This is a genomic window from Nonomuraea sp. NPDC048892 (assembly GCF_040649735.1).
Classification (GTDB): domain Bacteria; phylum Actinomycetota; class Actinomycetes; order Streptosporangiales; family Streptosporangiaceae; genus Nonomuraea; species Nonomuraea maheshkhaliensis.
Genome location: NZ_JBEZFZ010000004.1, coordinates 1 through 56,949, shown reverse-complemented (window position 1 = coordinate 56,949; position 56,949 = coordinate 1). Strand labels below are relative to the sequence as shown.

Genomic DNA, 56,949 nt, shown 5'->3' with positions numbered 1-56,949 from the left:
TGGTCACCCGGTCGCCCAGCAGCGCCGCGCAGGCCAGTGCGTGCGGCCCGCCGCCCGAGCGGCCGACGACGGCGAAGCGGTCGAGGCCGAGCCGGTCGGCGATGGTGGCCACGTCGGACGCGACGTCGCCCACCTGACGCCCGACCTGCCGGTCGGAATCCCCATATCCCGGGCGGTCGTAGGTGATGAGGCGAATGCCGAGGCGGTACAGCAGCCCGTTTCTCGGCAGTGGCCCTACCCTGCTGCCCGGAGTGCCGTGAAGATAGAAGACCGGGATGCCGCCCCGAATGAGACCCCGTTGCGCGACCGCGAGCCTACGACTGCCGTCGGCAGAATGCACGACGATCAAGATGCGCCCCTCCAGCCGAGGCTCCCCTGCCCCTGCCTTCAGTATGAGGAGTCGCCGACGCCCTGCAAGAGGGAACCACACCCGGTGACGCCGGGTGGTCACCCACCCGGCATCACCGGCTCCAAATCAGAGGCCGAGTGCCCGCTTGAGCGCCGCCTCGCGGGTCCGGCGGGTGCGTACGCTGAGCGTGGCGTCCGGCACCATCATCTCCGAGCCGTGGAACGCTCCCGGGTAGAGGTGGAACTCGGTGGAGACCCCCGCCTGCACCAGACGCTGCGCATAGCCGAGGCACTCGTCCCTGAACACCTCCAGCTCCCCCACGTCCACGAACGCCGGCGGGAGGCCGGACAGGTCGGTGGCGCGGGCCGGGGCCGCGTACGGCGGGACGTCGTCGGTGCCCATGCGGTCCCCGAGCAGCGCCGTCCAGCCGAAGAGGTTGGCCCCCCTGTCCCAGACCACGGCCTCGGTGAACTCGTGGCTGGAGGGCGTGGTGTTGCGGTCGTCCAGCATGGGGTAGACGAGCAGCTGGAACGCGATCTCGGGCCCGCCCCTGTCCCTGGCCAGCAGGACGGTGGCGGCCGCGAGGCCGCCGCCCGCGCTGGCGCCGCCCACCGCGAGCCGCGCGGGGTCGATGCCGAGTTCGGCCGCGTTCTTGGCGGTCCAGGCGAGGCCGGCGTAGCAGTCCTCGACGGGGGCGGGGTGCGGGTGGTCGGGGGCGAGGCGGTAGTCCACGGAGACGCCGACGACGCCGAGCCGTTCGACGTAGCCGATCATCAGGGCGTCGTCCATCTCGGGCGCACCGATGATCATGCCGCCGCCGTGGATCCAGTAGAGGGCCGGTCTGTCCTCCCCGGGCTCCGGCGGCTGGTAGATCCGCAGCCGTACGTCCGGCTGCCCTTCGGGCCCTGGGACGGTGCGGTCCTCGATCGTGACGCGCGTGTCGGGCGGGGGCGCCGCGGCCAGCATCGTGGTGATCTGGGCTCGCTGGTCGGCGAGCTCCTGGTACGACATCGTGGACCAGTCGAACGAGACCAGCGGCGTCTGCTCGATCGCGGCACGGAGCTCCGGATCGAGGTTCGGGTGGAATGCCATGCGGTTTCCCTTCCACGCGGTTGCTCCCCCGATGGTAGGCCCGCGACGTACGCCTCACCCCAGGTAAGCGGCCCTGACGACCGGATCCGCCCGGATCTCGGCGGGGGTGCCGGTGGCGATGACCTTGCCGAGGTCCAGCACCACGATGCGGTCGCAGGTGCCCATGATGAACCCCATGTCGTGCTCGACCAGCAGCACGGTCGTGTCCAGGCCGGCGACCACCTCGGCCAGGCGCTCACTCTGGCCGGCGTCCAGCCCCGAGGTGGGCTCGTCGAGCAGCAGCACCCGGGGCCGGTCGGCCAGGGCCCTGGCCAGCTCGACCAGGCGGCGCCGGCCGACGGGGAGCGCGGCGGCGTACGCGTCGCGCAGCGGGGTGAGCCCGCACAGCTCCAGCACCTCGGCCACCCGCTCCTGGCGTTCGCGTTCGAGCCGCCGCCTGGCGGGCAGGCCGACCAGGTCGGCGGCGAGCCCGCCACCGCCGCCGTGCCAGTCGAGCGCCGCGAGCACGTTCCCGGCCACGGTGAGCCGGCCGAAGACCTGGGTGCGCTGAAACGTACGGCGCAGCCCCGCCCTGGCCCGCCTGACGGGCGACACCGCCGTCAGGTCGCGCCCGTCGAGCAGCACCCGTCCCTCTCCCGGCCTGCGCAGGCCCGACACCACGTCGAACAGCGTGGTCTTGCCGGCGCCGTTCGGGCCGATCACGCCGCAGACCTGCCCCTCGCCGACCTGGAACGAGACCTGGTCCAGCGCTCTGATCCCGCCGAAGGCCACCGACACGCCCCGTACGTCGAGCACCACGTCACCGCCAGGCACGCCCTGCACGTTCATCTCACCCCCAGGTAGGCGGCGGTCAGCCGCTCGCTGTCCACCTCGGAGCGCGGCCCTGTCCAGGTGACGCGGCCGAGCCGCATGAACACCACCCGGTCGGCGATGGCCAGCGCCTCCGTGGCCTTCTCCTCGACCAGCAGCAGCGCGACGCCGCGGGCGCGCAGTTCGGCGAAGACGTCGAACACCTGCCGCACCACCATCGGCGCGAGCCCGAGCGACGGCTCGTCGGCGATCAGCACCCGGGGCGGGCGCACGAGAGCGGGGGCGAGGGTGAGCAGTTGCTGCTCGCCGCCGGACAGGGCGCCGGCCAGGATGGTACGGCGGTCGGCGAGCTGGGGCAGGCGCTCGTAGACCGGCCCCGGGTCGGGCAGCCAGGTGCGCAGGTTCTCCTCGACGGTGAGGCCGGGGAAGACGCCCCTGCCCTCGGGGGCCAGCAGGATGCCGGCGCGGGCCCTGCGGTGGGCGGGCCAGGTGGTGACGTCCTGGCCGTCCAGCAGGATCCGGCCGGACTCGACCGGCAGGTCTCCGGCGGCGACGGCGCAGGCGGTGGACTTGCCGGCGCCGTTCGCGCCGAGCAGGGCGACGACCTCGCCGGGGTTGACGGTCAGGTCCACCCCGCGCAGAACGGTGCAGTCCTCGTATCCGGCGACGACTCCTTCCATGGTGAAGAGGTCTCCGGCCCGTGCCGGCCGCTCCTCCCGAAAGGCGGGCGCCTCCTGAACGGCGGCCGTCTCCCGGACGACCGCGGCTTCCCGGACGACTGGGGCCTCCCGGACGCCACCTGTCTCCCGGATGCCGACCGCCTCCCGGACGCGGGGAAGCGGGGCCGGCGGATGGCGGCGACGGTGGCGTAGTTCGGCGAGCTGGGTGAGCACCCCGTCGGGATGCTTGGCCAGGATCATCCCCCCGGCCCCGAACAGAATGGCCCCGACGTGCGCGGACACGTCCCACGTGGCCAGCAGCTCGGGCACGGCCACCGCGACGAGCCCGCCCAGCACGGCCCCGCCGACCCGCCGCACCCCCTGCAGCACCACCACGGCCAGCCAGACGAACCCGGCGAAGGCCGGCAGGTCGGTCGCGGTGATCGAGCCCTTGGAGATGGCGAACAGCACCCCGCCCAGCCCGGCGATGGCCGACGCCAGCGCGAACAGCACGATCTTGGTCCGCGGCGCGGACAGCCCGGACGTGGTGGCCGCCGCCGGAGCGGAGCGCACGGCCAGGATCGCCCGGCCCGAAGCAGAGCGTTCCAGGTTGCGGATCAGCAGCGCCACCAGGCCGATCAGGGCGAGCAGCACGATCACCCGCACCCGCGGGTCGGAGGTGTCGGCGAAGCCGAACCCGAGCGCGGGCAGCGGCCAGCCGATGGTCCCGTTGCTGAACGCGTCCACCTGGAACAGCACCTGGTCGGCCAGCAGCGCCATGGCCAGCGTGGCCAGGGTCAGCACCCGCCCGCCCAGCCGCAGCGCGGGCAGCGCCACCAGCATCCCCACGGCCGCCGCGGCCAGCACGCCGAGCAGGATCGCCACCACGAACGGCAGCCCGGACGCGAACGCCCACCCGCAGGTCAGCGCGGCCATCGAGGCGAAGGCGGCCTGGGCCAGGTTCACCATGCCGCCGATGCCGGTCACGACGACGAACGAGCAGAAGATCAACGCCAGGACGAGCCCCTGCGCCGCGACGCCCACGTAGTAGTCGGAGCCGGCGAAGGCGAAGGCCACCAGCGCGGCCACGCCCAGGGCCCACGGCAGCCGCCGGCGCCACGGCGGCAGCCCCGCGAGGTGGTCGGGCGGCGGCGCGTCCTCGGCCGCGCTGCCGGCGACCCGCTCGCGCGACCTGTTCAGCAGCACGAGCCCGGCGAACAGCAGGATCACCGGGACGGCCGTGCGCAGCCCGGTCACCTCTTCGAGGAAGTCGGTGTATCCGGCGACCAGGTTCTGCACGACGCCGAGCGCCAGCCCGGCCGCGAACGTCCAGGGGATCGAGCGCAGCCGCCCGAACACCGCCGCCGTGGCCGAGGCGAACAGCAGCACCGTGTACGCGGTCGCGTCCAGCCCCAGCACCGACACGGCCAGCACCCCCGCAAGGCCGGCCAGGCCCGAGCCGAGCATCCAGGCCAGGGCGGAGGTGGCGTCGGCGTCGATGCCGCGCAGCGTGGCCAGCCGGCGTCGGTCGACGGAGGCACGCATGCGCAGCCCGTACGGCGTGTGCCGCATGAACGCCCACAACCCGGCCGCCGCCACCGCCGAGACGGCGAACGTGATCACCTGGTCGCTGTCCAGCCGCACCCCGAGCACGTCGAACGGCTGCGCCGGATGCGGGCCGACGCCGCGCGGCAGCGCGGTCGCGTCCGCGGGCGGCAGCCCCGCCACGTCCACGACGAGCAGGCCGAGCGCGGGCAGCGCGATCGTGAGCCCGATGGTGGCCACGATCTGCGCGGTCTCGCCCGCCTGGGAGAGCCCCCTGAACATGGCCTTGTGCAGCAGGTAGCCGAGGGCGGGGGCGAACAGGGCGACGGAGGCGAGCGCCGAGAGCCAGGCGGGCAGGCCGGCCTCGTTCAGCTGGTGGAAGAGCAGGGCGGTGAGGAAGCCGATGGCGCCGTGGGCGAAGTTGAACACCCCGGTGGCCGCGTACGAGAGCGTCAGGCCCGATCCCATGACCGCGAAGACGGCGCCGGTGACCAGGCCGCTGAGCACGTAGTCCAGGATCATTTCAGCGGCACGTTGTCGAAGCACTTCATGCTCTTGGCCACCTGGAAGGCGCCGTCGACCAGCTCGACCAGGGCGCCGCAGCCGTTCGGCTCGGTGTGGTCCTTCGGATACTCGATCCGGCCGAAGCCGGCGTTCTCGTAGACGTAGGAGCCGTTGGCCGTCTGGAGGAACTTCTCCCTGGTCAGGTCCTTGCCGGTGCGGTTCAGCAGGTCGAGGAAGATGTCGGCGGCCCAGTAGCCGATGGCCAGGTGCTGGGTGAGCGCGGTGCCGGGGGCGACCCGCTCGACGTCCTGCTTGAGCTGGGCGATCTCGGGGGCGGTGGACTCGAACGGCTCGAACATCGGCGCCGCGATCACGCCTTCGAGCGCCTGGGCGCTGGCCCGGTCCTTGAGGATGGCGGCGTCGTAGCTGGTGGCGTCGGTGAGCACGCCCCGGTAACCGGCCCGCTTGAGTGCCGCGTACAGGCCGACGTTGAACTTCGTGCCGGCGATCACGGAGACGACGACGTCGGGCGGCTGGCCGTCGTCCGAGGTCATGATCTTGCTGACGTACGGGAGCCAGTCGGGTGGTGGCGCGGCGGCGGGCAGCCCGGAGTTCACCCCGGCCAGGGTGAAGCCGGCGGCGGTGAACGACTGGGAGATGGTGGTGCCGCCGTACTTGCTGCCGCTGGAGTCGGTGGTCTGGACGTAGACGCTCTTGCCCTCGGCGCCGCCGAGCAGGTCGGCCATCTGCCGGCCCCACCACGTCTGGGAGCCCGCGCCCTGCTTGGGCGCCAGGCAGCCGTTGTAGCCGAAGCCGGTCTTCGTGCCGCACCACTGGGGTCCCGTCGCCCAGCCGAACCAGGGCACGCCCTGCTGTTCGAGGAAGGCGGCGCCGCCGAAGTTGGGGGCGTGCACGGGCAGGAGCGCGAAGACGCCGTCCTTCTGCACGAGCTTCTTGGCCGCCGCGTCGCCCTTGGCCGCGTCCTGGCCGTCGTCCTCGGCGCCCAAGAACTCGATCTTCCTGCCGTGCACGCCGCCCGCGGCGTTGGCCCGCTCGAACCTGGCCTTGGCCCCGATCTCGGCGTCCTTGGTGGAGTAGCCGCTGGCGCTGGTCTTGGTCAGCACGCCCCCGACCTTGATCGTGGTGTCGGTGACGCCGGCCGTGTCCTGGCCGGTCGTACCCTGTTGCTGGGCCGCGCATCCGGCGGCGGCTAGCGTGATCACCAGCGCCATCATCTGGGCCGCCACCGACATACCCCGCACCATGACGGCCTCCCGCACATTTGGCCTAGCGCTCGCTTGGTTTCGTCCGAGCGTAAATTCGCCCGCGAGGGCCGTCAACGGTCATTCGCACTCCAGCACGAACCGCCCTCGCTCCCGAGCAACCGCTTGCTCGCACCAGGCGCCCCGGCTAGCGTGTGGCACATGCTCATGCGCGCGGCCGTGCTCACCGCCTTCCACGCTCCCCTGGAAATTCGCGAGGTCGAGATCGCGGACCCGGCCGCCGGCGAGGTCCGTGTCCAGATCAAGGCGTCGGGCGTGTGCGGCTCCGACCTCAAGGCCATCGACGGCAAGAGCCCCGTGGTGAGCAAACCGCCGTTCATCCTCGGCCACGAGAGCGCCGGGGTGGTGGAGAGCGTCGGTACGGGCATCACCTCCGTCAAGCCCGGCGACCACGTCATCATCGCCATGAACGGCCCCTGCGGCCCCTGCGGCCGCTGCCGCTCCTGCGGCGCCGGCCGGTTCCACCTCTGCACGGGCCCGTCCCGGCTGCCCACGATCATGGGCGGCGCCCCCAGGGTCACGCTGGACGGTGAGGAGACGCGGCGCTTCATCGGCATCGGCTCGTTCGCCGAGTACGCCGTCGTCCCCGAGCCCATGTGCGTAAAAATCGGGAAATCGGCGCCGTTCGATGCCATGTGCCTCCTGGCCTGCGGCGTCGTCACCGGCGTGGGCGCCGTACTCAACGTCGCCCAGGTCCCGCCGGGCGCCACGGTCCTCGTGGTCGGCTGCGGCGGCGTCGGGCTCAACGTGATCCAGGGCGCCGTGCTGGCGGGCGCGACCACGATCGTCGCCGCCGACGTGGCCGAGCGCAAGCTCAAGCTGGCCGAGCAGTTCGGCGCGACCCACGCGGTGCTCGCCTCCGACCTGCCACAGCAGGTGAACGAGCTGGTCAGGGGCGGCGTGGACTACGCCTTCGACGTGACCGGCGTCCCCGGCGTGCTGGCCCAGGCGTTCGCCGCCACCCAGCCGGGCGGCACCACCGTCATGGTCGGCAGCCCGCCGAAGGGCCACCCCATGGAGCTGGACACCGGCCTGCTGTTCGCCTCCCGCCGCCTGATGGGCACCCAGGGCGGTGACGCGGCCCCGCACCGCGACCTGCCGATGCTGGCCGCCCAGTACGCGCGGGGCCACCTCGACCTCAACGCCCTGATCACGGAACGCCTCCCCCTGGACCAGATCAACGACGCCGTCGCCCACGTCCGTCAGGGCACGGTCGCCCGTACGGTCATCACGTTCTGAAACCCGGGCCTTTCGCACCAGCCTCCTCCTCGTTATTCTAAAATTCCTTAGAACCATAGAGGAGATGAACGATGTCCTACCCCGACGCCCGCTACTTCGGTGAGCAAGGCGAGCACAGCGGCACCTTCACGATGGCCGACCGGACGCCCGACCTCTCGATCGGGGAGGGCGGCACGCAGGTGCACTACCTCGCCACGGGCGGCTCGACGAACGGCGCGTTCGGCCTGTACCGCTGGGAGATGGGCCCGCGCCCGTCCGGCCCCGGGCCGCACTTCCACCGCACCATGACCGAGTCGTTCTACGTGCTGTCCGGCACGATCCGGCTCTTCAACGGCGCGAAGTGGGCCGACGGCAGGCCGGGCGACTTCCTGTTCCTGCCGGAGGGCGGCGTGCACGCCTTCCGCAACGAGTCGGGCGAGCCGGCCACGATGCTGATCCTGTTCACGCCGGGGGCGCCGCGCGAGGCGTACTTCGAGGAGCTCGCCGAGATCGCCAACACCGGCCGTCAGCTCTCCCCCGAGGAGTGGACCGAGCTGTACCTGCGCCACGACCAGTACATGGTCTGAGGGCGACGATGGCGACGTTCCCCGAGGAGCCGATCTACGCCCAGCTCGCCCGCATCGGCAAGGCTCTGGCCAGCCCGGTGCGGCTGCGCCTGCTGGACGTGCTCGACCAGCGCGAGCGCACGGTCGAGGAGCTGGCGCAGGCGGCGGGGATCCCGCTGAAGAACACCTCCGCCCAGCTCCAGCAGCTGCGCGCGGCCCACCTGGTGATCGGCAGGCGCGACGGCGCGCACGTCCGCTACCGGCTGGCCGGCGAGGAAGTGTCGCGCTTCCTCGGCGACTTCCAGTCGTTCGCGGACGGGCGGCTGGCGGACCTGCGCGACGCCGTACGGAGCCGGCTGGGCTCGCTGGAGGGCGTGAGCGCCGACGAGCTGGCGGCCCGGCTGGAGGATCCCGGCACGGTGGTGATCGACGTGCGATCGGCGGACGAGTACGCCGCCGGGCACGTGCCGGGGGCGGTCTCCGTGCCCATGGCGGAGCTGCCCGGCCGGCTGCGCGACCTGGCGGGGGCGGCGGAGATCGTGGCGTACTGCGGGGGGCCGTACTGCGTGGTCTCCCCCGAGGCGGTACGCCTGCTGCGCGCGCACGGCCAGGACGCCCGCCCGCTCGACGGCGGCTTCCTCGGCTGGCGCCGCGCCGGGAAACCACTGGAACACTGAGTAACCTAATCCCTACGCTGTGCAGCACGGATCGACGCGGCAGGAGGGCGGCGGGAGGAACGGTGCACGTCAGACAGGTCATCTCGCTCGGCCTGCTCGCGGCCCTGGCGCTGGGCGGCACGGCCCACGCCGGCAGCGGGCGGGGCAGGATGTTGTACGACTTCGGCGACGACGACGTGATCGTCTGGAGCCTGCCCGAGCCCGGCGCCGACCGGGTCGGGTTCGGCCGGCTGGGACAGCAGTTCGAGGCCGACCGGTCGGAGCAGCACGGGCTCTATCAGTGCGACGAGAACTTCGCCAGCACCCTGTGGCATCACGGCCGCAACACGACCACGGGCGACGTCGGCTGGGTCGCCGCCTGCGACGTCACCGACCCGGACTGACCGGCCCCGACTGATGACGCCGTTTATGGCCTGATCGCTACACCCCGGCCGTGACCGGCTGCTCCCGCCGCTCCACCACGGGCTCGTCGTCCTCCTCGTGCCCCTCCACCGACAGGTTCGGCAGGATCCGGTCCAGCCAGCGCGGGCACCACCAGTTGAGCCGGCCCAGCAGCACCATCGTGGCCGGCACCAGGAACCCCCTGATGATCGTGGCGTCCACCGCGATGGCCACCGCCAGCCCCACCCCGAACGTCTTCACCATGGCGTCCGGATAGGCGATGAACGCCACGAAGACGGCCACCATGATCAGCGCGGCCGAGGTGATGACCCGCCCGGTGGACCCCAGTCCCTCGGCCACCGCCCGCGCGTTGCCGCCGTGCCGCTGGTACGACTGCCGCACCGCGGTCAGCAGGAACACCTCGTAGTCCATCGACAGCCCGAACAGCACCGCGAACAACATCAGCGGCACGTAACTCTCGATGGGCACGGAGAAGAAGACCTCCTGCACGTACGACGAGCTGACCGGCGGGTCCATGCCCACCAGCCTGCTGCCGAGCCCGACCGAGAACACCATCGCCAGCGCCCCGAAGGCGGCGCCCAGCGAGACCAGGTTCATCACCGCCGCCTTGATCGCCACGATCGGCGCGCGGAAGGCCAGCAACAGCAGCAACGCGCTCAGCAGCACGACGACCCCGATGACCAGCGGGGTGCGCTCGGCCATCCGGTCGCCGGCGTCGGTCAGCCCGGCGACCTTGCCGCCCACATGCAGCTGGACACCCGGCACGGAGATGTCCCTGACGTCCCTGACCACCTGGGCGGAGCGGCTGTCGCTGGGGGCGTACTCGGGGATCGCCTGCAGCAGCACCGACCGGCCCGAGGTGTTGACCTTGGGCTCGCTCACGTGCGCCACGCCGTCCACGTCCTTCACCTCGCGGACGAGGTTGTCCACGATGGGGTCGCCGGCGTCGGCCACCTTCGCGGGCAGCTCGGCGACCACGATCAGCGGGCCGTTGGCGCCGGGGCCGAAGCCGGTGGCCATGAGCTCGTACGCGCGCCGCGGCTCGGAGCCCCGCGCCCCGTACCCCTCGTCGAGTGCCCCGAGCTGGAGCGCCAGGGCGGGCGCCGCGAGGGCGCCGAGGACGACGGCGCTGGCCAGCAGCACCCGCCACGGGCGGCGGGCCACCCACGAGCCGAGCCCCGCCCAGCCGGTGCCGCCGGTGGTGTGCGCGCCCGAGGCGGCGCCGCGCAGGAGGGGCACCTTGAGCGCGTTGATGCGGTGGCCGAGCAGGCCGAGCAGGGCCGGGACGAGCGTGACGGAGGTGAGCACGGCGGCCACGACCGAGATGCCGGTCACCCAGCCGAGCGTGGCCAGCAGCGGGAACCCGGCCAGCATCAGCGCGCTCAGGGCGATGATCACCGTGCCGCCCGCGAACACGACCGCTCCGCCGGAGCTCGCCACGGTCCGCCGTACGGACTCCACCACCGGCACCCCGCCCGCCAGCAGCCGGCGGTGGCGCGACAGCAGGAAGAGCGCGTAGTCGATGCCGACGCCGAGCCCGATCATCGTGGCCATGATGCCGGCCTGCTTGGGCATGTCCACGACCCAGCCGAGCAGGCCGATCACGCCGAGCCCCGAGGCGACGCTGACGAGCGCGACGAAGATCGGGATCATCGCCGCCACCAGCGTCCCGAACGCAAACACCAGCACCAGCAGCGCGCAGACCACGCCGATGATCTCGCTCGGCCCGGTCTTGATCTCCTTGTCGGCAGGCGTGGAGCTGTCGGCCGGCACCACTTCGAGCCCGGCCGCGCGGGCCGGATCCGCCGCCTTCGACAGCGTCTGCGTGGTCTCGCCGATCTTCTGGGGGGCGTTGCCCTCCAGGCGGACGGTGATGAGGCCGATCTGCAGGTTGGAGGAGATGCCGCCCCTGCGGAAGGGGGTGTCCACGTCCTTGACGTGCGGCAGGTCGCGCAGCCGGTCGATGGACTGCTCCACGGCCTCCTTGCGCTTCTTCTCGATGAGGGGGCCGTCGGCGGAGTAGAGCAGGAGTTGTACCGTTCCGCCGGTGGAGTAGCCGGAGCCGAAGCCCGTCTTCATCAGGTCGTGCGCGCGCTGCGCGTCGGTGCCGGGGATGCTGGCGTCACTGGTGGTCGGGGCGGCGAACACCAGGCTGGAGCCCATGAGGGCGGCGGCCGCGATCACCCACGACACCAGCACGATCCAGCCGTGCCGCGCGCACCAGCCGCCCAGCCGTCCCAGCAACCGCGTCATCGCTCTGCCCCCACTCGACGGCCGTCCTGTACGGTCGTACAGGACATACGATAAAACGGGATATATCCGGAAGGCCGTCTCCCATAGGGAAATGAGACGATGACCACACCCGACGACACCCGCAGCCGGATCCTGGCCGCCGCCAGGGAGCTGTTCGCCGAGCGCGGTTACGCGGCCACCTCCCTCGCCGACATCGCCGCCGCCGTCGGCCTGACCAAGACCGCGGTCGCCTACCACTTCCACCCGAAGGACCGGCTGGCGCTCGAACTGCTGTCGCCGGTGGCGGGCGACATGCTCGCGCTGCTGGACGCCACGTACGACAGCCGCGCCGACTTCATCGAGGCCCTGGTCGGCTTCGCCGTGCGCTACCGGTCGGTGATCCGGCTGTTCATGGAGGACTTGGCGGCCGACGACTCGACCGCGGAGCCCGGCTCGGAGCGCGCCACGATCAAGTCCTTCAGGGACGAGATCTACACCAGGCTGGCCGGCGACGACCCCACCCCGGAGGCCAGACTCCGCAGCTGGGCCCTGCTCGGGGCGCTGCAGTGGGGCGCGGTCAAGACCATGGACCTACCGGAGGCCCAGGTCCACGCGGCCCTCCTCAAAACAGCCCGCGCCTACTGACCCTCCCACGGCACCACGACCCGCCGCGACCCACCGCAGCGCCCCGCCCCTTTCAGCACCGCTCAACGCGGACTCAACACAGGCTCAACAGCCGTGCGGCCACGATGCTCTCATCGATCCGATCTTCGGGAGGGTGGCATGCGGCACACGATCAGGACGGTCACGGCCATCGCGGCGGCCGGGGCGGTGGCGGGCGCGGTTCTCATGGCCGGGCCGGCCGAGGCGGCCACAGAGGCGGCCACAGAGGCGGCCACAGAGGCGGCCTCAGTGGCGGCCTCAGTGGCGGGCGCCTGCCCGCCGATCGCGGTCTCCAACCTGGATCCCGGTCACGGGGTGATGAAGGGGACGTACGCCCTCAAGGCCGGGCCGTACGCCGGACGCAGGTGCAAGAAGGTCGGCACCGCCCGCAAGGGACAGATTCTCTACCTCCACTGCTGGAAGGAGAACCTGTACGGCACCATGTGGGTCTTCGCCCGGGTGAAGGGCACCAACAGGTACGGGTGGATGTCGCAGGACAACTTCAAGTACGTCGTCACCGAGTTCAGGATGTGCTGACGGGACGGGAGACGCGCCCCAGGCGGAACAGGGGGCCGTCCGGGGCGCGTCAGAGACCCAGCATCTCGCGTTCCACGTGATCCAGCGCCAGCCGCACGGCCCCCATCGCCACCCCTTCGTCCCCGAACGCCGACGCCACCACCTCCGGCGCGTTCACGCACAGCTCGGCCAGGTGCCGGCGCAGGGGGTCGAGCAGCACGTCCCCCGCCCGCGCGTGAGCGCCGCCCAGCACCAGCAGGTCGGGATCGACCGTCAGGGCGAGGGCCGAGGCGCCGACGGCGAGGTGCTCGGCGTAGCGGTCCACCCGGCGCACGGCGGCGCGGTCGCCGGCCAGGGCGGCCTTGAAGACCTCGGCCGCCGAGGCGTCCTCGGCCAGTTCGCGGACGGCCCGTTCCCAGCCGACCTGCCGCAGCGTGCCGATCTCGCCGGCCGCGCCGCGGCGCCCCTGGTGCAGCCGGCCGCCGATCAGGATGCCCGCGCCCGCCCGGTGGCCGAGCAGGACGTACACGAGGTCGGAGACGTGGCGCGCGCTGCCGCGCCAGTGCTCGGCGAGCGCGGCGAGGTTGGCGTCGTTGGCGGCCAGCGCGGTGCAGCCGAACCAGCCTCCGGCCAGCCCGGCCAGGTCCACGCCCGTCCAGCCGGGCAGCGTGAGCGACAGCGAGACCCGCCCGGTGCGATCGACGATGCCGGGCGTCCCCGCCGCCACGGCCCAGATCCGCCTGCGCGCCAGGCCCGCCCCGTCGACGCACTTCAGCGCCGTACGCCCGGCCGCCTCCAGCCGCTCGTGAGCCGCCGCGCCGCCGGGGACCGGAGCCCGTTCCCAGGCGATCACCTCTCCGTCGAGATCGGCCAGCGCCGCGACGACGGCGTCTCCCCCGACCTCCACGCCCACCACGTGACCGGCGTCCGCCCTGAAGGCGAAGCGCCGCGCCGGCCGTCCCATCGCGCCCTCGTCCGGCGGCAGCTCGCGGACGTAGCCGCGCTCGCCCAGCTCGTCGAGCACGGCCTCCACGGTCTGCCTGGACAGCCCGGTGACGCGGCCGAGCCGGGTCAGCGTGGTCACGCCCTCGCGGCGCAGGGCCCGCAGCGTGACCTGGGTGTTCACCTTGCGCAGCAGGGACGCGTCACCCGGCCGGAGCTCAGTCACTTATGAGACCCTTTCCCGTAAGTCCCCTATTGACGGCTACCAGCCCGGATCCTAGCATCGATCGACATACGTAAGCTGGTGTCATAAGTGGAGGATTGCCATGGTCACGCTCGCTGTCGTCGGCGCGGGCTCGCGGGGGACCGCCTACGCCCGTCACGCCACGGAGTCCGGCCGGGCGCGGGTGGTGGCGGTGGCCGATCCGCTGGACTCCCGGTGTGACCGCTTCCCCGGCGCCGAGCAGTACGCGGACTGGCGCGAGCTGGCGGCGCTCCCCCGCCGCGCGGACGCGGTGATCATCTCCACCCAGGACCGTGACCACGTCGAACCCGCGGTGCGCTTCGCCGAGCTGGGCTACGACATCCTGCTGGAGAAGCCGATGGCGGTCTCCGAGGACGACTGCCGGGCGATCGTGGCCGCCTCGGAACGTTCCGGGGCGGTGTTCGCGGTGTGCCACGTGCTGCGCTACACCCCGTACACGCGGGCGTTGAAGACGCTGCTCGACTCCGGCCGGATCGGCGAGATCGTCAGCATCCAGCACCTGGAGCCGGTGGGCTGGTGGCACCAGGCGCACTCGTTCGTCCGGGGCAACTGGCGGCGCACCGACGAGTCCACGTTCATGCTGCTCGCGAAGTCCTGCCACGACCTCGACTGGCTGGTCCACCTCACCGGCAAGCGGGTCACGCGCGTGTCGTCGTTCGGCGGGCTCGCCCACTTCCGTCCCGAGAACCGCCCCGACGGGGCGGCCGATCGCTGCCTGGACTGCGCGGTCGAGGACACCTGCCCGTACTCCGCCAAGCGCATCTACCTGCCCCTCGCCGGCCAGGACACCTGGCCGGTCTCGGTGCTCACCGACGACGTCTCCGAGCAGGGCCTGCTGGAGGCGCTGCGCACCGGCCCTTACGGCAGATGCGTGTACGCCTGCGACAACGACGTCGTCGACCACCAGGTGGTGAACCTGGAGTTCGAGGGCGGCACGACGGCGTCGTTCACGATGACGGCCTTCACCCCGTCGCTGCACCGGCAGACACGGATCTTCGGCACCCGCGGCTCCATCGACGGCGACGGCGACCGCCTGACCGTCACCGACTTCGTCACCGGCGGCTCCGAGGTGGTCGACACCCGGCCCAGCGGTGACGCGACGGCGCACGGCGGCCACGGGGGCGGTGACGAGGGGCTGGTGGAGGCGTTCCTGGACGCGGTGGCCAGCCGCGACCACTCCTCGGTGCTGTCCTCACCGGCCGAGAGCCTGCACAGCCACCTCATCGCCTGGGCGGCGGAACGGTCGCGGCTCGAAGGCGAGACCGTTCCCCTGTGACGCGGAGAGGAAACGGAAGGTAAGCACATACGATCCTGACGGGAAGGAGAAGTCCGCCCGCGCCGGACTCCGAGCGGGAATACTGGGCAGCCAGGGCTCTCACCCTGCTTCCCCCCACCGGCCGGCAGAAGGTCACGGTTGTGCGTACCTGGTTCGCGCCCGACGAGGCCGCGGAGTTCGCGGCGGCCAAGGCCGTGCTGCTGCGCCGCTGCCTGGTCTGGGCATGCGAGCGCGGCCGCCCCGCCGACGAGCTGCTGCTCTCCGCCGCCGTGGACTCCCGTCACCACAGCCGCGACGGCCGGATCGCCTACTGGGACGACGCCCAGATCAGGCGCTTCCTGCTGGCGTGGGTGCCGAAACACGTCGTCGCTCCGCGCGAGGTCCTCGACCTGGCGCCGGACGTCCTGCGTACGTACGTGCGCTACCTGGCCGCGACCGGCCTGCGTGACCCGCGCGGCTGCACCCCCGATGAGGCCGACGCGGCCATCACCCGGGCCGCCGTACCGTTCCGCAGGACCCTGGACGCCGGCCGTACCGACACCGACCACCACGTCCTCGAAGAGCTCCTTGAGGCCCGCTTCACCGAACCGGCCCTGAGCCTCGACGAGACCCGCGCCGCCGCGCGCCCGCCGATCGCCCTTCCGCCGCCCGCCGACCTGACGGCCGCCGCCGCCCGCAGCACCACCGTCCGGCACCTGACCGCCCTGGTCACGTGCTCGGGCGACGTCTCCGCCGTCCCCGACCTGCTCCGGGCCTGGGCGGATGTTCTGGCACCCCATGCCGCCGGCCTGATCTCCGATCCAGAGGCGTTGTGGCGGCGCGCCTTCGACGTGCTCCCCGAGCTGGGTCAGGCGGTCGGCGCCTCTCTTCCCCGCCTCTTCGGCCGGCTCCTCCCGGTCGTTCTCGACACGCTTTACGGCATGGACGACGTCCCGCTGACCTGCCTGGAGAAGGCGGTCAGGCCGGCCTGCCGGCAGGGCTTCGACGAGGACCTTCCGCGAGAGACCCGCCGCCACTGCCTGGCCCGCGACCTGGCCCGCACCCTGGAGGTCCTGTCCGATCTGGGCGCGGTGGAGCTGACCCGCGGCCCGCTCATCCCCCTCCACGCCGACCCTCACCACGAGGGCCTTTTCCGTGAGGACGACCACCCGGAGTTGCCGGCCTTCGCTCCTCTGGCCCGGCTGACCCCGCTGGCCCTGCGCGCCGTACGCGAGCGGCTCCTGGCGGACGGTCACGACGCTCCCCTGCTCGGTGAACTGTCCACCGCCAGACCCGCCGAGCTCCTGGGCGTCCTCACCCAGCACTACCCGCCCAGGGAGGCCGCCGCCGAGCTCAACGGCTGGCTGTCCCGGCCGGGCCAGGACGTCGAATGCCTCCTGCGGGCCATCAGCGCCTGCCCGTTCCGCTCCCGCGCGACCACCATGCTCGCCGTCCTGGTGGAAGCCCTCCCCGAGGGCGACGTCCTGCTCCGCGAGCTGCGCCACGACCTGATCCTCGGCCCGACGGCGCTGACGCTCCTCATGGACGTGGGCGAGATCGAGCCGATGGGGCTGGGGCAGCGGGAGCACCTGCTGCTGGGGGCCGAGAACTTCCTCACGATGCTGGAGGTCGGCGGGCCGCAGGTGCTGATCGCCCAGCTCCGAGGGTTGGCGGGCAGTAAGGCGTACCGGTTCGTGGAGTCGGTGCTGGCGTCGGGGCATCACGATGACGAAGGGCTGGAGGACCTGCGCGACCTGGTCGCCGAGCCGCTGCGCCTCACGTACTCGCCGGGGCCCGCCTAACTCCGCGTGCCCTCGTGGCCTGCGTCGTCAGCGGCGTCCGCTGCGTACCGGCCGCCTGGCGGGCGTCGCCCGCCGTGGCATCGGCGCGTTCTCCCGCTCCGCCCGCCGCCGCTTGTGCCGCCGGCCCAGGAACCAGCCGACCCCCAGCACGACCAGCCCGAGCGGGGTCTTGGACAGGTAGCGGGCCACCACCAGCTTGAGGAACTTCTTCATGCCGGCCCACTGCCCAGGAAGCCCCCCGTCACTCACCGCTGCCATCGGCTCGCCCGCCACTCGCCGCCCTGCTGCCGGATTGCCCGCCTGTCACCCGCTGATGGTCGGTTCGCCCGGTTCTGATGGTTCGGGGGTGGACTCGCCGGGGTCGGGATCGGGGCCCGGGCCCGACTGGCCGGCCACGCCGACCGTCAGCACGATCCGGCTGCCGGCGGCGGCGCAGGTGTTCGGCGGGACGCTCTGCGCGAGCACCAGCCCGGCCCGCGACTCCTCCTCCACCAGCTGCTCCTTCGTCCGCACCCCGAAGCCCGCCGCCACCAGGGCGGCGCGGCCCGCCTCCCCCTGCCGACCGACGACCGACGGCACCGTGACGCCGTTGCGCGCGACCGTGAGGGCAACCGGGGAGCCGCCGGCGAGGCGGCGGCCCGCCTGCGGGGTGGTGGTGAGCACCTGGCCGGTCGGTTCGCGCGAGCAGGAGAAGCTCACCTCACCGGCGTGGAGTCCAGCGCCGGTCAGGGCCGACTCGGCGGCCTTGCGCCGCATGCCCACCACGGACGGTACGGCGATCCCCTTCGACACCCGCAGCGTCACCGTCGCGCCCTTGTTCACCATGGCCCCGGAGCCGGGCTCGCTGCTCAGGACCCGGCCGATCTTCTGCGCGGAGTCGACCTCGGTGACGGCGCCGAGGACGAGCCCGGCCTTCTTCAGCGCCTTGCCCGCCACGCCCTTGTCCAGCCCGGTCAGCGCCGGTACGGCGATCACGAGCGGGCGGGCCGGCGGAGGTTCGGCGGTCGATTCGCGCGGTCCCCGCGTCTCCCGCGTCCTGGTCGGCGCCGGCTCGTCCGAGGGAGAGCGGGCGGTGGAGGGGTGCGAACGCGGCGGCGGCAAGGGCGCGGCGGCCTGGGAACCCGGAGGAATCGGGTCGTCGCCGCCCCGGCTGAGCGCGGGAACGACGATCGTGAGCAACACGGCGGCGGTCACCAGCAACGCGGCGCAGACCGCGACGGCCGCCCTGGGCCAGCCCCGCCCCCTCCCCGCCACCGGCGCCGGCTCGGTGACGACCGGGGGTAAGGAGACATGGGAAGATGGTTCGGCAAGCTGATATCCGCTGCCCGCCGCTCCCGTGTCCTCGGGCTCGGCCATCGGGTCCGGCGCCGCGCCGACCGACCACCGCTCCGCAAAACCCTCGGTGTCCTCCGGCGAGGCGGTCGGTGAGCGTTGCTCCGGCACCAGCGGCGGCGTCCGCAGGATGTGCGGCGGCGGCGGCGAGCGCAGCACCTCGGCCGGTATCTCGTCCCCCGTAGCCTCCCCCAGCAGCTCGAACAGCAACTCCCTGCTGCTCGGCCGGTTGCGTGCGTCCTTGTCCAGGCAGGCCGCCACCAGCGTGCGCAGCCGTCCGTCCAGCAGACCCAGCTCCGGCGGCGCGGTCAGGATGCGGTGCAGCACGGGCGCCACGGAGTCCTGCCCGAACGGCGCCGTGGCGTTGGCCGCGAAGCACATCGTCGCGCCCCACGAGAACACGTCCGCCGCCCCGGTGACGGCCGAGGCCGTGATCTGCTCGGGCGCCATGTACGCGGGCGTCCCGACACCCCGCCCGCTCACCGTGGCCGCCGCGTCCAGCGCCCTGGCCAGGCCGAAGTCGATGACGCGCGGCCCGTCCGACCCGAGCAGCACGTTCTGCGGCTTGAAGTCCCTGTGCACGATGCCCGCCCGGTGGATGGCGGTCAGCGCCGTGGCCGTGCTGACCGCGAGCCGTTCGAGCGCGCCGCCCCGCCTGGGCCCGGTGAGTGCTACCTCCCGGTGCAGCGAGGGCCCGTCGACGTACTCGCTCACGATGTACGGCCGCCCGTAGTCGAACCCGGCGTCGATCACCTGCGCGGTGCAGAACCTGGCCACGTGCTTGGCCAGCTCCACCTCCCGCAGAAAAGCCGCCTGCTCGTCCCCGACGGGCCCGTGCAGCAGCTTGACCGCGTACGTCTCGCCGTCCCTCGACCCGAGGAACACCGCACCTTGACCACCCTCGCCGAGGCGCCCGGAAAGTTCGTACTCCCCGAGTCTGTGGGGGTCCCCCGTTCTGAGCGGCTGTGCCGTGGGCACGAGGCCGCCTCCCCTCGCCGCGATCCCTTTCTGCCTTCCACTGAAGGCAAATGAGCGCGAACAGTCAACGGTGCCCAGGGCAATCGCTGCCTGACCGTGACACAGCTGGTCAAGGGGTGCGCGAGACCGTACCCGAATACGTCACTTCATCCTCACCGGAACGGGTCACCTTGATGTCCAACTGGTTCACGTCGGAGGTGGGGAACATGCGGACCGTACCCGGATAGCACTCCGTGCCCGTGACCCGGTCGAGGGTGAAGACCATGCCGCTGCCGTCGCGTCCGAGCCGGCCGGAGCAGTGCAGGTCGGCGCCCCAGCGGAACGAGCCCGCGCCGTCGCCGCCGAGGCGCACTTCCATGGGGAAGACGCGGTCGGCGGTGAAGTGCTGGGCCGAGCCGGTCCAGGTGCCTTCGAAGCCGGGGCCCTGCGCGCCGCGCAGCCAGAACACGAAGCCGGCCGCGGCCATCAGCAGCGCCGCCGCGGCGAGCGCGAGGTGCCAGGGGCGCACCCGCCGCCAGGCGGGAGCCGCGGTGCGATTGCGGGCGGCCGCCACCTGGGCGGTGATCACGGGGAAGCTGGTAGTGGGGTCGGGGTCGGTGATCACGCCGGGCTGGGCCTCGGCCGCCCCGAGCCCGACGACCCGGCCGGAACCGGAGGTGAGCGCGCCCAGCCCGGCCTGCTGCCGGGCCTTCGCACCGGCCGGAGCGGGCCGCGACGGCTCGGCGGGCTCACCGCGCTCACCGGGGGCGCTGACGCCGGCGGCGGGGCCGACTGCGGCCATCGCGCCCGTGGACAGCAGATCTCTCTCGCCCGCAGGCTGCCCCAGCAGGCGGCGCAGCACCTCTTCAGCGTCCGGCCGCTCGGCCGGCTCGGTGGCCAGGCACGCCTCGACGATCTCGCGCAGAGGCCCGCTCAGCGGGCCCAGGTCCGGCTTGCCGTAGAGCACCCTGGCCAGGATCTCCTGGTGGGTGTCGGCGGTGTACGCGGGCCGCCCTGAAGCGGTGTAGGCGACGGTCAGCGCCCAGGCCCACATGTCGGCGGGCGGCCCGGCCGGCTCGCCCTTCATCCGCTCCGGCGCCATGTAGGCGGGCGTGCCCATGGGCGTGTGGGCGGTGGCGGCGGCGTCGACCAGCCGCGACACGCCGAAGTCGATCACCCGGGGCCCGTCGAGGCCGAGCAGCACGTTGCCCGGTTTGAAGTCCCGGTGCACGACCCCGGCCCGGTGGATGGCTCCGAGCGCGGTGGCGGTGCCGATGGCCAGGCGCTCCAGCGAGCCGCCCCGCCGGGGCCCTTCGACCATGATGTGCTCGCGCAGCGAGGGCCCGTCGACGTATTCGCTCACCAGGTAGGGCCGGTCGCCTTCGAGGTCGGCGTCGAGCAATTGGGCCGTGCAGAACGCGGCCACCCTGCGTACGGCCTCGACCTCCCCGAGGAAGCGGCGCCGCCCGTCGGGATCGCCCGACAGGCTCGCATGCAGCAGCTTGACCGCGACCGGCGCCTGCTGCGGGGAGTGGCCCAGGTAGACGACTCCCTGGCCACCCTGACCGAGCCTGCGTGTCAGCCGGTACGCCCCGAGCTGTCGGGGATCATCGGCACGTAGCTCGGACATATCCTTCCATTATGCCCGCTGACCTAGGTGGACGGCGTACTGATCGAGCAGCGGCGACATCGATTCAGGCCACGCCCGAACCCTTCCCCGCGCGGGTGACCTCGCCTCGCGTCCCGCGCGTCACCTTGATAACGATCTGTACGCGGTGCGATCTCACACCATCGCGGCGTACTCGTCCAGCACCGGCAGCACCACGTCGGCGGGCCCGCTGGGCAGATTGGCCACCGACTCGGTGACGCCGAGCCCGGCGTAGTAGTCCAGCTTCTCCTTGGTGGGCCGGATGGCGAACGGGATCACCTCGGCCATCGGCCGCCCGGCCCGCTCGCACGCCTCGCGCAGCGCCGGCAGCGCCGCCTTGACGCCGCGCCCGCCGATCGGCATCCATCCGTCGGCGTACTCGGCCACGTGCGCGAACAGCTTCGGCCCCGCGGCGCCGCCCACGTACACCGGAGGCATACTGGTGGGCTTCGGCCAGGACCAGGACGGCTCGAACCCGTCGAAGGAGGCCACCTCGTCGCGCCACAGCGCCCGGATGGCCAGCATGTTGCGCCGCGCGACCTCCCGGCGCTCGCCGTACGGCACCCCGTGGTCCTCGATCTCCTCCACGTTCCAGCCGAACCCGATGCCGACCGTCAGCCGCCCGCCCGACAGCCGCTCCAGAGTGGCCAGGGCCTTGGCCGTGACGATGGGGTCGCGCTGGGCGGCGAGCAGGATGCCGGTCCCGACGCGCAGGCGCTCGGTCGCGGCGGCGGCGAAGGACAGGGCGACGAGGGGGTCGTAGGTGCGCTTGTACTCCTCGGGCAGCTCTCCCCCGACCGGGTACGGCGTGCGCCGCGAGACGGGGATGTGGGTGTGCTCGGGCAGGTAGAGCGAGTAGAAGCCGCGCTCCTCCGCCGCCCTGGCCAGGTCCTGGACCGGCATGGCCAGATCCGTGGCGAACATCGTGACCCCGAGCCTCATCCGTCCTCCCGGCAGGCGAACCAAGCGATTGCTCGGTTAAGATTTCCAGAGTACCTTGCAGAAGACCATCCCGCGGAAAGAGGTTTCCGGTGAAGTTTTCTATCTTCCTGAATCCGCAAATTCCAGGCTCTGGGTACGCAGCCGAGGAGAACGCCAGGGCCAAGCGCCCGATCGGGCGCGACACGGAGTCGTACCAGAGGCTGCTGCACGAGGTACGGGAGATAGCCGTCCACGCCGACCAGATCGGGTTCGACGCGCTCATGATGACCGAGCACCACTTCCACTCCGAAGGGATGGAGTTCTCGGTCAACCCGTTGATGTTCCTCACCGACCTGGCAGCCAGGACCGAGCGGATCCTGCTCGCGCCGCTCGGACTCGTGCTGCCCGCCTGGGACCCCATCAGGGCGGCCGAGGACGTGGCCCTGCTGGACCAGTTCAGCAAGGGACGGCTGCGGCTGGGCGTGGCGCGTGGTTACCAGAACCGCTGGATGAACGTCCTGGGCCAGCGCTGGCAGGCCGCCGCCGCCCGCTCCGACGGCTCGGCCAGCGACACCCGCAACTTCGACGTCTTCGGTGAAGTCCTGAAGATCATGAAGCTGGCGTGGACCGAGGAGACACTCCGCTACAAGTCGGACGTGCTCGATTACCAGGTGCCCTACCCGTACGACGGCATCGAGGGCTGGCCCGCCCAGGAGTGGACCAGGACCTTCGGCGCGCCCGGCGAACTCGACGAGGACGGCAAGGTGCAGGCGGTGTCGGTCTGCCCGCGGCCGTACCAGAACCCCCACCCCGAGCTGTGGCAGCCGTTCACGATCTCGGACCGGTCGGTCATCAGGGCGGCGCAGGAGGACATCCTGCCGTGGATGTTCACCCCCAACCCCGACGACCACGCCGCCAAGGCCAAGCTCTACCAGGAGGAATCGGCCAAGCAGGGCCGCCACTACAAGCTGGGCGAGCACACCGGCATCCTGAAGATCGTCGGGATCGCGGACACCACCGAGGAGGCCATCAACACCTTCGGCCGCAGCATCCCCAAGGACTTCGCCGCCTTCTTCGGCCCGTTCGGCTACCTGGAGGTGCTGCGCAAGAAGGAGGACGAGAAGCACAAGCCCATCTCCCCGGAGAAGGGCGACGCCAAGCGCATGAACGACGTCGAGATGGCCCTGTTCGGCACCCCCGACGACGTCAAACGCGGCATCCAACGCATGCTGGACCGGATGCCGGACCTGGAGTGGTTCGGCCTCTACATGCAGGGCCAGCAGGGCGTGCTCCCCCTCGACACCGTCAAGCGCAACCTGGAACTGTTCGCCACCAAGGTCGCCCCGGAGTTCCGATGAGATTCTGGCTGGGAGCCTCCTTCGCCGACAGCGACCAGTTCGTGGAGCTGGCGCGGGCCGCCGAGCGGTGCGGGTTCGACACGCTGACGCTCTCCGACCACCTCTTCTACGCCGACTTCGCCTCGCCGTACCCGTACTCGAAGTCCGGCAGGCCGCGCTGGGACGCGCGTACGCACTGGCCGGACGTCTGGGTCACGATCGGCGCCATGGCGGCCGTCACCAGCACTCTGCGCTTCTCCCCGAACGTCTACATCGCGCCCGCCCGCGACCTGTTCACCGTGGCCAAGCTGGTCTCCACGGCGGCGGTGCTGTCGCACGACCGGGTGACGTTCGGCGTGGGCGTCGGATGGTGCAAGGAGGAGTTCGTCGGCACCGGCCAGGACTTCCACACGCGCGGCAAACGCCTGGACGCGATGCTGCCGGTCCTGCGCTCGCTCTGGTCGGGCGAGACGGTCACCGTGGACGGCCTGCCGCCGCTGTCGATCTCACCCACCCCCGCCGCCCCCATCCCCGTGTACGTGGGCGGCGACAGCGAGGCGGCGCTGCGGCGCGCGGCCCGGCTGGGCGACGGCTGGATCGGCAACCGCATCTACACCGAGGAGCAGTTCGACACCGTCCTCGCGGATCTGCGCGGCCGCCTCGACGCCAACGGCAGGAGCATGGACGGCTTCGAGATCATCGCGCCGCTGGCGGTGCTGCCGGAGGCGGAGACGTACCGCCGCTTCGCCGACAAGGGCGTGACGGGGACGATGGCGGCGCCGTGGTGGCTGGCCACGCCGGAGGAGAAGGCCCGGTACGGCGAGGGCACGCTCGAACTCAAGATCGCCACCATGGAGCGCTTCGCCGAGGAGGTCATCGCGAAGATGTGACGCCCTCGCGACCGGGCGGGGTGAGCCGCGGCCCGACCGGCATGGCTCCGCCCAGGGGACGGTAGCCTCGTCTCGTGCTGGAAAAGATCACAGCCACCCGCTACGTGACTCCACTGCGGGAGGGCGGGTCGCTGCCCGGCGTCGTCGAGGCCGACGACCTCGGCACGTACGTCGTGAAGTTCCGCGAGGCCGGCCAGGGCCGCAGGGTGCTCGTCGCCGAGATCATCGCCGCCGAGCTGGGCCGCCGGCTGGGGCTGCGCACGCCCGAGCTCAAGCTCATCGACCTCGACCCGCAGCTGGGCGCCAGAGAGCCGGACGAGGAGGTCCAGGACCTGCTCAAGGCCAGCACCGGGCTCAACCTGGCGGTGGACTTCCTGCCCGGCGCGCTCGGGTTCGAGCCGCTGGCCTGGGTGGCCGATCCGCTGTTCGCGGCCAGGGTGATCTGGTTCGACGGCCTGATCCACAACATCGACCGGAGCTGGCGCAACCCCAACCTGCTCGTCTGGCACCACGAGACCTGGCTGATCGACCACGGCGCCGCGCTGTGGTTCCACCACAACTGGCGCACCGCCGACCCGCAGCGGCCTTTCGACGCGAGCGACCACGTGCTCGCCCCCTACGCGGGCGACGTGGGCGCGGCGGGCGCCGAGCTGGCCGCGAAGATCACGCGGGAGCTGCTGGAGGGCGTGACGGCGCTGGTGCCGGACGAGTGGCTGGCCGGCGAGCCGGGTTTCGACTCGCCCTCCGACGTACGCGCCGCGTACGTCGACCATCTGCTGCGCCGGGCCCACGGCCCCGGTGGCTGGCTGGTCACCGGCGGGCAGGAGCGGGGCCGCAGGGCGGCGGGCCCCGGATCGGTCGGCGAGTTCTGGCGGGGAGGCGGCGACCGGTGATCAGGGATGTCTACGAGTACGCGGTGATCCGCGTGATGCCCAAGGTCGAGCGGGGCGAGCTGATCAACGCCGGCGTGCTGCTCTACTGCCAGCCGCGCGGCTACCTGTGCGCCCGGGTGGCGCTGGACCCGGCGCGGCTGCGGGCCCTCGACCCCCACGCCGACGTCGAAGGGGTGCGCCGGGCGCTCAGCGCGTACGAGCTGGCCTGCGGCGACGAGGCGGGCGCGCTGGCCGCCGAGCCGCTCGGGGGCAGGTTCCGCTGGCTGACGGCCCCGCGCAGCACGATCGTCCAGGCGGGCCCGGTGCACGCGGGGCTGACCGCCGACCCGGACACCGAGCTGGCCCGGCTGTTCGACCAGCTCGTCCGGGTCTGACCCCACCCGGTGGTGCGGTGAAGTGGGGAGATCGTTGGGTAGAAGCCGCAAAGAGGGAAGGGAGAGCCGGTCATGAGCGTGCCGTCCGGAGACGCCGAACGGTCCCTCGCCATGGGCGGCAAGCGCCCCTTCGAGCTGGGTGACCTCGTCGACGCGGGGGCCTACGTGGTGGACGACGGCGGCCGCATCATGCAGGTCAACCCGCGGGCCGAGCACTTGCTGCGGCGCGGCGCGGAAGAGCTGATCGGCCGCGACGCCCACGACCTGCTGCACCGCGGCGAGCGCGGCCAGCCGCTGCCGCGCAGCCGCTGCGAGATGCGCGGCCCGCTCCTGACGGGCGGCAGCGCGCAGGGCGTGGAGCAATGGCTGGAGCGGGGAGACGGCACCCTGATGAAGATCTCCTGGCTGGTCACCCCGTGCCAGGGCGACGACCCCCTGACCAGCGCCCTGGTGATCTTCCACGAGGCCGGTTCGGGCGAGACCGGGCCGCGGGAGCCCTCCCCCGTCCACACGCCGATGTCGGAGCGCGACCGGCTGGCCCTGCTCGCCGAGACGACCACGACGCTGACCTCCAGCCTCGACGTCGGCGAGACCCTGCGCCAGCTCGTGCGGCTGGTGGTGCCGCTGCTGGCGGACTGGGTGGTGATCGACCTGTTCACCGAGGAGGGATCGGTCTCCCGCGCGGTCGTGGTCCACTTCGAGAACGGCACCCTGACGCACCGCGCCGAGCTGGAGGAGCTGCTGCCGCCGCTGGCGCGGGAGTCGCCGATGCCCCTGGCGCGGGCGCTGCGCGGGGTCACCGCCGCGCTGGTGGGGCCCGAGGACTACCAGGGCCGCCCCGACTCCGCCATCACCGCCGCCCAGCAGCACCTGATGGAGGTGACCGGCATCCGGTCCGCGTGCATCGCCCCGATCCGCGGCGTGCGCGAGGTCGTCGGCGCGATCACCCTCGGCCGCTCCGAGCGGGCCGAGCCGTTCACCACCGACGACATGCTGCTCACCGAGGACATCGCCCGCCGCGCGGGGCTGGCGCTGGACAACGCGCGCCTGTACGAACGGCAGCGGCGGGTCGCCGAGACCATGCAGCGCCACCTGCTCCCCCAGCTGCCCACCGTGCGGGGGCTGGAGATGCGCGCCTGCTACGTGCCCGCCCCTGACGCCTCACAGGTCGGCGGCGACTGGTACGACGCCTTCCTCATGTCCGACGGCACGGCGGGGCTGGTGATCGGCGACGTGATCGGCCACGACCTCGACGCCGCCGCGGGCATGGCGCAGGTCTGCAACATGCTGCGCGCGTACGCGGGAGAGCTGGAGGAGCCGCCCAGCATGGTCATCGACCGGCTCGACCAGGCGGTGGCCCGCATGGCGGACCCGACGATGGCCACCGTCGTCTTCGCCCGCGTGGAACACGCGAACGGCGGCTGGCAGCTGCGCTGGACGAACGCGGGCCATCCGCCGCCGCTGCTGGTCGAGAGCGACGGGCGGGCCCTCTTCCTGGAGGGCGCGAGCGGGCTGCTGCTGGGCACCGGTCACCGCCTGCCCCGCGAGGACGCCGTCGTGCCGCTCTCGCCGGGCTCGACCGTGCTCTTCTACACCGACGGCCTGATCGAGTCGCCCAGCCACGCGCTCGACGACGGCATGGAACGGCTGAGCACGCAGGCCGCGGGCCTGATCGGGCAGCCGCTGACCGCCTTCTGCGACCGGTTCCTGGCCAGTGTCCGCCCGGCCGACAACGACGACGACGTCGCCCTGCTCGTCCTGCGCGTCCCCGGCTGAGCACGCCCGGCGCGTTCGTCGTACGCAGAGGAGCTTCTAGAAAAGCACGGACATGAAGGTGTCGACCTCGCGGAAGCCCACCTTGCGGTAGACCGAGCGCGCGGCGTGGTTGTAGTCGTTGACGTAGAGCGTCACGATCGGCGCGAAGCAGCTCATCGCGGCGTCGACCACGGCGGCCATGCCCGCCACCGCGTGGCCCCTCCCCCGCAGCTCGGGCGCCACCCAGACCCCCTGGATCTGGCAGGCGTGCGGCGTGACGGCCCCCACCTCGGCCTTGAACACGACCCGTCCGTCCTCGATCCGGGCGTAGGAGCGGCCGATCCTGATCAGCTCGGCCACCCGCGTGCGGTAGAGCGCTCCACCGTCACCGAGGTTGGGCGAGACGCCCACTTCCTCCGTGAACATGGCCACGCACGCCGGCAGCAGGATGTCGAACTCCTCCGGCCGCACCCTGCGCACCAGCGGGTCGGGCGGCACCGGCGACCTGTGCGAGATCGCCATGACCGGCTGCGCCCAGCGGATCGCCCGCGCCCGCCCCCAGTGCGGCTCCAGCCGCTCCCACAGCAGCGCGACGGCGTCGGCGGGGCCCACGATCGAGGAGCACCGCCGGCCCTGCTTGCGCGCGCGGTCGGCGAAGGCGTGCACGGCTTCGGGACCGGCGTTGACCGGCACCAGGTTGGCGCCGGCGTAGCAGAGTGACACGAGGCCACCGCGCGGCCCGAATCCCCACATCTGTCCGCCGAGTCTCGCCGGGTTGAGTCCGACGGCCCGCACTCGGGAGGAGACGAAGACGTTGGCGACCGGGTCGGAGTCAAGCAGCGCGAGAACTTCGTCCCGGTCGTTGTCGTCGAGCACGCGCGACGCCGATGTACGCAGCATCACACGGTCAGACTACGCGAAGGGTCACCGAATGGCTCATCTGGAACTGCCAACGGTAACCCTTTCTTGACGTCAGCCTCCGCGCAGCATGTCCAGCGCGCCCAGAATGCCGAGCAGCGCGTGCCTCTTCGGCTCCTGCGACGTCATGTGCTCGGCCGGACGGGGCTCGGCGGACGCGGCGCACCGCGTGTCCCTGGCCGGCAGGGTGCCGTCCCTCAGGTACGCCGCCAGGTGCCCGTCCACGCATGTGTTGCCCGACAGCGAGACGCCGTGGTTGCCGCCGCCCTCCAGCACCATGCGCGAGCGCGGGAAGAGCGCCGCCATCCGCTGCGCGCCCCGGTAGGGGGTCGCGGCGTCGTGCCTGGACTGCAGGAGCAGGATCGGCGGCAGCTTCGGCGACTGGCGCACCTGCACCGGCGTGCCGCCCCTGACCGGCCAGAACGCGCACGGGGCGTTGAACCAGGCGTTCGGCCAGGTGAGGAACGGCGCCTGCTGGTGCATCGCGGCCATGTCGGTCCGCCAGGTCGCCCACTGGCGCGGCCACTGCGCGTCACGGCACTGGACGCCCAGGTAGACGGCGTAGCCGTTCTCGTCGGACGCGTCGTTCTTGCCGTGCCTCTCGTAGATCTCGGTCAGGCCCTTGACCTCGCCCCTGCGGACGTACGCAGACCAGGCCTGGGCGAACAGGGGCCAGACCTTGTCGCTGTAGCCGGCCACCGTGAACGTGTCGTCGAGCTCACTCGGCCCCACGACCCCGCCGGCGGGCCGGGAGCGCAGCCGGTCGCGCATGGCGTAGTAGGCGAACGAGGTCTGCTTCGCGGTGGCGCCCAGCTTGTAGACGCCGTGGTGCTTGGCGGTCCAGGCCAGGAACTGGCGGTGGCGGTGCTCGAAGGAGCGGTCCTGCCTGAGGTTGGACTCGTACCAGACGGCCGTGGGGTCGACGATGCTGTCCATGACCAGGCGCTTGACCCGGTCAGGGAAGAGGGTGGCGTAGACGCCGCCCAGGTAGGTGCCGTACGAGTAGCCGAGGTAGCTGATCTTCTCCTCGCCCAGGGCGGCCCTGATGACGTCCATGTCCCTGGCGGAGTTCTCGGTGGTCAGGTGGGGCAGCAGCCAGGACCAGCGGTTGCCGCACGCGGTGGCGAACTCGGCGGCCCGGCGCAGCAGCACCCGCTCCTCGGCCTGCCCGTGCGGCACCGCGTCGGGCCTCGGGGGCTTGTAGAAGACGTCCGGGTCCACGCAGTGCACGGCCGGCTCGCTGCCGCCGACGCCGCGCGGGTCGAACCCAACGATGTCGTACCGTTCGGACACGTCGGCAGGCAGGGACGTCGCCACCAACTCGGTCAGCTCCCGCCCAGGGGAGCCTGGCCCGCCCGGGTTGAGCAGCAGCGTGCCCAGGTGGTTGGCGTCCCTCGCCACCTTGGCCTTGATCCGGTTCACGGCGATCTTGATGGACTGGCCCCTGGGCTGGCGGTGGTCGAGCGGCACGCGTACGGTGCCGCATTCGAGCGCCGCCGACACCGTCTTGCCCGCCACCTTCGGACAGGCACCCCAGATCACGGCCGCCTGCGCCTGCCGCCCGGCCACCGCCGCCGCGGCTTCCCTGCCGGCCACCGCCGCACCGTCCGCGCCGACCATCCCGGCGATGAGCACCGCCATACCGGCGACAACCCCAGCTACCCGCTTCACCCGGCCTCCTCCCTTGTCATAGGCCTAGCGATGCTCCCGTGCGCGGCTTGGAACGGTTCCGGGTATGGCGAAAAGCTTGCCAATTTGTAATCGATCAATGACAGGGAGTGAAAGCCAGGAATGTCGGTGGCCGCTGGCAGACTCGCCTCATGACCATGGAGACCGTCGTTCTCACCGGGGCCGCCGGCCGGGTCGGGTCCATGCTGCGCGAGCCCCTGCGCCGCCGCCTGACGCGTCTGATCTCGGTCGACCGCGTGCCGCTGTCCGCCGCAGGCACTGGCGAGGAGGTCCACCAGGCCGAGCTGAGCGAGCCCGACGACGTGGCGGCGCTGCTGCCGGGGGCCGACGCGATCGTCCATCTGTCCGGCGTGCCCGACGAGGCCCCGCTGCCCGACCTGCTCGATGCCAACGTGTCGGGCACCCACCACGTGCTGGAGGCGGCGCGCCGCACCGGGGTCAGGCGCGTGGTGCTGGCCAGTAGCAACCGCCTGACCGGCTGCTACCCGGCGAGCGAGACCGTCTCACCCGGCATGCCGCCGCGCCCCGACGGCCTCTACGGGGTGAGCAAGGTCGCGGTGGAGGCGCTGGGCCGCCTCTACGCCGACAAGTTCGGGCTGGAGGTCGTGTGCCTGCGCATCGGCAGCCTGGAGCCGGAGCCCGGCGAGCCCCGTCATCTGGCCACCTGGCTCAGCCCGCGCGACTGCGCCGGCTTCTTCTGGGCCGCGCTGACCACGCCTGGCCTCACCTTCGCCGCCCCCTACGCGGTGTCGGCCAACACCCGCCGCTACTGGGAGCTGGACGACCGTCTCGGCTATCACCCTCTTGACGACGCCGAGGCATATGCCGCCCGCATCCCTGGGGTGGCCGCCCACTTCACCGGCGACCCCCCGCAGGGCGGCGCCTTCGCCGACCCCGCCTACACCCTCCCGCACCTCTGACCCCGCTCGAGGTTCGCGCCGGAGTCATCGGCTCGCGACCGTAGGGCCGAGACGGGAGACTCACGCGACTGCGGGACCGAGGCGAGAGACCCGCGCCGGGGTCAGCCGACCGTGACCGTGGGGCCGGAGTCGTCGTCGAGGTCGACCTCGACGCCCATCTCCTCGGCCAGGCGCAGCGCCTCCTCGATCAGCGTCTCGACGATCTGCGACTCCGGTACCGTCTTGATGACCTCGCCCTTGACGAAGATCTGGCCCTTGCCGTTGCCGGAGGCCACCCCGAGGTCGGCCTCGCGGGCCTCGCCGGGCCCGTTGACGACGCAGCCCATGACGGCCACCCGCAGCGGCACCTTCAGGCCCTCAAGGCCCGCCTGGACCTGGTCGGCCAGGGTGTAGACGTCGACCTGCGCCCGCCCGCACGACGGGCAGGAGACGATCTCCAGGCCGCGCTCGCGCAGCCCGAGTGACTCCAGGATCTGGTTGCCGACCTTGACCTCCTCGACCGGAGGGGCCGAGAGGGAGACCCGGATGGTGTCGCCGATGCCCTCGGCGAGCAGGGCGCCGAACGCGACGGACGACTTGATGGTGCCCTGGAAGGCCGGGCCGGCCTCGGTGACGCCGAGGTGGAGCGGGTAGTCGCACTCAGCGGCCAGCAGGCGGTAGGCGTTGATCATCACGACCGGGTCGTTGTGCTTGACCGAGATCTTGATGTCGCGGAAGCCGTGCTCCTCGAACAGCGAGCACTCCCACAGCGCCGACTCCACCAGCGCCTCGGGCGTGGCCTTGCCGTACTTCTGCAGCAGGCGCGGGTCGAGGGAGCCGGCGTTGACGCCGATGCGGATCGGGACGCCGGCGTCGGAGGCCGCGCGGGCGATCTCGCCGACCTTGTCGTCGAACTTCTTGATGTTACCCGGGTTGACCCGGACGGCCGCGCAGCCCGCGTCGATGGCGGCGAAGACGTATTTCGGCTGGAAGTGGATGTCGGCGATCACCGGGATCTGCGACTTCTTGGCGATGATGGGCAGCGCGTCGGCGTCGTCCTGGGACGGCACGGCGACGCGGACAATCTGGCAGCCGGACGCCGTGAGCTCGGCGATCTGCTGCAGGGTGGCGTTGACGTCGGCGGTCACCGTCGTCGTCATCGACTGCACCGACACGGGGGCGTCGCCGCCCACGGGCACGCTGCCGACCATGATCTGGCGGGAGTGGCGGCGTTCGGCGAGCGGCTTGGGACGCACCGTCGGGATGCCGAGAGCTACAGAAGTCATTTCAACCCTTACTGTGACGACGCTTTCCAGTTTAGGTAGCTAGCGGGACTGCCCGGTTGTGAGTTCGGCCGCACGGGCGCGAGCCCAGGCGTCGGCCGCCAGCACCTCTTCGACGGAGTCGGCGGGGGTCACCTCGTGCTCCTCGACGACCTTGGCCACGGTGTCGACGATGGCCAGGAACGGCAGCCCGCCCCGCAGGAACGCCTCAAGGCACGCCTCGTTGGCGGCGTTGTAGACGGCGGGCGCGGTGCCGCCCTCGCCGCCGACGTGCCGGGCGAGCGCGACCGAGGGAAAGGCCACGTCGTCGAGGGGCTCGAACGTCCAGGTGTGGGCCTTGGTCCAGTCGATGGCCCGCGCCGCGCCCGGGATGCGTCTGGGGTGGCCGAGCGCAAGCGCGATCGGCAGCCGCATGTCGGGCGGGCTGGCCTGGGCCATGGTCGAGCCGTCGACGTATTCGACCATGGAGTGGATCACCGACTGCGGGTGCACGACCACCGCGATGCGGTCGAAGCCGAGGTCGAACAGCAGGTGCGCCTCGATCACCTCCAGCCCCTTGTTGACCAGGGTGGCGGAGTTGATCGTGATGGCCGGACCCATGGACCAGGTGGGGTGCGCCAGCGCCATCTCGGGCGTGACGCCTGCCATGTCCTCACGCCGCATGCCCCTGAACGGCCCGCCGCTGGCGGTGATCACGAGCCGCTTGACGGCCGAGGAGTCGTAGCCGGCGGGCCCGGCGGCCCACAGGGACTGCTGCACGGCCGAGTGCTCGGAGTCGACCGGAAGGATCTGGCCCGGCTTGACCAGCCGCTTCACCAGCGGCCCGCCGATGATCAGCGACTCCTTGTTGGCCAGCGCGAGCGTGCGGCCCGCTTCGAGCGCGACGAGGGTGGAGGTCAGCCCGAGCGCGCCGGTGATGCCGTTGAGCACCATGTCGCACGGCCATCCGGCGACCTCCGCGACCCCCTCGTGGCCGGCGAGCACGACCGGCCGGGCGCCGAGTGCGGCCAGCGCCTCCTTCAGTGCGGGCACGGCCGCGGGGTCGGCCACCGCCACGGCCTCGACCCCGAACTCCGCGGCCTGGCGCGCCAGCAGTTCGACCTTGCCGCCACCGGCCGCCAGCCCGGCAACCTTGAAGCCGCCGGGGTTGGCGGCGATGACGTCGAGGGCCTGGGTGCCGATCGAACCGGTGGAGCCGAGCACGACCACGGAGCGGAGGGTCTCTTCATGCACGTGTCCATTGTCCCCGCTGTTCGGCGTACTCGGGCACGCGGGACCCCAGACCCCAGAAATCCCCTCCTTATGTGACACGTGATAAGGGAGTTCATTTGTGCCGGAATATAGCTATATCGGTATGAGCAAATCTTGAGAAATCTGGATATTGAGCCCGCTACCTTCCTAGGCCCAGGTCCGGTTTACGGAGGTTACGTAATGCAACGCAAATTCGCCCTGCTTTCCGCCGCCACGCTCACCGCCGTCGCCCTCACCGCCGCCCTGGCCCCGCCCCCCGCGAGCGCGGCTCCTGCGCAGGCCCAGCAGCGGGTGCAGGGCCAGGGGCAGGGGCAGGTGCAGGCGCGGGTGCCGCCGAAGCCCGCCCAGCGGGCCGCCGCCGACACGGCCACCGAGCGGCGGCAGGTCATGACGTACTGGACGGAGCGGAGGATGGAGGCCGCCAAGCCCTTGGACGCGCCGAAGCCCAAGGCCGGACTGACGGCCGACGCGCCCGAACAGGGCAGCTCTTGGACCGCTCCACCCACCCGCGGCCAGTCCGGCGCCGGCGTGGACCTCCAGGCGGCGCGGAGCGGGGGCGAGGCGTGGACCGGCGGCGGCGCGGTCGCCCGCACCACCGGCCGCATCTTCTTCACCACCCAGGGCCGCAACGCCTCCTGCTCGGGCACGGCGGTGACCAGCGCCAACAAGAGCGTGGTGCTGACCGCGGGCCACTGCGTGAAGATGAACGGCGCCTTCCACACCAACTGGGTCTTCGTCCCCGGCTACGCCGCCGGCAACCGCCCCTTCGGCACCTGGCCCGCCACCAGGCTGCTGACCACGCAGCAGTGGAACGCGAGCGAGGACATCAACTTCGACGTCGCCGCCGCCGTGGTCGCGCCCCTGGAGGGCAAGACGCTGGTGGACGCCGTGGGCGGCCAGGGCGTGGCCTTCAACCAGCAAAGACGCCGGCAGATGTACGCCTTCGGCTACCCCGCGGCGACCCCGTACGACGGCTCGAAGCTCGTCTACTGCTCGGGCCGTACCTTCGACGACTTCCTCGCCTCCAACGACCTGGGCCTGACCTGCAACATGACCGGCGGATCCAGCGGCGGCCCCTGGATGCTGAATTTCAACGAGTCGACCGGGCTCGGCACCCAGAATTCCGTCAACAGCTTCAAATACAACTTCGCCCTCAACTGGATGTTCGGCCCCTATTTCGGGAACGAGGCCCAAGCCGTCTACCAAGCAGCACAAAGCACCAACGCACTCTGAGGAATTTACCGAAAGTAGTCACAAGAACACATCTCGTAGTGCACACTCGGGGGCCATGACCTTGAGCACCCCCCTGCTTGCGGCGGCCCCGCTTCTGGCAGGGCTGATCGGCCCCGCGCTCATCGGCGCGGCCCCCGCCCGCCAGCAGGCCGACCGACCGGCCGTCGCGCCCGCCCACCTGGGCGGGCGCGCGACCCAGAACATCATCGGGCGCGGCAGTACAAGCACGGCCGGCGACATCGTCGAGCACGTCGCCGCCAGAACCGCCGCCGACCAGCGGCGCGTGCTCGACTACTGGACTCCCGAGCGCATGGCCAAAGCCCTGCCGATCGGGCTGCTGGACATCGTGACCGACGACGGCCTGCTGAGCGGACTCACCGGCAGCGCGGACCTGCGCACCACCCCCGAGCTGACCGGCCGCAAGGCGGACCTGACCGTCCCGCGCGAGCTCGTCGGAACGCACCGCATGGCCGCGGCCCGCCCCGACACCAGCACGATCGGCGCCCGCTGGATGACCGGCGGCCTGGTGTCCAGGACGACGGGCCGGGTGTTCCTGACCGTGGCAGGGGCCGACTTCGTCTGCTCGGCCAGCACCGTCAAGAGCGCCAACAGGGACGTCGTGGTCACGGCCGGCCACTGCGTCAAGGACGGCGCGGGCGCGTGGGCGGCGAACTGGACGTTCGTCCCCGGGTACGGGACGCGCGGCGCGCACCCGTACGGCCAGTACACCGCCCGCCGCATGTTCGTCGCCGGCCCCTGGTCGCGCGGCGGCGACGACAACTACGACGTGGGCATGGTGGCGCTGGCCACCTCGCATGGCAAGCACGTGGCCGACGTCGTGGGCACGCAGGAGATCGCGTTCGACGCGGGGCGCGGCGGCCAGGCGTTCGGTTTCGGCTATCCGGCCGACCCTCCGTACGACGGCGGCCACCTCGTCTACTGCGCGGGCCGGCTCAAGGACGACCCGTACGGCCAGAGCCGCGACCAGGGCCTCGGCTGCGACATGACCGCCGGTTCCAGCGGCGGGCCGTGGATGACGAAGTTCGACCCGGCCACGGGCAAGGGCACGATCATGTCGCTGAGCAGCTTCAAGTACAGCGACGACCGGCGCACGATGTACGGCCCGTACTTCGGCCAGACGATCAAGGCCCTCTACGCCACGGCGCAGAACGCATGACGTGAGGCTGAGGCGCCGCCACCCGGCCAGGTGGCGGCGCCCCGCGGATCGGCCTTCAACGGCTCACCGCCCGGCAGATCATGCGTCAGAGGCTCAGCCCGGTCAGCACCATGACCTTCTCGTAGGTGTAGTCCTCCATCGCCGAGTGCAGCCCCTCGCGCCCGACCCCCGAGTCCTTCACCCCGCCGTAGGGCATCTGGTCGGCCCGGTACGACGGCACGTCCCCGACGATCACGCCACCCACCTCCAGCTCCCTGTTCGCCCGGAAGGCCGCGTCCAGCGAACGGGTGAAGACGCCGGCCTGCAGCCCGTACCTGGAGTCGTTGACCATCGCGTACGCCTCGTCGATCGAGGCGGCCGGCTGGAGGATCATGACGGGCCCGAAGACCTCCTCGCAGGCGACCTTGGCGTCGTGCGGCACGTCGGCCAGGACCGTCGGGGCGACGGTGGCGCCCTCGCGGGTGCCGCCCGCCAGCACCTTGGCGCCGGCCGACACCGCCTCCTGGACCCACTGCTCGACCCGCGCCGCGGCGGCCTCGGAGACCAACGGGCCCACCTGCGTCTTCTCGTCGGCCGGGTCACCGGTGACGAGGGCGGCGACGGCCGGGACCAGCCGTTCGACGAACGCGTCGTAGACCGGGCGCTCGACGATCACCCGCTGCACCGCGATGCAGCTCTGGCCGGCCTGGTAGTTGGAGTAGAGCGCGATGCGCTGCGCCGCCCAGTCGAGGTCGGCGTCGGCCAGCACCACCGCGGCGGCGTTGCCGCCCAGCTCCAGCGTCACGTGCTTGCGCGGCACCTGGTCGGCGATGGCGTAGCCGACCGGGGCCGAGCCGGTGAACGACACCACCGGCAGCCTGGGGTCCTGGACGAGGGCGGAGGCGCGCTCGTTCTCGATCGGCAGCACCGAGAACATGCCGGCGGGCAGGTCGGTCTCGGCCAGGATCTCGCCGAGCAGCAGCGAGGACAGCGGCGTCGCAGGGGCGGGCTTGACGATGACGGGCGCGCCGACCGCGATGGCCGGGGCGACCTTGTGGGCGACGAGGTTGAGCGGGAAGTTGAACGGGGTGATCGCCAGCACGGGGCCGTGGGGCACCCGCGAGACGTAGGCCAGGCGGCCGGCCGCCGCCGGCTCGGTGTCGAGCCGCTGTACGCCGCCCGACCAGCGGCGGGTCTCCTCGGCGGCGAACCGGAACGTGGCCACGGCCCGCCCGACCTCGCCGCGGGCCCAGACGATGGGCTTGCCGTTCTCGGCGGTGATCAGCTGGGCGATCTCCTCGGCCCGCTCCGCGATGCGGCGCGAGACGTGGGCCAAGGCCTCGGCCCGTACGTGCACGGGCAGCGCGGCGGCCTCCTTGGCCACCGCGTGGGCCGCGGCGACGGCCTCCTCCACCTGGGCGTCGGTCGGCACGGAGTGCCGGGCGACCTCGCGGCCGTCATGGGGGTTGGTGACAGTGAGCTCGGTGTCCCCGGTCGCGGCGCGGCCGGCCAGCCAGAAGGTACGCACGTCCATACCTCGACGTTATGCCAAGGCGTGGGCAGGGGATTTACACCACGTTGCACAAGAGCCCCACGAGGGCTCACCGTTAAGTACAAGCTCCGTTGTATACCCAGGATGTAACAGAAGTAGACCTAATTCGGGATGTTTACCATGCGGAGTGGTTTGAGGGATCTCCGCCTTGGCTAAGTCATCGGGTGCGGGTCTCCAGCGCGGTGGGCCCCCGATCAGAAAGGCGTGGGCCCAGTGACCGAACAACGTGAGGTCACAAGGACGCAGAGCCGGTCCTTGGGCCGTTCCGTGGACAGGTCCGCGGGCAAGTCCGCGGGCAGGTCAGTGGGCAGGTCAGTGGGCAGGTCCGTGGGCACGAAGGAGGTCTCATGACCTCCGCGCCGCTGGGGCTGCAGGGCGCCTACCTCCTCGGTGAGCGCGCCACTCACGACGAGCTCCGCTCCCGCCTCCTCGACGTCGCCGTCAACCTGCTGCGGACCGACGGGCCGGAGAGTCTGACCATGCGCAGGATCGCCGCCGAGGCGGGCTGCACGACGACCGTCATCTACACGATGTTCGGCAACAGGGAGGGCCTGGCCGAGGCGCTCTACCTGGAGGGGTTCGAGCGGTTCCGCCGCTTTCTGGAGGCCGTGCCGCAGCGGCGCGACCCGCTGGAGCACCTCCACGCGCTCGGGCCCGCCTATCGGCAGGCGTGCCTGTCCGAGCCCGGCTACTACAGCCTGATGTTCGAGCGGGCGATCCCCGGTTTCGAGCCGAGCGAACGCGCGAGGACGCTGGCCAGGGCCGCGCTCAACATCCTCGACCGGGTGATCGCCGACTGCATCTCGGCCGGCCACCTGATCCCGACGCAGCCCCGCAAGATCGCCGATGCTTTGTGGGCCGCGGCCCAGGGGGCGATCAGCCTGGAGCGGGGCGGGCACCTGCGGGACGGCCGCACGTACGAGGCCGTGACCACAGCGACTATCTGCTGCTATCTGGCGGAGAAGCCGAAATAGCCGGATTGCGGGCCGCCTCCATGGCGAGCCACAGCTCCGCGCGCACGCCCGGATCGTCGAGGTCGCGGCCGAGCAGCTCGGCCACCCGTCTCATGCGGTAACGCAGGGTGTGCCGGTGCACGCCCAGCCGCTGCGCCGCCGTCTCCCAGTGACCGTTGCCTTCCAGGTACGCGCGCAGCGATGCCACGAGGTCGGCCCTGGAGCCGTACGCGGTGAGCGGGGCCAGGACCGCGGCCGAGAACGCCTGGGCGGCGGCCGGATCGAGCAGCCCCAGCAGCCCTTGCCCCGCCAGCTCCCCGAACCCGACCACGGACCCACCCCCGTGCCCCGCACCGCCCGTTCCCCCGCCCGCCGCCCCGCCTTCCGCCCCGCCCGCTCTGGGGCCTTCCGCGTCACGGCGTGCGACATCACGGCCCGCGGCGTCACGGCTCCGAGCGGCCTCCAGGGCGCGCCTGGCCTGGTCGAGCGCGGTGCTCAGGGCGGTGGCCCCGTACCCGGCCGGCCGGCTCAACCCGACCGGCGCCTCCGCCCCCACCGCCACCTCCCGCGCCACCGCAGAGGCCACGTCATGAGCGACCAGCGCCACCACCACCCGACCCGACACCTCACCCGACACCAGACCCGAGGCTCGACCCGACACCTCACCCGACACCAGACCCGAGGCTCGACCCGACATCTCACCCGACGCCTGGCCCGCTGCCCCGGCCGACGCTCGGCCGCGTTCCGGCACGGGAGGCGTGCCGTCGTGGAGTGCCGTGAAGGCGTGCGGTTCCAGGGCCTCAGCGGCCTCAGCGGCATCCGAGGGCGCCGCCAGCACCACGAAGGGCTCCTCTGGCAGGCGTCCGCCGAGCGGCTCCAGCACCACCCGAGCCCGCTCGCTCTCCCCCGCCAGCAGCAGCTCCAGCACGGCCGCGCGGACCCGCCGCTCGGCCGTCAGCCGGGTCCTGCCCTGCTCCATGGCCAGCGTCAGCAGCGAGCCCGCGGCGTTGATCACCGTGTGCGCGACCGGCGTGAAGGCGTGCCTGGCCCCGACGGCGAAGAAGCCACGCGGCCGGCCCCCGCCGCCCAGCGGCAGCACCACGATGTGTTCGCCGGGCGCGGACAACGCGAGACTCGACGGCACCCGCTCACCACTCCGCCCGCCCTGCTCACCACGGCGCGCGTCAACGGAGTGCGCCACCGGTTCGGCCCGGCGACCGGACGGCTCGGCGGGCCGGCCGCCCCGGAGCCGGGCCAGTTCGTGGGTCACCGCCTCCGGCCTGGCGTCCCGGGTGGCGTGGCGGACCTCGCCCGACTCATCCAGCAGCGCGGCCCAGCCGTCGACCTCCCTGGCCAGCCGGTCGATGACCGCGTGCATGCCCTCGGGCCGCAGCGCGGCCCGGGTCAGCCGGCCCTGGGCGGCGAAGGCGCGGCTGATCTCCTCGTACTGCTCGGCGGCCAGCAGCTCGCTGACGGCCTTGCCGATCGCGATGAACGGCGTCTCGCGCGGCACCTCCAGCAGCGGCAGCCCGGTCCGCTCGGCGGCGGTCACGAGCGCGGGCGGCGTCTCCTCGTGCGAGACCCCGACGCCGAAGCCGAGACCCGCCACGCCACGGGCGACGAGCCGGGCGACATAGTGGGACTGGTCGCCTTCCATCCGCAGGCCGGTGGTCAGCAGCAGCTCCCCGCCCTCCAGGTATGGTGTCGGGTCCGCGAGCTCGCTGACCGCCACCCAGCGCACCGCGGCCTCCAGCACCCCGGGCGCCGAGGTTCCGGCGAGCGGCCGGAGGTTCATGCGGCGCACGACGGTCTGCAGCGTAGGCGGCATGCGATTGTTATCCATTCCGGCAAAGACGAGGTACTTCAGTGTGACATATCGACGTATCGGAGCTGATGGGAGCCCGCCGTAGCGTCGAAGCCATGAGCATTCCCCAGGAGCGGCGCGTCGTGACCGCGATCCCAGGCCCCAAGTCGCAGGAGTTGCTGGCCCGCAAGCTGGCCGCCGTCCCGCCCGGGATCGGCACCACGCTGCCGGTCTTCGTCACCCGCGCCGGCGGCGGCGTGGTGCAGGACGCCGACGGGAACTCGCTGATCGACTTCGGCTCCGGCATCGCGGTGACGAACGTCGGCAACGCCGCCCCCAAGGTCGTCGAGCGGGTCCAGCGGCAGGTGGCCGAGTTCACCCACACCTGCTTCATGGTCACCCCGTACGAGTCGTACGTGCAGGTCTGCGAGAAGCTCAACGGGCTGACCCCCGGCGACCACGAAAAGCGCACCTTCCTGGTGAACTCGGGCGCCGAGGCCGTGGAGAACGCCGTCAAGATCGCCCGGCACGCCACAGGCCGGCCGGGCGTCGTGGTGTTCGACCACGGCTACCACGGCCGCACGCTGCTCACGATGACACTGACGGCCAAGAACATGCCGTACAAGCAGGGTTTCGGCCCGTTCGCCCCCGAGGTGTACCGGGTGCCGCTCGCCTACCCGTTCCGCTGGCCGGGCGGGCCGGAGAACTGCGCCGATGAGGCCGCCGAGCAGGCCATCGACCTGATCACCAAGCAGATCGGCGCGGGCAACGTGGCCGCCGTGGTGATCGAGCCGATCGCGGGCGAGGGCGGGTTCATCGTGCCGGCCAGGGGGTTCCTGCCGCGAATCGCGGAGTTCTGCCGGGCGAACGGGATCGTGTTCGTGGCGGACGAGGTGCAGACGGGCTTCGCGCGTACCGGAACGTTGTTCGCCTGCGAGGACGAGGGCGTCGTCCCGGACATCATCACCACCGCCAAGGGCATCGCGGGCGGCCTGCCGCTGGCCGCGGTCACCGGGCGGGCGGAGATCATGGACAAGGTGCACGTCGGCGGCCTGGGCGGCACGTACGGCGGCAACCCGCTCGCCTGTGAGGCCGCGCTCGGGGTGCTGGAGACCATCGAGGCCGAGGACCTGGTCGCGAGGGCGCGGCGCATCGGCGAGATCATGCTGCCCCGGCTGGAGGCGCTCAAGGAGCGCTTCGACGTGATCGGCGACGTGCGCGGGCGCGGCGCGATGATCGCGATCGAGCTGGTCGAGCCCGGCACCAAGGAGCCGAACCCGGCCGCCGTGCAGGAGATCGTCAGGCGCTGCCACGCGGAGGGGCTGCTGGTGCTGACGGCGGGCACGTACGGCAACGTGCTGCGCTTCCTGCCGCCGCTCGTCATCCCCGAGCACCTCCTGGAGGAAGGGCTCGGGATCCTGGAGAAGGCCGTCGCCGCGCTCTAGCCGACGAACCCCAACGAAACGGGCATCCACCTTGCGGCTGGATGCCCGTTTTTGTGGTGTAACCGCCGCTACTCGGGTAGAGAATTCACCTTGACTTGACGCGCAGCAGGACGCTCATGGCCTCGGTCAGGGTTATAACGGTTCCGACGTACGGAGGGGCGATGGCTGCTGGGAGCGTGATGAACTGGGGTCCGACCAGATCGGCGCGAGGTATGTTGACGTTCGACCCTGAGGGCCTGTCCGCGGCCCAGCGCGACGGCGACGCCTGCGTCGTCTGCCACAAGCGGTGGCCACGGCCCCGCGTGCGGGTGGGCTGCCTGCCCGACGAATCGGCCGTCCTGGCCTGCGGCGACTGCGCGGAGGCGCTGCTGCCGGCCCCCATGGCCACCGTCGTGGCCTTCCCTTCCCGCTGACCGTCCCTGCTGATCGACGCCGCCTGACCGCTCTCAGCGACCCTGCCGTCCGGGAACGCCGACCGGGAACGCCGAGACGCCCCGGGACGGGGGGGAAGGCCCGGGGCGCCTCTTGACGGGCCTCGCCCAGCGGGGGAAAAGGGCGGGTCCGCGGCCCGGTCACGTGGGGGTCAGCGGCCCCCACTCACTTGGCCAGCAGCTCCTGCCAGCGCTTGGCCCAGGCGGCATAATCAGTGCATTCCCCGTCTTCCGCCGCGCAACCCCCAGGCGGCCGCACGGCGAAGTCCACGCGGTCGAGCCGCTTGTCGTCCCCCACCCCGTACGTCTCGCACATCAGCCTGGCCCGCCCCTTGCACGCCTTGTCGTTGGCCGGCGCCATCCCGGCCCAGGCCGCCGCGTCGCGCTGGGCGTCGGTCGCGGTCATCCAGTTGAGCCACCGGTAGGCGCAGGTGGTGTCGGGCAGGTTGGCGCCCAGCATCCAGGAGTCGACCCATCCGGTCGTCCGGCGCTCGGGCAGCACCTCGATCGGCTTGCCCGCCTGCTGCAGCAGCAGGCGCCAGTAGGGGGTGACCTGGGCGTAGTCGAGCCGGCCCGTGGCGAACCCCTTGATCAGGTCGAGCGGGTTGCGCCAGTAGGTGCGCTCCTTGTTGCGTTCGAGCAGCGCCATGGCCCGGTCGAGCTCGCTCTCGCTCAGCTCGTACGGCTCCTTGGCCGACCCCTCGGCCAGCGCCGCGTCCGCGATCGTCATCGGGCTGTCGCGCAGCGCCGTACGTCCTGACGAGAAAACCTGCTCCGGCGTGCCGCCCCTGACCTTGGACCGGTCGTAGACGAGCTCGTGGTACGCCCACAGGTAGGGCACCCCGTAGACCTTGCCCGACACCGTGGTCATGTCGCGGAAGCGCTTGTCGAGGTCCTGGTAGCCGCTCACCTTGGCCGGATCGATGGCCTGCACCAGCTTGCGCTGGATCAGGTCGCCCGCCAGCGCCGGCCCGGCGGTGATCACGTCGTAGGGGCGGTCGCCGACTCGACTGGCCAGTTCTTCGGCGGTCTGCGCGGTGTCGAGCCGGGCGATCCTGCAGCCCGTCTCCTGCTCGAACGCGCCCACCCAGTTGACCTTGGAGGTGACCCCGCCGTACTCGGCGTAACCGCGGTAGGTGAGGATCTGCAGGGTGCCGTCGAGCTGCGTGGCGCTGGGCGTGGGTGTGGGCGTCGTCGTGGCGGTGCGCGTCGCGGTGCGGGTGGGAGCGGGCGTGGCGGCGCCGCTCGGCGGCGGGGTGGGACGGGCCGCGCCCACGCCGGCCACCAGCGCCGTCGCGGCGACCGCCATGGCACACGTCATGGCGCGATTACGACGACGATTCACGATGCCCCCTAGTCCGTGTGCAGGAGCTTACCGGGGAGCCGGGGACAGGGCGGGCGTGTGGCCGATCCACGGGGGCGGGAGCGGCGCCGCTCCCGCCCCGTGACCGCCGCTCACCCGTTCGTGGGGAAGCCCAGGTTCACGCCGCCGTGCGAGGGGTCCAGCCAGCGGGAGGTGACGACCTTGCCGCGGGTGTAGAAGTGCACGCCCTCGGTGCCGTGCACGTGCGTGTCACCGAACAGCGAGGACTTCCAGCCGCCGAAGCTGTAGAAGGCCATCGGCACGGGGATCGGCACGTTGATGCCGATCATGCCCACCTCGACCTCGTTCTGGAAGCGCCTGGCCGCGCCGCCGTCGTTGGTGAAGATCGCGGTGCCGTTGCCGTACAGGCCGTCGTTGATGACCTTCAGGCCCTCCTCGTACGACGAGACGCGCACGATCGACAGCACCGGGCCGAAGATCTCGTCCGTGTGCGTCCGCGACCCGGCGGGCACGTGGTCGAGCACGGTGGGGCCGAGCCAGAAGCCGGCGGTCTCGGAGGCCTTGCCGCCGCCGAGCACGGTCGTCTCGCGGCCGTCCACGACCAGCTTGGCGCCCTCCTCGACGCCCAGGTCCAGGTAGGAGGCCACCTTGTCGCGGTGCGGCCCGGTGACCAGCGGCCCCATCTCGGACGCGGGGTCGTCGCCGGGGCCGACCACCAGGTTCTCCACCCGTTCGACGATCTTCTGCACCAGCTCGTCGCCGACCGGGTCCACGGCCAGCACGACGGAGATCGCCATGCAGCGCTCGCCCGCCGAGCCGAAGCCCGCAGAGACGGCCGAGTCGGCCACCAGGTCGAGATCGGCGTCGGGCAGCACGAGCATGTGGTTCTTGGCGCCGCCGAGCGCCTGGACCCGCTTGCCGTGCGCGGTGCCGCGCTCGTAGACGTACTGGGCGATCGGGGTGGAGCCGACGAACGACACCGCGCGCACGTCCGGGTGCTCAAGGAGCCGGTCCACGCTGACCTTGTCGCCCTGCACCACGCTGAAGACGCCGTCGGGCAGCCCCGCCTCCTGCCAGAGCCGGGCCATGAGCAGCGAGGCCGACGGATCCTTCTCCGACGGCTTGAGCACGAACGCGTTCCCGCACGCGATGGCGATCGGGTACATCCACATCGGCACCATGGCCGGGAAGTTGAACGGCGTGATGCCGGCCACCACGCCGAGCGGCTGGCGGATCGAGTACGAGTCCACCCGGGTCGAGACGCCCTCGGAGTAGCCGCCCTTGAGCAGGTGCGGGATCCCGCAGGCGAACTCCACGACCTCCAGGCCGCGGGCCACCTCGCCGAGCGCGTCGGAGTGCACCTTGCCGTGCTCGGCGGAGATGAGCGCGGCCAGCTCGTCGCGGTGGGCGTACATGAGCTCGCGGAAGCGGAACAGCACCTGCGCCCGCTTGGTCAGCGAGGCGTCGCGCCAGGCGGGGAAGGCGGCGACGGCCGCCGCCACGGCCGCGTCCACGTCGGCGGCGGAGGCCAGCGCGACGTGGCCGCTCACCTCGCCCGTGGCGGGGTTGTAGAGCTCCGCGGTACGCGCCGGGTCGCCGTCGGCGAGGGCTCCGTTGATCCAGTGCTTGACCGACTTCACTGAGCTGCCGCCTCCGCGTCGATGGTCTCCAGGGCCGTGACGATGATGCCCAGGCCCTCGGTGGCCTCTTCCACCGTGAGGGTGAGGGGCGGGGCCATGCGGATGGCGGTGCCGTACAGGCCGCCCTTGCCCGCGAGCAGGCCCGCCCGCTTGGTCAGCTCCATGAAGCGGCCCGCCTGGGCGGGCGTCTCCAGGTCGACCGCGAACATCAGCCCCTTGCCGCGCACGCCCTTGACCACGGACAGGCGCTCGGCGGCGGCCTTGAGCCCGCTGATGATGATCTCGCCGGTACGCGCGGCGTTGGCCTGGAGGTCGTGGTCGAGCACGTAGTCGAGGGTGGCGTTGGCCGCGGCCATGGCGATCGGGTTGCCGCCGAAGGTCGACAGGCCCACGGCGTGCGGGGCGTCCATGAGGTCGCCGCGCGCCACCACGCCGCCGACCGCGAAGCCGTTGCCCAGCCCCTTGGCGAACGTGATCATGTCGGGGGTCACGCCGTGGTTCCCGATGCCGAAGAACGAGCTGCCGGTCCGGCCCCACCCGGTCTGCACCTCGTCGGAGATGAACAGGATGCCCTGCTCGTCGAGGACCTCCTTGTAGGCGGCGAACAGCCCGTCGGGGGCCATGGTGAAGCCGCCCACGCCCTGCACCGGCTCGGCGATCAGCGCGGCCACGTCGTTGGAGACGCTCGTGGCCAGCACGTGGCGCAGGTCGTCCACGCAGGCCGCGATGTAGTCGGCGTCCGACAGGCCCTTGAACTGGGTGAGGTGCCGGTCGGCGCCGTGCAGGAAGTGCACGTTGAGCGGGGAGAGCGAGTTGTTCTTCCACGACCGGTTCGCGGTGACGCTGATCGCGCCGAAGCTGCGCCCGTGGTAGCTCTGGCGCATGGCCAGAACCTGGTCGGTCTTGCGCGCGTACGTGGCCAGCAGCAGCGCCGTCTCGTTGGCCTCGGTGCCGGAGTTGGTGAAGAAGACCTTGGCGTCGGGGATGCCGGACAGCCGGGCGATCTTCTCCGCCAGCTCGATCTGGCCGCGCAGCAGGTAGAGGGTGCTGGTGTGCACCACCCCGGTGGCGAGCTGGCGCTCGACGGCCGCGCGCACCTCGGGCACGTCGTAGCCGATCATGTTGGTCAGGATCCCAGCGAAGAAGTCGAGATAGCTCTTGCCGTCCGCGTCGATGACGCGGTTGCCTTTGCCACTGACGATCTCGATGGGGTCGTGATAATTGAGGGCCAGCCAATTGGGCATCACTGCCCGGTGGCGCGCGAGAAGCTCCGACATGCTACCGAGTATCCCTTTTCCTGGGACCGACCTGCCCCTGCAACATGTCGGAGGGGAGAAGTCTTGCCTTACACCCTGACAGCCTGCAAACCGATAACCCGGGCCGCTCAGACCTGGGCCGGCTCCGGAACGGGGGCGGACGGCGCCGCAGGGCGCAAAACACTGAAGGCGAGCAGCGCGGCGGCCACGCAGAACCCCCCGCCCACCCACGCGCCGAGGTGCATGGCGGAGGTGAAGGCCTGGTCGGCGGCCTCGCCCAGCCCGGCCGCGTGCGCCGCGCCGATCGACTCGCGCGCCGCCGCCGGCAGGCCGGCGGGCATCTCCGCGGTGTAGCGGCCGGCCAGGACACTGCCCAGGACCGCGATGCTGAGCGCCATGCCGACCTGCTGGACGGTGTCGTTCAGCGCGGAGCCGACGCCGGCGTGCTCCATCGGGATGGCGCCCATGAGTGAGGCGTAGGCCGAGGGTCCGGCCAGGCCGCCGCCGATGCCCATGAGCACCAGGCCGGCGAGCAGCGGCAGGTAGCCGGTGGTCAGGGCCATGACGACGAAGCCGCCGGCCATCAGCAGCAGCCCCGCCGCGATCAGCACCCGGTTGCTGAGCCGCTTGCCGAGCCCGGCGCCAACGCCGTTGAAGATCGCGGCGGCCACGGCGTAGGGCAGCAGGGACAGCCCGGCCTGCATCTCGCCGTACCCGAGCACGAACTGCAGGTACTGGGTGAGCATCAGCATGACCGCGCCGGCGCCGAACGACATCAGCAGGATCGAGAACGACGCGCCGCTGAAGTCGCGGTTGGCGAACAGGTGCAGCGGCAGCATGGGCTCGTCCCTGCGCCGCTCCCAGAGTACGAAGGCGCCCAGGGCGACGACCGCGAGCACGATGACGGGGACGTTCCACTCACGCTCGATGATCACGTAGACGCCCGCGGTCAGGCCCGTGATCGACAGCAGCGCGCCCACGGGGTCGATCTTCCGCCCCGCGCTGCGGCTCTCGGGCATCAGCACGACCGCGGCGACGACGGCGACGGCGGCGACCGGCACGTTCAGCAGGAAGACCGAGCCCCACCAGTAGTGCTCCAGCAGGAAGCCGCCCAGGGTCGGGCCCGACACCATGCCGACCAGCGCCACGGCGCTCCAGGCGGCCATGGCCTTGCGCCGCTCGCCCTCGTCGAAGACGGTCATCAGGATCGACAGCGTGGACGGCATGACCAGCGAGCCGCCGACGCCCATCAGGAAACGGGCGGCGATGAGCTGCCAGGGCTCGGTGACGAGCACGGCGAGCAGGGACGCGCCGCCGAAGAAGACCAGGCCGATGACGAGGAGGCGGCGGCGGCCGTACGTGTCGGACAGGCTGCCCGCGGTGAGCAGCAGCCCGGCGAAGGCCAGCACGTACGCGTCGATGATCCACTGGATGTCGGACGGGGTCGCGCCCATCTCCTCGGTCAGCGAGGGGATGGCCAGGTTGAGCACCATGTTGTCGATGACCAGGACCAGCAGGGCGAGACACAGAGCGGCGAGAATCCACCAGCGACGGGGATCTCGTACAGTGTTCGAGTTCACTCGCACACTGTACGACAACCCTCGTACAGTGTGCGAGAGGATTTAAGCTGAGAGTATGACGGGCAAGGCGTACTCCTCCGTGTGGCTCCGCGAGCCGCGTAAGGCCACCAGCCCCGGCCGCAGCCGGGAGGAGATCGTCAGAGCCGCGCTCGACCTGCTCGACGAGGAGGGGATCGACGGGCTGAGCATGCGCAAGCTCGGCGCCAAGCTGAGCGCGGGCGCCACCAGCCTCTACTGGTACGTCGCCAACAAGGACGAACTCCTCGAACTGGCCTACGACGCGACGTGGGGCGCGATCACCGCCCCCGACCCCGACGAGGTGGGCTGGCGCGAGGCGGCCTCCGTCATGGCCCACAGCGTGCGCCAGGTGATGCTGCGCCACCCGTGGATCGCCAGCCTGCTCGGCCGACTGCCCGCGCTCGGGCCCAACGCCCTGCGGGTCGCCGACCGGATGCGGCAGACGTTCAAGCGGGCCGGCTTCACCGGGTTCGAGATCGACTACGCCGTGGCCACGTTCACCGCCTACGTCTACGGCATGACCCTGCCCGAGATCGCCTGGAACGCCACGATGGCCGGCCACGACTACGACGCCGACGCCATGCGCGAGCAGGTGATCAGGGCGACCGCCGACTTTCCCGACATGCGCGAGCGCATCGACATGGACACCTACGAGGATCCGCGGGTGATGCGGGCGGTCGCGTTCGACTTCGGTCTCGTGTCGGTGCTCGACGGCCTTGAGCGGCGGCTGGTCACGTAGCAGGATCCGAGGCATGAGCGATTTCCGTACCGCCCGCGACTTCCTGCTCGGCGCCGACCCCGCCACCGCCCGCCGCGACTTCCGATGGCCGCAAGCAGCCGAGTTCAACTGGGCGCTCGACTGGTTCGACGGGGTGCTCGCCGCAGAGACCCCCGACGCCGTCGCTCTCAAGATCGTCGGAGAGAGCAGCGCCGACTACACCTTCGCCGGGCTGTCGGCCCGCTCCAACCAGGTCGCCAACTGGCTGAGCGAGCAGGGCGTGCGCCGGGGCGACCGGATCCTGCTCATGCTGGGCAACCAGGCCGAGCTGTGGGAGGCGCTGCTGGCCGCGATGAAGCTGGGCGCGGTCGTCATCCCGGCCACCACACTGCTGACCGGCAAGGACATCGCGGAGCGGATCGAGCGCGGGCGGGTCTCCCACGTCATCGCCAACGCCGCCGACGCGGGCAAGTTCGGGCCGGGCGAGTACACCAGGATCGCCGTCGGCGACGCCTACACCTGGCTGCCGTACCACGAGGCGTACGAGTCGCCCGAAACCTTCACCCCCGACGCGCCGACCCGCGCGGACGACACGCTGCTGCTCTACTTCACCTCCGGCACGACCTCGCAGCCCAAGCTGGTCGAGCACACCCACGCCTCCTATCCGGCCGGGCACCTGTCCACGATGTACTGGATCGGCCTGCGGCCGGGCGACGTGCACCTCAACGTGTCCTCGCCGGGCTGGGCCAAGCACGCGTGGAGCAACGTCTTCGCCCCATGGAACGCCGGGGCCACCGTGCTCGTCCACGACTATCACCGCTTCTCCGCGCCCGCACTACTGGAGGTGCTGCGCGACGAGCGGGTCACCACGTTCTGCGCGCCGCCGACCGTGTGGCGGATGCTCATCCAGGAGGACCTGGCGGCGTGGAAGCTGCCGCTGCGCACGGCCGTGGCCGCCGGCGAGCCGCTCAACCCCGAGATCATCGACCAGGTGGCCAAGGCGTGGGGCATCACCATCAGGGACGGCTACGGGCAGACCGAGACCACCGCGCAGATCGGCAACGCGCCCGACGAGCCGGTCAGGCCCGGGTCCATGGGCCGGCCGCTGCCCGGCTACCAGGTCGTACTGATCGATCCGGTCTCGGGCGAGCAGGGCGACGACGGTGAGATCTGCCTGCCGCTGGACGACCGCCGCCCCCTCGGCCTCATGTCCGGATATATCGGTGGATCGGGTGATGCGATGCGGGACGGCTACTACCACACGGGCGACGTCGCCACCCGCGACGCCGACGGCTACATCACCTACGTGGGCAGGACCGACGACGTCTTCAAGGCCTCCGACTACCGCATCTCGCCGTTCGAGCTGGAGAGCGTGCTGCTGGAGCACGCGGCGGTGACCGAGGCGGCCGTGGTGCCGGCGCCTGATCCGGTCCGCCTGGCCGTGCCCAAGGCGTACGTGACGCTGGCCCCCGGCTTCGAGCCGGACGAGGCCACGGCCCGGTCGATCTTCGAGCACTGCCGCAGGGAGCTGGCTCCGTACAAGCGGGTGCGGCGGCTGGAGTTCGACGAGCTGCCGAAGACGATCTCCGGCAAGATCCGCCGCGTCGAGCTGCGGGTACGCGAGCCGCGCAGGGAATACCGCGAAGAGGATCTTCACTCCTGACAGGGTTGGCAGACTGTCAATCGGCCCTCCGCCGTTCTTACAGGCTGATCGGATAGGCTCGGCCCGTGCTCCCCACCATCGCCGACGTCCTCGCTCTGGAGACCGTGCGCCGGGGCAGCCCGCGCGTGGTCGCGGGCGCCGACCGGCTCGACACCAAGGTGCGGTGGGTGCACGTCGGCGAGATCGCCGACATCGCCCAGCTGCTCCGCGGCGGCGAGCTGGTGCTCACCACGGGCGTGGCCCTGCCGGAAGACCCCGACAAGCTCGCCGACTACATCGGCGAGCTCTCCTCCGTCGGCGCCTCTGGGCTGATCGTTGAGCTGGGCCGCAGGTTCGTGGGCGAGCTGCCGCAGGTCGTGGTCAAGGCGGCGGAGGAGCACGGGCTGCCGGTCATCGTGCTCACCCGCGAGACACCGTTCGTGCAGATCACCGAGTCGGTGCACGCCCGCATCATCGACATCCAGCTTGAGGAGCTGCGTGCCTCCGAGCAGCTGCACGAGGTCTTCACCGAGCTGTCGGTCGAGGGCGCCTCGCCGGCCGAGGTGCTGGCCCAGGTGGCCCGGCTGTCGGGCCGGCCGGTGCTGCTGGAGAACCTCGCGCACCAGGTCCTGGCCGCCGAGTCGGCGGGGCGCGACGCGGGCGCCCTGCTGGCGGGCTGGGAGACCAGGTCCAGGGCCGTCGCTCCGGCCGAGCGCACCGCGTACGACCCGGCCTCCGGCTGGCTGGTCACCACAGTGGGCGCGCGCGGCCAGGACTGGGGGCGGCTGATCCTGCTCTGCGACGCGCAGCCGTCGCCGCGTGACATGGTGCTGGCCGAGCGCGCCGCCACCACGCTCGCCCTCGGCCGCCTGCTGGAGCGTCACCAGGAATCGCTGGAGCGCCAGGCCCACGGCACCATCATCACCGGCATCCTCACCCACGCCTACGCCGACCCCGACGAGGCCGCCGCCCGCGCCCGCGCGGTGGGCGTGCCGCTCACCGGCCGCAAGCTGATCAGCGTCGTCATCAGGCCGACCGAGCCGATCGACCAGGCGCTCGACGGGCAGGCGCAGCTCGGCGAGCTGGCCGAGGCCACCGCCGCCGCCTGCCGCGACGCCCGCCTGCCCGCCCTGGTGGGCGCGCTCGACCAGGAGCGCGTGGGCGTGCTGATGCCGCTGCCGCCGCGCACCCAGGCCGAGCCCGCGCTGACCTCGCTCTCCGAGCGGCTGCGCGTGCTGTGGCGGCCGGGCTCGTCGTTCGTGCTGGCGGCCGGCTCGGTGGTCGAGTCCATCAGAGACGTACGCCGCAGCTTCCTCGAAGCCGAGCAGGTGGCCGACGTCGCGGTCCGCCAGCCCGACGGCCGCGCCTACTACCGGCTGCCCGACCTGCGCCTGCGCGGCCTGCTCCACCTGCTGCGCGACGACGCCAGGCTGCAGACGTTCGCCGAACGGGAGCTGGGCCCGCTGCTGGCCCACGACGCGCAGCGGGGCGGCGACCTGACTCGGATCCTGCGCGTCTACCTCGACTGCGGGCGCAACAAGGCCGTGGCCGCGCAGAAGGCCCACCTGTCCAGGCCCGCCTTCTACGACCGGCTGCGCCGCCTGGAGCGCATCCTCGACACCGACCTCGACGACGTCGAGTCCTGCCTGTCCCTGCACGTGGCGCTGCTGGCGCTGGAGTCGTTCAGGAGAGACAACCGCTGACGGCCGCAAGTCAGGGGGTCCACCACTCCGCCTTGCACTCCGAGGCCAGGTCGTCGACCGTGACGCGCTTCTCCTGCAGCACGAGCCCGTTCGCCGTGATCCGGCAGACGAGCGTGCCCTGCTCGGCGCTCCGGCCGGCGATCAGCCACACGCTCAGCGGCGCCTCGCCGAGCCGCACCTTCCGCGTGTAGGGAAGCCGCACGAAGCTCTCGTCCACGGTGCCCGCCTTCCGCGAACGGCTGTCGATCCGGTACGCCACCGAGGCGACCTCGACCCCGTCACCGTCGACCTCCAGCTCGACCTCCGTCGGCCCGTTCAGCGGGACGGCGGTGGTGCCGGCCGAGCCTGTGGACGGGGGCGGGACGATCGCGGCCGGCTCCCCGACCTGCTGGAGGAAGAGCAGCACCGCGATCGCCACCGAGGCCACCCCCAGGACGACCCCGCCGGCCGCGAACAGCTTGCCGCCCAGCACCTTGACCGCGATGGTCACCACGCCGAGCAGGGCGCCGATCAGGCCGAGCGCCGCGCCCGGCAGCCGCAGCACAGGGAAGAACGCCGCCAGCGCGCCGATCCCGCCCCAGAGCAGGGAGATGACGCCGAGGACTGGAGTGGGCGGCGTGTACCGCGGCAGGCCGGGCGGGGGCCCGGGCGGCCGGCGGCGCTCGCCTCCCGGCCCGGGCAGCGGCTGACCGGGCTGGTGATCGGCCGGCTGCCGGTCGGACGGGGGCTGATCGGACGGGGGCTGGTCGAGTGGCCGCCCGTCGGACGGGTGCTGGTCGGACACGTGCTGGTCGGGCGGTTGCCAGTCGCCATTCATGGCAGTTTCCGATCGGGAACGGCGGGGGCGGGCTCGAATCGGCTTTCCGACCAGGATGGGGATCGACGCACGACTTACACGATAAATCTCCGGAGCTCTTCCGCTTTCTGACCTCGTCAAATGTCCGGAAAATGTCCTCATCCGCACCCAGCCGCGTTTCAGAAATGCACGCCGCCGGGAAAGGCGTGACCTCCCGCCGGCGCCGTTCGGAAAAGCACCGCGTTCAGAAGCCCATCGCGACCCGCACCTCCTCCAGCGTGCGCACCGCCCGCTCCCTGGCCCGCTCGTTGCCCTCGGCCAGAATCAGCCGGACGTCGCCCGCGCCCAGCTCGGCGCGGCGCTTCCTGATCGGCCGCAGGAACTCGTTGACCGCCTCGGTCGTCACCCGCTTGAGCGTGGCCGCGCCGCCGTCGCCGATCTCCTCGGCGAGCTCGGCCGGCGACCGGCCCAGGCACAGACCCGCCAGCGTGAGCAGCCCGGCCACCCCGGGACGCCGCTCCTCGTCGTAAGTGATCACCCGGTCGGGGTCGGTGACGGCCTTGCGGATGAGGGCGGCGGTCTCGTCCTCGGTGGCCGACAGAGGGATCGCGTTGCCCCGGCTCTTGCTCATCTTGCCGCCGTCCAGCCCTCTGAGCTGCGGCTGCTCGCCCATCAGCGCCTCGGGCAGCGGGAACACCTCGCCGTAGCGCTCGTTGAAGCGCCGCGCCACCAGCCGCGTCACCTCCACGTGCGGCAACTGGTCCCGGCCCACCGGCACCAGCGTGCCCTTGCAGAACAGGATGTCGGCCGCCTGGTGCACCGGATAGGTGAACATCAGGCCGCTCACGGCCGCCTGCGAGCTGTGCGCGATCTCGTCCTTGACGGTCGGGTTACGCCGCAGCTCGGCCACGGAGACCAGGCTCAGGAACGGCAGCAGGAGCTGGTTCAGCTCGGGGATCGCGCTGTGCTGGAAGATCGTCACCTTGGCCGGGTCGATCCCCACCGCCAGGTAGTCGAGCAGCAGCTCGGTGGTGTGCTTGCGGATCTCGCCCGGCACGTCGCGATCGGTGATCACCTGGTAGTCGGCGATCAGCACGTACATCGGGTAGCGCTCCTGCAACCGCACCCGATTGGCCAGCGAGCCGAAGTAATGGCCGAGATGCAGCGGCCCGGTCGGGCGGTCGCCGGTGAGCACGAGGTCGTTCATCAGGTCTTTTCTCCTCCGGAATCGTGCCGTCCCGGAGAGAAGCCGCCCGTGTCGGTGGGCCGTCCCAGGGACGGCCCTTGCATGCGAATGTCAGCGGCCGTCTGTCGGCCGCCACCACATGCAGTTGCGAGTCATATCCGAATCATATCCAGGTGTGGTGTCAATCTCGTAACCTCTTTACTCGTTTCGCGCGTTCTCCTGCCCTGGAGACCATGATCTCGCCACTATGGTGCGGTCCCTTTTCCGCCCTCTGGAGAGTTCATGTCTCGACGTACCCTCGCCGCCGGCTTGGCCATGGCCGCGGCGCTCCCCCTCACCGCGCTGCCCGCGACCGCGGAGCTGCAGTCGGTGAGGTTCCCGTCGGCCAAGTTCCCGCTGGGCGCACGTGCTGTGCCGACCAAGACGATGACCACCGTGACGCAGGGCATCGACCTGTACGACGTGAAAGCCGGCTCGTCCACCGACGGCTACACGGTGACCGTTCTCATGCCGAGCGGCCGTGACTACGGGATGCTCCCGACGGCCGAGGCCAGGGTCGCCGAGGTGGAGGCGGCCGGCGAGACCGCCAGCCTGCAGAAGGTCGTCCGCCCCGGCGTCGCCGACGCCCCCTCCCAGACCGTCTACATGGTGCGCGTCGGCCTGTGGTCGTTCAAGGACAAGAAGAAGGCCGAGAAGAGCGCCAAGAAGCTCAAGGAGGCCGGGCTGAAGGTCAAGGTCGACTACCTCGGCGACGACGGGCTCAAGACCACCGGCCCCTGGGACGTCAAGGTCGTCATGATCGACGCGCGGACGTTCCGCGGCTCGTACGCCGCCACGCTCGGCACCAGCGTGGCCAAGCGCGAGACCGTCTCCTCAATGGCCAAGGCCGGCAAGGCCGTGGTCGCGATCAATGGCGGCTTCTTCAACATCCACACCGACAAGGCGCTGCGCGGCGAGCCCGTCGGCGCGTCCGTCGTCGGCGGCAGGCTGCTGAGCGAGGCCGTGCCCGGCCGCTCGGCCGTGGTGCTCAGAGGCCGTACCGCCAAGATCACCGAACTGAAGACCGACGTCACCGCGATCTCTCAGGACGGCGAGCGCGTCGAGGTCAACGGCATCAACCGCGCCGCCGCCACCGACGAACTGGTCCTCTACACGGAGGAGTACGGGGCCAAGACCCCCACCGGCGGCACCGACGCCGTCCTCGACGCCGGCGGCCGGGTCACCGGCCTGCGCGCCTCGGGCGCCGCGGTGGCCAAGGGCACGCGGGTGCTGCACGGCAACGGCGTCGGCTCCGACTGGCTCAACGAGCACGCCTGGCAGGAGTGGAAGGTCGACGTGGTGACCAAGGTCGTGGACCTGCGCACCAAGAAGGCACTCAAGCTCACCCCCGACCTCAACGTCATCGCCGGCGGCGTCGGCCTCGTCCGCAACGGCAAGACGAAGATCACCGCCAAGCGCGACGGGCACGACTCGATGAACATGATCCTGCGCCGCCACCCGCGCACCCTCCTCGGCACCACCAGGAACGGCAGCCTCATCCTGGCCGCCATCGACGGGCGCCAGCCCGGGGTGACGGTGGGGGCGAACTTCGTGGAGGCGGCCCAGTTCATGCGCTGGCTGGGCGCCACGCAGGCGATCAACCTGGACGGCGGCGGCTCGACCGCCCTGTTCGTGGACAAGAAGGTGGTCAACCGCCCGTCCGACGGCGCCGAACGCGGCGTCGGCGACGCCCTCCTGGTCCTGCCCCAGTAACCCTCCCTCCGCTCGCAGGGACCCGCAGGCGACCTGCGGGTCCCTTCTTCATGCGGTACGGAATCCGCTACGGCCGCATGCGGTACGCAATACGCTGCGGCCTCATGCGGCACGGAGTCCGCGGCGGCCGGGCGGGCCACAGGTCCGCGTACCGCAGGAAGACCTACGACCTGCCCACAGACCGCTCCGCAACAGGACCGGCAGCCCCACCCACAGGCCCCACCGCAGCAGAACCGGCAGCCACGCCGGCCGCGGCGGGACCAGCGGCCCCCGCTCACAGAACCGTGACTCATGCTCGCATGAGGTCCAGCTGTGGCGGGTGGGCCCTGGCCCTGACGTTGGGGTGTTGGGGTCAGCGCGCCCGGCTGTCGGTGACCGGCAAGCCGGTGTCCGCTTTGATGGCCTTCATCGCCAGATGTGAGGTGGCCTGCGCCACCCCCGGCAGCCCGGACAGCGTCTCCGAGTAGAACCGCTCGTAGGCGTGCACATCCGCCACCGCCACCCGCAGCAGAAAGTCCGGATCCCCGAAGAGCCGGTGCGCCTCGACCACCTCCGGCATCTCCGCCACCCGCCGCTCGAACTCCGCGACGGTGTCGTGGTCCTCGTACCTCATCACCACCGTCACGAACGCCTGGAAGCCGCGCCCGATCGCGTCCCCGTCGAGCAGCGCCCGGTAGCCGCGGATGACGCCCGTCCGCTCAAGGTGACGCACCCGGCGCAGGCACGGCGACGGCGTGAGCCCCACCCGATCGGCCAGCTCGGTGTTGCTGAGCCGCCCGTCCCGCTGAAGCTCCTGGAGGATTCTGCGGTCGATGGCGTCCATAGCGCAACATCCTGCCACGGACGGCCCCGCACGGGCATGGATCCACCATCGTGTGCCAGCCCGTTTCGGCTAGCGTCGCCGGTATGGACACCCACCTCCTGCTGCTGTTCCTGGGGATGGACCTCCTGCTGATCTGCACCCCGGGGCCCGACATGCTCTACGTGATGGCGCGCTCGCTCGGCCAGGGTCGCAGGACCGGTCTGACCGCGGTGGCCGGCATCTGCGGCGGTTACGCCGTGCACACCGCCATGGCCGCCGCCGGGCTGGCCGCCGCACTGCGCGCCGTACCCGCCGCGCTGCCCGCGATGAAGTACGCCGGAGCCGCCTACCTGGTCTTCCTCGCTGTCAGAACGCTGATGGCGCTGCGGAACCGCGGCGGCCACGCGCTCGCGGCGCCCACCGCCGAGCCGTCCGGCAAGGTTCTGCGGCAGAGCCTGCTCACGGCCCTGCTCAACCCGAAGGGCCTGCTGCTGTACCTGTCGCTGATGCCGCAGTTCATCTCGACGGGGACGGGGGTGCCGCTCGGCTTCCAGCTCGCGGCGCTCGGCCTGCTGCACATCGTGAACTGCGCCCTGCTCTACGGCCTGGTCGCCACCCTCACGGCCCGAGCCGGCCACGCCCTGACCGGCACCCCGAAGGCGGCCCGCCGCGTCTCGGCCGTGTCGGGCACGTTGCTACTCGTCGTCGCAGCAGCCACCCTCAGCACCCATTAGCCACTTCACGATCGCAGCGGCCATCAGGCGCCGGCGTTCCCGCTGTGCTGACCTGGAAGTTCGCCCCGAAGGTGAAGGACGCTTCACGCCTCCAGAGTGATGGCCTCCCGTGACAGCCGCTACCAGAAAGCCGTCATGCCCGGAATCCGCCCCATACACGCGGACATGCAGAAGAGGGCCCCGACGCTGTGAAGCGTCGGGGCCCTCTCCTCAAAAGATTGTCCGGCGGTGACCTACTCTCCCACACCCTCCCGAGTGCAGTACCATCGGCGCAGGGAAGCTTAACTTCCGGGTTCG

General features: G+C 71.7%; 48 protein-coding genes and 1 rRNA gene (1 of these 49 only partly in view). 24 read left to right on the top strand and 25 right to left on the bottom strand.

Features of this window, described 5'->3' with window-relative positions:
• The 5 genes from AB0C28_RS14065 to AB0C28_RS14045 form a co-directional block, all read right to left on the bottom strand.
• Positions 1-340, bottom strand: the 5' portion of a protein-coding gene (locus AB0C28_RS14065; protein WP_358074514.1) for an alpha/beta hydrolase. It extends 536 nt beyond the left edge of the window; the window shows 340 of its 876 coding nt (coding positions 1-340); its start codon is at positions 338-340; its stop codon lies beyond the left edge, outside the window.
• Positions 341-475: 135 nt separating this feature from the next.
• On the bottom strand, positions 476-1,441 hold the full coding sequence (locus AB0C28_RS14060; protein ID WP_357837895.1) for an alpha/beta hydrolase: 966 nt from the start codon (positions 1,439-1,441) through the stop codon (positions 476-478).
• A 54-nt stretch (positions 1,442-1,495) separates the two neighbouring features.
• Positions 1,496-2,269 carry an ABC transporter ATP-binding protein gene (locus tag AB0C28_RS14055; protein ID WP_358074511.1) on the bottom strand — a complete coding sequence of 258 codons (774 nt, stop codon included), beginning with the start codon at positions 2,267-2,269 and terminating at the stop codon, positions 1,496-1,498.
• On the bottom strand, positions 2,266-4,977 hold the full coding sequence (locus tag AB0C28_RS14050) for an ATP-binding cassette domain-containing protein (protein WP_358074508.1): 2,712 nt from the start codon (positions 4,975-4,977) through the stop codon (positions 2,266-2,268). The genes AB0C28_RS14055 and AB0C28_RS14050 overlap by 4 nt, the downstream gene beginning before the upstream one ends.
• Positions 4,974-6,224 carry an ABC transporter substrate-binding protein gene (locus AB0C28_RS14045; RefSeq protein WP_358074505.1) on the bottom strand — a complete coding sequence of 417 codons (1,251 nt, stop codon included), beginning with the start codon at positions 6,222-6,224 and terminating at the stop codon, positions 4,974-4,976. The genes AB0C28_RS14050 and AB0C28_RS14045 overlap by 4 nt, the downstream gene beginning before the upstream one ends.
• 159 nt (positions 6,225-6,383) lie before the next feature.
• Between AB0C28_RS14045 and AB0C28_RS14040 the strand changes: the two genes are divergently transcribed.
• From AB0C28_RS14040 to AB0C28_RS14025, 4 genes are all read left to right on the top strand, one after another.
• Positions 6,384-7,481, top strand: a complete 1,098-nt coding sequence (locus AB0C28_RS14040) for an alcohol dehydrogenase catalytic domain-containing protein (RefSeq protein WP_358074502.1) — start codon at positions 6,384-6,386, stop codon at positions 7,479-7,481.
• A gap of 71 nt (positions 7,482-7,552) precedes the next feature.
• Positions 7,553-8,047, top strand: a complete 495-nt coding sequence (locus AB0C28_RS14035; RefSeq protein WP_357837909.1) for a cupin domain-containing protein — start codon at positions 7,553-7,555, stop codon at positions 8,045-8,047.
• A gap of 8 nt (positions 8,048-8,055) precedes the next feature.
• Complete coding sequence (locus AB0C28_RS14030; RefSeq protein WP_358074499.1) at positions 8,056-8,703, top strand: metalloregulator ArsR/SmtB family transcription factor; 648 nt, start codon at positions 8,056-8,058, stop codon at positions 8,701-8,703.
• Between the two features lie 62 nt (positions 8,704-8,765).
• Positions 8,766-9,086 (top strand): hypothetical protein, encoded by a 321-nt coding sequence (locus AB0C28_RS14025; protein ID WP_357837915.1) that lies wholly within the window; start codon positions 8,766-8,768, stop codon positions 9,084-9,086.
• A gap of 37 nt (positions 9,087-9,123) precedes the next feature.
• Here AB0C28_RS14025 and AB0C28_RS14020 read toward each other — a convergent pair whose 3' ends face one another.
• Entirely contained in the window at positions 9,124-11,358 is a 2,235-nt protein-coding gene (locus tag AB0C28_RS14020; protein WP_358074497.1) for an MMPL family transporter, read from the bottom strand.
• 99 nt (positions 11,359-11,457) lie between these two features.
• Here AB0C28_RS14020 and AB0C28_RS14015 point away from each other — a divergent pair, with 99 nt between their 5' ends.
• Together AB0C28_RS14015 and AB0C28_RS14010 are read left to right on the top strand one after the other, a co-directional pair.
• Entirely contained in the window at positions 11,458-11,982 is a 525-nt protein-coding gene (locus AB0C28_RS14015) for a helix-turn-helix domain-containing protein (protein WP_358074494.1), read from the top strand.
• A gap of 138 nt (positions 11,983-12,120) precedes the next feature.
• On the top strand, positions 12,121-12,537 hold the full coding sequence (locus tag AB0C28_RS14010) for a hypothetical protein (protein ID WP_358074491.1): 417 nt from the start codon (positions 12,121-12,123) through the stop codon (positions 12,535-12,537).
• Positions 12,538-12,586: 49 nt separating this feature from the next.
• On the opposite strand, the gene AB0C28_RS14005 is transcribed toward AB0C28_RS14010, so the two are convergent.
• Complete coding sequence (locus AB0C28_RS14005; protein WP_358074489.1) at positions 12,587-13,684, bottom strand: ROK family transcriptional regulator; 1,098 nt, start codon at positions 13,682-13,684, stop codon at positions 12,587-12,589.
• Positions 13,685-13,784: 100 nt separating this feature from the next.
• Between AB0C28_RS14005 and AB0C28_RS14000 the strand changes: the two genes are divergently transcribed.
• Both AB0C28_RS14000 and AB0C28_RS13995 read left to right on the top strand, forming a co-directional pair.
• Positions 13,785-14,999: a Gfo/Idh/MocA family oxidoreductase gene (locus AB0C28_RS14000; RefSeq protein ID WP_358074486.1), complete on the top strand. Its 1,215-nt coding sequence runs from the start codon at positions 13,785-13,787 to the stop codon at positions 14,997-14,999.
• A 140-nt stretch (positions 15,000-15,139) separates the two neighbouring features.
• Entirely contained in the window at positions 15,140-16,780 is a 1,641-nt protein-coding gene (locus AB0C28_RS13995) for a hypothetical protein (RefSeq protein ID WP_357837933.1), read from the top strand.
• Positions 16,781-16,807: 27 nt separating this feature from the next.
• Here the strand turns inward: AB0C28_RS13995 and AB0C28_RS13990 are convergent, their stop codons facing one another.
• The 4 genes from AB0C28_RS13990 to AB0C28_RS13975 all read right to left on the bottom strand — a co-directional run bounded on the left by AB0C28_RS13990 (position 16,808) and on the right by AB0C28_RS13975 (position 21,659).
• Positions 16,808-17,029 carry a DUF6203 family protein gene (locus AB0C28_RS13990; protein ID WP_358074483.1) on the bottom strand — a complete coding sequence of 74 codons (222 nt, stop codon included), beginning with the start codon at positions 17,027-17,029 and terminating at the stop codon, positions 16,808-16,810.
• A 54-nt stretch (positions 17,030-17,083) separates the two neighbouring features.
• Positions 17,084-19,090, bottom strand: coding sequence for a PASTA domain-containing protein (locus tag AB0C28_RS13985; RefSeq protein ID WP_358074481.1), 2,007 nt, complete (start codon positions 19,088-19,090; stop codon positions 17,084-17,086).
• A gap of 109 nt (positions 19,091-19,199) precedes the next feature.
• A complete protein-coding gene (locus AB0C28_RS13980; protein ID WP_358074478.1) occupies positions 19,200-20,699 on the bottom strand; it encodes a serine/threonine-protein kinase in 1,500 nt (499 codons plus the stop codon).
• Positions 20,700-20,852: 153 nt separating this feature from the next.
• The gene (locus tag AB0C28_RS13975; RefSeq protein ID WP_357837945.1) at positions 20,853-21,659 is read right to left on the bottom strand and encodes an LLM class F420-dependent oxidoreductase; all 807 of its coding nucleotides are present in this window, start codon (positions 21,657-21,659) and stop codon (positions 20,853-20,855) included.
• A gap of 89 nt (positions 21,660-21,748) precedes the next feature.
• On the opposite strand from AB0C28_RS13975, the gene AB0C28_RS13970 reads away from it, so the two are divergent.
• The 5 genes from AB0C28_RS13970 to AB0C28_RS13950 all read left to right on the top strand — a co-directional run bounded on the left by AB0C28_RS13970 (position 21,749) and on the right by AB0C28_RS13950 (position 26,908).
• On the top strand, positions 21,749-22,996 hold the full coding sequence (locus AB0C28_RS13970) for an LLM class flavin-dependent oxidoreductase (protein WP_357837947.1): 1,248 nt from the start codon (positions 21,749-21,751) through the stop codon (positions 22,994-22,996).
• Positions 22,993-23,865 (top strand): TIGR03619 family F420-dependent LLM class oxidoreductase, encoded by an 873-nt coding sequence (locus AB0C28_RS13965; protein ID WP_357837950.1) that lies wholly within the window; start codon positions 22,993-22,995, stop codon positions 23,863-23,865. The genes AB0C28_RS13970 and AB0C28_RS13965 overlap by 4 nt, the downstream gene beginning before the upstream one ends.
• A 74-nt stretch (positions 23,866-23,939) precedes the next feature.
• A complete protein-coding gene (locus AB0C28_RS13960) occupies positions 23,940-24,758 on the top strand; it encodes a HipA family kinase (RefSeq protein WP_358074475.1) in 819 nt (272 codons plus the stop codon).
• 35 nt (positions 24,759-24,793) lie between these two features.
• Positions 24,794-25,132, top strand: coding sequence for a DUF3037 domain-containing protein (locus AB0C28_RS13955; protein WP_357838025.1), 339 nt, complete (start codon positions 24,794-24,796; stop codon positions 25,130-25,132).
• A 72-nt stretch (positions 25,133-25,204) separates the two neighbouring features.
• The gene (locus AB0C28_RS13950) at positions 25,205-26,908 is read left to right on the top strand and encodes a SpoIIE family protein phosphatase (protein WP_357837956.1); all 1,704 of its coding nucleotides are present in this window, start codon (positions 25,205-25,207) and stop codon (positions 26,906-26,908) included.
• 36 nt (positions 26,909-26,944) lie between these two features.
• Here AB0C28_RS13950 and AB0C28_RS13945 read toward each other — a convergent pair whose 3' ends face one another.
• Together AB0C28_RS13945 and AB0C28_RS13940 are read right to left on the bottom strand one after the other, a co-directional pair.
• On the bottom strand, positions 26,945-27,787 hold the full coding sequence (locus tag AB0C28_RS13945) for a GNAT family N-acetyltransferase (RefSeq protein ID WP_357838028.1): 843 nt from the start codon (positions 27,785-27,787) through the stop codon (positions 26,945-26,947).
• Positions 27,788-27,859: 72 nt separating this feature from the next.
• On the bottom strand, positions 27,860-29,476 hold the full coding sequence (locus AB0C28_RS13940) for an alpha/beta hydrolase (RefSeq protein WP_357837959.1): 1,617 nt from the start codon (positions 29,474-29,476) through the stop codon (positions 27,860-27,862).
• A 149-nt stretch (positions 29,477-29,625) separates the two neighbouring features.
• On the opposite strand from AB0C28_RS13940, the gene AB0C28_RS13935 reads away from it, so the two are divergent.
• Positions 29,626-30,414, top strand: coding sequence for an NAD(P)-dependent oxidoreductase (locus AB0C28_RS13935; protein ID WP_357837962.1), 789 nt, complete (start codon positions 29,626-29,628; stop codon positions 30,412-30,414).
• A gap of 101 nt (positions 30,415-30,515) precedes the next feature.
• Here AB0C28_RS13935 and ispG read toward each other — a convergent pair whose 3' ends face one another.
• On the bottom strand, positions 30,516-31,679 hold the full coding sequence (ispG, locus tag AB0C28_RS13930) for a flavodoxin-dependent (E)-4-hydroxy-3-methylbut-2-enyl-diphosphate synthase (protein WP_357837965.1): 1,164 nt from the start codon (positions 31,677-31,679) through the stop codon (positions 30,516-30,518).
• A 39-nt stretch (positions 31,680-31,718) separates the two neighbouring features.
• Positions 31,719-32,909, bottom strand: a complete 1,191-nt coding sequence (gene dxr / locus AB0C28_RS13925) for a 1-deoxy-D-xylulose-5-phosphate reductoisomerase (protein ID WP_357837968.1) — start codon at positions 32,907-32,909, stop codon at positions 31,719-31,721.
• A gap of 198 nt (positions 32,910-33,107) precedes the next feature.
• Between dxr and AB0C28_RS13920 the strand changes: the two genes are divergently transcribed.
• Positions 33,108-34,160: a peptidase gene (locus AB0C28_RS13920; protein ID WP_358074472.1), complete on the top strand. Its 1,053-nt coding sequence runs from the start codon at positions 33,108-33,110 to the stop codon at positions 34,158-34,160.
• A 55-nt stretch (positions 34,161-34,215) separates the two neighbouring features.
• Entirely contained in the window at positions 34,216-35,337 is a 1,122-nt protein-coding gene (locus AB0C28_RS13915; RefSeq protein ID WP_358074469.1) for a hypothetical protein, read from the top strand.
• An 85-nt stretch (positions 35,338-35,422) separates the two neighbouring features.
• On the opposite strand, the gene AB0C28_RS13910 is transcribed toward AB0C28_RS13915, so the two are convergent.
• Complete coding sequence (locus AB0C28_RS13910; protein WP_357863426.1) at positions 35,423-36,850, bottom strand: aldehyde dehydrogenase family protein; 1,428 nt, start codon at positions 36,848-36,850, stop codon at positions 35,423-35,425.
• A gap of 365 nt (positions 36,851-37,215) precedes the next feature.
• Here AB0C28_RS13910 and AB0C28_RS13905 point away from each other — a divergent pair, with 365 nt between their 5' ends.
• The gene (locus tag AB0C28_RS13905) at positions 37,216-37,842 is read left to right on the top strand and encodes a TetR/AcrR family transcriptional regulator (RefSeq protein ID WP_358074466.1); all 627 of its coding nucleotides are present in this window, start codon (positions 37,216-37,218) and stop codon (positions 37,840-37,842) included.
• Here the strand turns inward: AB0C28_RS13905 and AB0C28_RS13900 are convergent.
• Positions 37,808-39,649 carry a PucR family transcriptional regulator gene (locus tag AB0C28_RS13900; protein WP_358074463.1) on the bottom strand — a complete coding sequence of 614 codons (1,842 nt, stop codon included), beginning with the start codon at positions 39,647-39,649 and terminating at the stop codon, positions 37,808-37,810. The two genes, AB0C28_RS13905 and AB0C28_RS13900, sit on opposite strands and share 35 nt — an antisense overlap.
• A 92-nt stretch (positions 39,650-39,741) precedes the next feature.
• Between AB0C28_RS13900 and gabT the strand changes: the two genes are divergently transcribed.
• Positions 39,742-41,070 (top strand): 4-aminobutyrate--2-oxoglutarate transaminase, encoded by a 1,329-nt coding sequence (gene gabT / locus AB0C28_RS13895; protein ID WP_357863434.1) that lies wholly within the window; start codon positions 39,742-39,744, stop codon positions 41,068-41,070.
• Positions 41,071-41,282: 212 nt separating this feature from the next.
• Entirely contained in the window at positions 41,283-41,483 is a 201-nt protein-coding gene (locus AB0C28_RS13890) for a hypothetical protein (RefSeq protein WP_346112470.1), read from the top strand.
• A 184-nt stretch (positions 41,484-41,667) separates the two neighbouring features.
• On the opposite strand, the gene AB0C28_RS13885 is transcribed toward AB0C28_RS13890, so the two are convergent.
• The 4 genes from AB0C28_RS13885 to AB0C28_RS13870 all read right to left on the bottom strand — a co-directional run bounded on the left by AB0C28_RS13885 (position 41,668) and on the right by AB0C28_RS13870 (position 47,301).
• Positions 41,668-42,822, bottom strand: a complete 1,155-nt coding sequence (locus AB0C28_RS13885; RefSeq protein WP_358074460.1) for an extracellular solute-binding protein — start codon at positions 42,820-42,822, stop codon at positions 41,668-41,670.
• 134 nt (positions 42,823-42,956) lie between these two features.
• A complete protein-coding gene (locus AB0C28_RS13880) occupies positions 42,957-44,465 on the bottom strand; it encodes a CoA-acylating methylmalonate-semialdehyde dehydrogenase (protein ID WP_357863439.1) in 1,509 nt (502 codons plus the stop codon).
• Positions 44,462-45,742 carry an aspartate aminotransferase family protein gene (locus AB0C28_RS13875; protein WP_346112466.1) on the bottom strand — a complete coding sequence of 427 codons (1,281 nt, stop codon included), beginning with the start codon at positions 45,740-45,742 and terminating at the stop codon, positions 44,462-44,464. Before AB0C28_RS13875 ends, AB0C28_RS13880 begins: the two co-directional genes overlap by 4 nt.
• 107 nt (positions 45,743-45,849) lie before the next feature.
• Positions 45,850-47,301, bottom strand: coding sequence for an MFS transporter (locus AB0C28_RS13870; protein ID WP_357863445.1), 1,452 nt, complete (start codon positions 47,299-47,301; stop codon positions 45,850-45,852).
• Between the two features lie 55 nt (positions 47,302-47,356).
• Between AB0C28_RS13870 and AB0C28_RS13865 the strand changes: the two genes are divergently transcribed.
• The 3 genes from AB0C28_RS13865 (at position 47,357) to AB0C28_RS13855 (ending at position 51,382) form a co-directional block, all read left to right on the top strand.
• A complete protein-coding gene (locus AB0C28_RS13865) occupies positions 47,357-48,058 on the top strand; it encodes a TetR/AcrR family transcriptional regulator (protein WP_357863448.1) in 702 nt (233 codons plus the stop codon).
• A gap of 13 nt (positions 48,059-48,071) precedes the next feature.
• Complete coding sequence (locus AB0C28_RS13860) at positions 48,072-49,700, top strand: AMP-binding protein (protein ID WP_358074457.1); 1,629 nt, start codon at positions 48,072-48,074, stop codon at positions 49,698-49,700.
• 65 nt (positions 49,701-49,765) lie between these two features.
• A complete protein-coding gene (locus AB0C28_RS13855; protein ID WP_357863455.1) occupies positions 49,766-51,382 on the top strand; it encodes a PucR family transcriptional regulator ligand-binding domain-containing protein in 1,617 nt (538 codons plus the stop codon).
• A gap of 10 nt (positions 51,383-51,392) precedes the next feature.
• Here AB0C28_RS13855 and AB0C28_RS13850 read toward each other — a convergent pair whose 3' ends face one another.
• Both AB0C28_RS13850 and trpS read right to left on the bottom strand, forming a co-directional pair.
• Positions 51,393-52,199, bottom strand: a complete 807-nt coding sequence (locus AB0C28_RS13850; protein WP_358074454.1) for a hypothetical protein — start codon at positions 52,197-52,199, stop codon at positions 51,393-51,395.
• Between the two features lie 223 nt (positions 52,200-52,422).
• Complete coding sequence (gene trpS / locus AB0C28_RS13845; protein WP_358074451.1) at positions 52,423-53,385, bottom strand: tryptophan--tRNA ligase; 963 nt, start codon at positions 53,383-53,385, stop codon at positions 52,423-52,425.
• Positions 53,386-53,646: 261 nt separating this feature from the next.
• Between trpS and AB0C28_RS13840 the strand changes: the two genes are divergently transcribed.
• On the top strand, positions 53,647-55,116 hold the full coding sequence (locus tag AB0C28_RS13840; protein ID WP_357863462.1) for a phosphodiester glycosidase family protein: 1,470 nt from the start codon (positions 53,647-53,649) through the stop codon (positions 55,114-55,116).
• Positions 55,117-55,468: 352 nt separating this feature from the next.
• On the opposite strand, the gene AB0C28_RS13835 is transcribed toward AB0C28_RS13840, so the two are convergent.
• On the bottom strand, positions 55,469-55,939 hold the full coding sequence (locus AB0C28_RS13835) for an Lrp/AsnC family transcriptional regulator (protein ID WP_357863465.1): 471 nt from the start codon (positions 55,937-55,939) through the stop codon (positions 55,469-55,471).
• Positions 55,940-56,022: 83 nt separating this feature from the next.
• On the opposite strand from AB0C28_RS13835, the gene AB0C28_RS13830 reads away from it, so the two are divergent.
• Complete coding sequence (locus AB0C28_RS13830; RefSeq protein ID WP_358074448.1) at positions 56,023-56,652, top strand: LysE family translocator; 630 nt, start codon at positions 56,023-56,025, stop codon at positions 56,650-56,652.
• 220 nt (positions 56,653-56,872) lie between these two features.
• On the opposite strand, the gene rrf is transcribed toward AB0C28_RS13830, so the two are convergent.
• Positions 56,873-56,949: ribosomal RNA gene (gene rrf, locus AB0C28_RS13825) — 5S ribosomal RNA — on the bottom strand; the annotation flags it as partial.

Coding starts and splice junctions, on each gene's coding strand:
- AB0C28_RS14040 (WP_358074502.1), top strand. CDS start 6,384: ATGCTCATGCGCGCGGCCGTGCTCACCGCCTTCCACGCTCCCCTGGAA.
- AB0C28_RS14030 (WP_358074499.1), top strand. CDS start 8,056: ATGGCGACGTTCCCCGAGGAGCCGATCTACGCCCAGCTCGCCCGCATC.
- AB0C28_RS13835 (WP_357863465.1), bottom strand. CDS start 55,939: ATGGACGCCATCGACCGCAGAATCCTCCAGGAGCTTCAGCGGGACGGG.
- gabT (WP_357863434.1), top strand. CDS start 39,742: ATGAGCATTCCCCAGGAGCGGCGCGTCGTGACCGCGATCCCAGGCCCC.
- AB0C28_RS13975 (WP_357837945.1), bottom strand. CDS start 21,659: ATGAGGCTCGGGGTCACGATGTTCGCCACGGATCTGGCCATGCCGGTC.
- AB0C28_RS14060 (WP_357837895.1), bottom strand. CDS start 1,441: ATGGCATTCCACCCGAACCTCGATCCGGAGCTCCGTGCCGCGATCGAG.
- AB0C28_RS13850 (WP_358074454.1), bottom strand. CDS start 52,199: ATGAATGGCGACTGGCAACCGCCCGACCAGCACGTGTCCGACCAGCAC.
- AB0C28_RS14045 (WP_358074505.1), bottom strand. CDS start 6,224: ATGGTGCGGGGTATGTCGGTGGCGGCCCAGATGATGGCGCTGGTGATC.
- AB0C28_RS13915 (WP_358074469.1), top strand. CDS start 34,216: ATGACCTTGAGCACCCCCCTGCTTGCGGCGGCCCCGCTTCTGGCAGGG.
- AB0C28_RS14020 (WP_358074497.1), bottom strand. CDS start 11,358: ATGACGCGGTTGCTGGGACGGCTGGGCGGCTGGTGCGCGCGGCACGGC.
- AB0C28_RS13830 (WP_358074448.1), top strand. CDS start 56,023: ATGGACACCCACCTCCTGCTGCTGTTCCTGGGGATGGACCTCCTGCTG.
- AB0C28_RS14035 (WP_357837909.1), top strand. CDS start 7,553: ATGTCCTACCCCGACGCCCGCTACTTCGGTGAGCAAGGCGAGCACAGC.
- AB0C28_RS13920 (WP_358074472.1), top strand. CDS start 33,108: ATGCAACGCAAATTCGCCCTGCTTTCCGCCGCCACGCTCACCGCCGTC.
- AB0C28_RS13865 (WP_357863448.1), top strand. CDS start 47,357: ATGACGGGCAAGGCGTACTCCTCCGTGTGGCTCCGCGAGCCGCGTAAG.
- AB0C28_RS13885 (WP_358074460.1), bottom strand. CDS start 42,822: ATGACGTGTGCCATGGCGGTCGCCGCGACGGCGCTGGTGGCCGGCGTG.
- AB0C28_RS13905 (WP_358074466.1), top strand. CDS start 37,216: ATGACCTCCGCGCCGCTGGGGCTGCAGGGCGCCTACCTCCTCGGTGAG.
- AB0C28_RS13955 (WP_357838025.1), top strand. CDS start 24,794: ATGCCCAAGGTCGAGCGGGGCGAGCTGATCAACGCCGGCGTGCTGCTC.
- AB0C28_RS14015 (WP_358074494.1), top strand. CDS start 11,458: ATGACCACACCCGACGACACCCGCAGCCGGATCCTGGCCGCCGCCAGG.
- AB0C28_RS13875 (WP_346112466.1), bottom strand. CDS start 45,742: ATGTCGGAGCTTCTCGCGCGCCACCGGGCAGTGATGCCCAATTGGCTG.
- AB0C28_RS13860 (WP_358074457.1), top strand. CDS start 48,072: ATGAGCGATTTCCGTACCGCCCGCGACTTCCTGCTCGGCGCCGACCCC.
- ispG (WP_357837965.1), bottom strand. CDS start 31,679: ATGACTTCTGTAGCTCTCGGCATCCCGACGGTGCGTCCCAAGCCGCTC.
- trpS (WP_358074451.1), bottom strand. CDS start 53,385: ATGAACGACCTCGTGCTCACCGGCGACCGCCCGACCGGGCCGCTGCAT.
- AB0C28_RS14050 (WP_358074508.1), bottom strand. CDS start 4,977: ATGATCCTGGACTACGTGCTCAGCGGCCTGGTCACCGGCGCCGTCTTC.
- AB0C28_RS13945 (WP_357838028.1), bottom strand. CDS start 27,787: ATGCTGCGTACATCGGCGTCGCGCGTGCTCGACGACAACGACCGGGAC.
- AB0C28_RS14055 (WP_358074511.1), bottom strand. CDS start 2,269: ATGAACGTGCAGGGCGTGCCTGGCGGTGACGTGGTGCTCGACGTACGG.
- AB0C28_RS13980 (WP_358074478.1), bottom strand. CDS start 20,699: ATGTCCGAGCTACGTGCCGATGATCCCCGACAGCTCGGGGCGTACCGG.
- AB0C28_RS13910 (WP_357863426.1), bottom strand. CDS start 36,850: ATGGACGTGCGTACCTTCTGGCTGGCCGGCCGCGCCGCGACCGGGGAC.
- AB0C28_RS13965 (WP_357837950.1), top strand. CDS start 22,993: ATGAGATTCTGGCTGGGAGCCTCCTTCGCCGACAGCGACCAGTTCGTG.
- AB0C28_RS13935 (WP_357837962.1), top strand. CDS start 29,626: ATGACCATGGAGACCGTCGTTCTCACCGGGGCCGCCGGCCGGGTCGGG.
- AB0C28_RS13950 (WP_357837956.1), top strand. CDS start 25,205: ATGAGCGTGCCGTCCGGAGACGCCGAACGGTCCCTCGCCATGGGCGGC.
- AB0C28_RS13900 (WP_358074463.1), bottom strand. CDS start 39,649: ATGCCGCCTACGCTGCAGACCGTCGTGCGCCGCATGAACCTCCGGCCG.
- AB0C28_RS14010 (WP_358074491.1), top strand. CDS start 12,121: ATGCGGCACACGATCAGGACGGTCACGGCCATCGCGGCGGCCGGGGCG.
- AB0C28_RS13840 (WP_357863462.1), top strand. CDS start 53,647: ATGTCTCGACGTACCCTCGCCGCCGGCTTGGCCATGGCCGCGGCGCTC.
- AB0C28_RS14000 (WP_358074486.1), top strand. CDS start 13,785: ATGGTCACGCTCGCTGTCGTCGGCGCGGGCTCGCGGGGGACCGCCTAC.
- AB0C28_RS13890 (WP_346112470.1), top strand. CDS start 41,283: ATGTTGACGTTCGACCCTGAGGGCCTGTCCGCGGCCCAGCGCGACGGC.